Origin of the sequence: Bacillus sp. H1a, from assembly GCF_000633475.1 — a bacterium.
Lineage (GTDB): Bacteria > Bacillota > Bacilli > Bacillales > Bacillaceae_G > Bacillus_A > Bacillus_A paramycoides.
Window position 1 is genome coordinate 1 of record NZ_AYMH01000015.1, and the last position, 57,671, is coordinate 57,671.

58 protein-coding genes, 4 pseudogenes and 1 riboswitch (1 of these 63 running past the window's edge) are annotated in these 57,671 nt (G+C 35.5%); of the genes and pseudogenes, 50 read left to right on the forward strand and 12 right to left on the reverse strand.

Going from position 1 to position 57,671, the window contains the following annotated elements; genetic code table 11:
- A partial coding sequence (locus U860_RS35780) for a hypothetical protein (RefSeq protein ID WP_033795378.1) occupies positions 1-181 on the forward strand: 181 nt, incomplete at its 5' end.
- A 347-nt stretch (positions 182-528) separates the two neighbouring features.
- On the opposite strand, the gene U860_RS0106190 is transcribed toward U860_RS35780, so the two are convergent.
- On the reverse strand, positions 529-987 hold the full coding sequence (locus tag U860_RS0106190) for a VOC family protein (RefSeq protein ID WP_025147792.1): 459 nt from the start codon (positions 985-987) through the stop codon (positions 529-531).
- A gap of 240 nt (positions 988-1,227) precedes the next feature.
- Here U860_RS0106190 and U860_RS32845 point away from each other — a divergent pair.
- Both U860_RS32845 and U860_RS0106195 read left to right on the forward strand, forming a co-directional pair.
- Positions 1,228-1,341, forward strand: a pseudogene (locus tag U860_RS32845) (helix-turn-helix domain-containing protein); the annotation flags it as partial.
- 321 nt (positions 1,342-1,662) lie between these two features.
- Positions 1,663-3,132 (forward strand): glutamate decarboxylase, encoded by a 1,470-nt coding sequence (locus tag U860_RS0106195; protein WP_025147793.1) that lies wholly within the window; start codon positions 1,663-1,665, stop codon positions 3,130-3,132.
- A 1,025-nt stretch (positions 3,133-4,157) separates the two neighbouring features.
- Here the strand turns inward: U860_RS0106195 and U860_RS0106210 are convergent.
- A complete protein-coding gene (locus U860_RS0106210; protein ID WP_000372088.1) occupies positions 4,158-4,595 on the reverse strand; it encodes an Lrp/AsnC family transcriptional regulator in 438 nt (145 codons plus the stop codon).
- 142 nt (positions 4,596-4,737) lie between these two features.
- Here U860_RS0106210 and U860_RS0106215 point away from each other — a divergent pair, with 142 nt between their 5' ends.
- Positions 4,738-5,319 (forward strand): DJ-1/PfpI family protein, encoded by a 582-nt coding sequence (locus tag U860_RS0106215; RefSeq protein WP_025147795.1) that lies wholly within the window; start codon positions 4,738-4,740, stop codon positions 5,317-5,319.
- Positions 5,320-5,455: 136 nt separating this feature from the next.
- Positions 5,456-6,100 carry a LysE family transporter gene (locus U860_RS0106220; protein ID WP_025147796.1) on the forward strand — a complete coding sequence of 215 codons (645 nt, stop codon included), beginning with the start codon at positions 5,456-5,458 and terminating at the stop codon, positions 6,098-6,100.
- Between the two features lie 210 nt (positions 6,101-6,310).
- Here U860_RS0106220 and U860_RS0106225 read toward each other — a convergent pair whose 3' ends face one another.
- The 3 genes from U860_RS0106225 to U860_RS0106235 all read right to left on the reverse strand — a co-directional run bounded on the left by U860_RS0106225 (position 6,311) and on the right by U860_RS0106235 (position 7,737).
- Positions 6,311-6,862, reverse strand: a complete 552-nt coding sequence (locus tag U860_RS0106225) for a DUF4352 domain-containing protein (RefSeq protein WP_025147797.1) — start codon at positions 6,860-6,862, stop codon at positions 6,311-6,313.
- 74 nt (positions 6,863-6,936) lie between these two features.
- Positions 6,937-7,254 carry a hypothetical protein gene (locus U860_RS35595; RefSeq protein ID WP_025147798.1) on the reverse strand — a complete coding sequence of 106 codons (318 nt, stop codon included), beginning with the start codon at positions 7,252-7,254 and terminating at the stop codon, positions 6,937-6,939.
- A gap of 111 nt (positions 7,255-7,365) precedes the next feature.
- Positions 7,366-7,737 carry a hypothetical protein gene (locus U860_RS0106235; protein WP_029952875.1) on the reverse strand — a complete coding sequence of 124 codons (372 nt, stop codon included), beginning with the start codon at positions 7,735-7,737 and terminating at the stop codon, positions 7,366-7,368.
- Between the two features lie 532 nt (positions 7,738-8,269).
- Between U860_RS0106235 and U860_RS0106240 the strand changes: the two genes are divergently transcribed.
- The 4 genes and pseudogenes from U860_RS0106240 to U860_RS0106250 all read left to right on the forward strand — a co-directional run.
- Positions 8,270-8,908 carry a class I SAM-dependent methyltransferase gene (locus U860_RS0106240; RefSeq protein ID WP_025147800.1) on the forward strand — a complete coding sequence of 213 codons (639 nt, stop codon included), beginning with the start codon at positions 8,270-8,272 and terminating at the stop codon, positions 8,906-8,908.
- A gap of 129 nt (positions 8,909-9,037) precedes the next feature.
- Positions 9,038-9,211 (forward strand): annotated as a pseudogene (locus U860_RS32855) (IS4 family transposase); the annotation flags it as partial.
- Between the two features lie 96 nt (positions 9,212-9,307).
- On the forward strand, positions 9,308-10,114 hold the full coding sequence (locus U860_RS0106245) for a Cof-type HAD-IIB family hydrolase (RefSeq protein ID WP_025147801.1): 807 nt from the start codon (positions 9,308-9,310) through the stop codon (positions 10,112-10,114).
- A 210-nt stretch (positions 10,115-10,324) separates the two neighbouring features.
- Positions 10,325-10,606 (forward strand): annotated as a pseudogene (locus U860_RS0106250) (polysaccharide deacetylase); the annotation flags it as partial.
- A gap of 162 nt (positions 10,607-10,768) precedes the next feature.
- Here the strand turns inward: U860_RS0106250 and U860_RS0106255 are convergent.
- Positions 10,769-11,119 carry a YxeA family protein gene (locus tag U860_RS0106255; protein ID WP_025147803.1) on the reverse strand — a complete coding sequence of 117 codons (351 nt, stop codon included), beginning with the start codon at positions 11,117-11,119 and terminating at the stop codon, positions 10,769-10,771.
- 202 nt (positions 11,120-11,321) lie between these two features.
- On the opposite strand from U860_RS0106255, the gene U860_RS0106260 reads away from it, so the two are divergent.
- The 10 genes and pseudogenes from U860_RS0106260 to U860_RS0106305 all read left to right on the forward strand — a co-directional run.
- On the forward strand, positions 11,322-12,587 hold the full coding sequence (locus U860_RS0106260) for a Y-family DNA polymerase (protein WP_025147804.1): 1,266 nt from the start codon (positions 11,322-11,324) through the stop codon (positions 12,585-12,587).
- Positions 12,584-12,925, forward strand: a complete 342-nt coding sequence (locus U860_RS0106265) for a YolD-like family protein (RefSeq protein WP_025147805.1) — start codon at positions 12,584-12,586, stop codon at positions 12,923-12,925. The genes U860_RS0106260 and U860_RS0106265 overlap by 4 nt, the downstream gene beginning before the upstream one ends.
- A 188-nt stretch (positions 12,926-13,113) precedes the next feature.
- Positions 13,114-14,391, forward strand: a complete 1,278-nt coding sequence (locus U860_RS0106270; protein WP_025147806.1) for a NosD domain-containing protein — start codon at positions 13,114-13,116, stop codon at positions 14,389-14,391.
- Positions 14,391-14,900 carry a nitrous oxide reductase accessory protein NosL gene (locus tag U860_RS0106275; protein WP_025147807.1) on the forward strand — a complete coding sequence of 170 codons (510 nt, stop codon included), beginning with the start codon at positions 14,391-14,393 and terminating at the stop codon, positions 14,898-14,900. The genes U860_RS0106270 and U860_RS0106275 overlap by 1 nt, the downstream gene beginning before the upstream one ends.
- Before the next feature lie 82 nt (positions 14,901-14,982).
- Positions 14,983-15,795 (forward strand): ABC transporter permease subunit, encoded by an 813-nt coding sequence (locus U860_RS0106280; RefSeq protein ID WP_025147808.1) that lies wholly within the window; start codon positions 14,983-14,985, stop codon positions 15,793-15,795.
- Positions 15,792-16,487 carry an ABC transporter ATP-binding protein gene (locus tag U860_RS0106285; protein ID WP_025147809.1) on the forward strand — a complete coding sequence of 232 codons (696 nt, stop codon included), beginning with the start codon at positions 15,792-15,794 and terminating at the stop codon, positions 16,485-16,487. Before U860_RS0106280 ends, U860_RS0106285 begins: the two co-directional genes overlap by 4 nt.
- A 306-nt stretch (positions 16,488-16,793) precedes the next feature.
- Positions 16,794-19,400, forward strand: coding sequence for a phosphoenolpyruvate synthase (gene ppsA / locus U860_RS0106290; protein WP_025147810.1), 2,607 nt, complete (start codon positions 16,794-16,796; stop codon positions 19,398-19,400).
- Positions 19,401-19,560: 160 nt separating this feature from the next.
- The gene (locus U860_RS36280; protein ID WP_240184456.1) at positions 19,561-19,758 is read left to right on the forward strand and encodes a hypothetical protein; all 198 of its coding nucleotides are present in this window, start codon (positions 19,561-19,563) and stop codon (positions 19,756-19,758) included.
- Between the two features lie 233 nt (positions 19,759-19,991).
- Positions 19,992-22,379, forward strand: a complete 2,388-nt coding sequence (locus U860_RS0106300) for an immune inhibitor A domain-containing protein (protein WP_025147811.1) — start codon at positions 19,992-19,994, stop codon at positions 22,377-22,379.
- A gap of 138 nt (positions 22,380-22,517) precedes the next feature.
- Positions 22,518-22,640 (forward strand): annotated as a pseudogene (locus U860_RS0106305) (YolD-like family protein); the annotation flags it as partial.
- 22 nt (positions 22,641-22,662) lie between these two features.
- Here U860_RS0106305 and U860_RS0106310 read toward each other — a convergent pair.
- The gene (locus U860_RS0106310) at positions 22,663-23,280 is read right to left on the reverse strand and encodes a TetR/AcrR family transcriptional regulator (RefSeq protein WP_025147812.1); all 618 of its coding nucleotides are present in this window, start codon (positions 23,278-23,280) and stop codon (positions 22,663-22,665) included.
- Between the two features lie 172 nt (positions 23,281-23,452).
- Between U860_RS0106310 and U860_RS0106315 the strand changes: the two genes are divergently transcribed.
- From U860_RS0106315 to U860_RS0106355, 8 genes are all read left to right on the forward strand, one after another.
- On the forward strand, positions 23,453-24,634 hold the full coding sequence (locus U860_RS0106315; RefSeq protein ID WP_025147813.1) for an ABC transporter permease: 1,182 nt from the start codon (positions 23,453-23,455) through the stop codon (positions 24,632-24,634).
- Positions 24,635-24,829: 195 nt separating this feature from the next.
- Positions 24,830-25,264, forward strand: coding sequence for a ferritin-like domain-containing protein (locus tag U860_RS0106320; protein WP_025147814.1), 435 nt, complete (start codon positions 24,830-24,832; stop codon positions 25,262-25,264).
- 217 nt (positions 25,265-25,481) lie between these two features.
- Positions 25,482-25,997 (forward strand): GNAT family N-acetyltransferase, encoded by a 516-nt coding sequence (locus U860_RS0106325; RefSeq protein WP_025147815.1) that lies wholly within the window; start codon positions 25,482-25,484, stop codon positions 25,995-25,997.
- The gene (locus U860_RS0106330) at positions 25,998-26,876 is read left to right on the forward strand and encodes an aminoglycoside phosphotransferase family protein (protein ID WP_025147816.1); all 879 of its coding nucleotides are present in this window, start codon (positions 25,998-26,000) and stop codon (positions 26,874-26,876) included.
- A 126-nt stretch (positions 26,877-27,002) separates the two neighbouring features.
- Positions 27,003-28,331: a YjiH family protein gene (locus U860_RS0106335; protein WP_025147817.1), complete on the forward strand. Its 1,329-nt coding sequence runs from the start codon at positions 27,003-27,005 to the stop codon at positions 28,329-28,331.
- Between the two features lie 244 nt (positions 28,332-28,575).
- Complete coding sequence (locus U860_RS0106340) at positions 28,576-29,163, forward strand: GNAT family protein (RefSeq protein WP_025147818.1); 588 nt, start codon at positions 28,576-28,578, stop codon at positions 29,161-29,163.
- 330 nt (positions 29,164-29,493) lie between these two features.
- Positions 29,494-30,135 (forward strand): YdcF family protein, encoded by a 642-nt coding sequence (locus tag U860_RS0106350; RefSeq protein ID WP_002172567.1) that lies wholly within the window; start codon positions 29,494-29,496, stop codon positions 30,133-30,135.
- Positions 30,136-30,289: 154 nt separating this feature from the next.
- On the forward strand, positions 30,290-31,438 hold the full coding sequence (locus U860_RS0106355; protein ID WP_025147819.1) for an acyl-CoA dehydrogenase family protein: 1,149 nt from the start codon (positions 30,290-30,292) through the stop codon (positions 31,436-31,438).
- A gap of 258 nt (positions 31,439-31,696) precedes the next feature.
- Here the strand turns inward: U860_RS0106355 and U860_RS0106360 are convergent, their stop codons facing one another.
- Positions 31,697-32,242 carry an XRE family transcriptional regulator gene (locus U860_RS0106360; RefSeq protein ID WP_025147820.1) on the reverse strand — a complete coding sequence of 182 codons (546 nt, stop codon included), beginning with the start codon at positions 32,240-32,242 and terminating at the stop codon, positions 31,697-31,699.
- 300 nt (positions 32,243-32,542) lie between these two features.
- Between U860_RS0106360 and dapA the strand changes: the two genes are divergently transcribed.
- The 16 genes from dapA (at position 32,543) to U860_RS0106440 (ending at position 48,022) form a co-directional block, all read left to right on the forward strand.
- Positions 32,543-33,409, forward strand: a complete 867-nt coding sequence (gene dapA / locus U860_RS0106365) for a 4-hydroxy-tetrahydrodipicolinate synthase (protein WP_025147821.1) — start codon at positions 32,543-32,545, stop codon at positions 33,407-33,409.
- A 16-nt stretch (positions 33,410-33,425) separates the two neighbouring features.
- A complete protein-coding gene (locus tag U860_RS0106370) occupies positions 33,426-34,910 on the forward strand; it encodes an aldehyde dehydrogenase (protein ID WP_025147822.1) in 1,485 nt (494 codons plus the stop codon).
- Positions 34,911-34,943: 33 nt separating this feature from the next.
- Positions 34,944-36,251, forward strand: coding sequence for a fosfomycin efflux MFS transporter AbaF (gene abaF / locus U860_RS0106375; RefSeq protein WP_029952877.1), 1,308 nt, complete (start codon positions 34,944-34,946; stop codon positions 36,249-36,251).
- Between the two features lie 242 nt (positions 36,252-36,493).
- Entirely contained in the window at positions 36,494-37,171 is a 678-nt protein-coding gene (locus U860_RS0106380; RefSeq protein ID WP_025147824.1) for a copper homeostasis protein CutC, read from the forward strand.
- A 27-nt stretch (positions 37,172-37,198) separates the two neighbouring features.
- Positions 37,199-37,750, forward strand: coding sequence for a signal peptidase I (gene lepB / locus U860_RS0106385; RefSeq protein ID WP_025147825.1), 552 nt, complete (start codon positions 37,199-37,201; stop codon positions 37,748-37,750).
- Between the two features lie 157 nt (positions 37,751-37,907).
- On the forward strand, positions 37,908-38,660 hold the full coding sequence (locus U860_RS0106390) for an IclR family transcriptional regulator (protein ID WP_025147826.1): 753 nt from the start codon (positions 37,908-37,910) through the stop codon (positions 38,658-38,660).
- A gap of 14 nt (positions 38,661-38,674) precedes the next feature.
- Positions 38,675-39,388 carry a 5-oxoprolinase subunit PxpB gene (gene pxpB, locus U860_RS0106395; RefSeq protein ID WP_025147827.1) on the forward strand — a complete coding sequence of 238 codons (714 nt, stop codon included), beginning with the start codon at positions 38,675-38,677 and terminating at the stop codon, positions 39,386-39,388.
- Positions 39,379-40,368, forward strand: a complete 990-nt coding sequence (locus U860_RS0106400) for a biotin-dependent carboxyltransferase family protein (RefSeq protein ID WP_025147828.1) — start codon at positions 39,379-39,381, stop codon at positions 40,366-40,368. Before pxpB ends, U860_RS0106400 begins: the two co-directional genes overlap by 10 nt.
- 18 nt (positions 40,369-40,386) lie before the next feature.
- Positions 40,387-41,148, forward strand: coding sequence for a 5-oxoprolinase subunit PxpA (gene pxpA, locus U860_RS0106405; RefSeq protein WP_025147829.1), 762 nt, complete (start codon positions 40,387-40,389; stop codon positions 41,146-41,148).
- A gap of 22 nt (positions 41,149-41,170) precedes the next feature.
- On the forward strand, positions 41,171-41,866 hold the full coding sequence (locus tag U860_RS0106410; RefSeq protein ID WP_025147830.1) for a DUF969 domain-containing protein: 696 nt from the start codon (positions 41,171-41,173) through the stop codon (positions 41,864-41,866).
- 1 nt (position 41,867) lies between these two features.
- Positions 41,868-42,830: a DUF979 domain-containing protein gene (locus U860_RS0106415; protein ID WP_025147831.1), complete on the forward strand. Its 963-nt coding sequence runs from the start codon at positions 41,868-41,870 to the stop codon at positions 42,828-42,830.
- Positions 42,831-42,846: 16 nt separating this feature from the next.
- Positions 42,847-43,494, forward strand: coding sequence for a pyroglutamyl-peptidase I (pcp, locus tag U860_RS0106420; RefSeq protein WP_025147832.1), 648 nt, complete (start codon positions 42,847-42,849; stop codon positions 43,492-43,494).
- A 67-nt stretch (positions 43,495-43,561) separates the two neighbouring features.
- Entirely contained in the window at positions 43,562-44,305 is a 744-nt protein-coding gene (locus U860_RS0106425; protein ID WP_081806629.1) for an NAD-dependent protein deacylase, read from the forward strand.
- 250 nt (positions 44,306-44,555) lie between these two features.
- Entirely contained in the window at positions 44,556-46,730 is a 2,175-nt protein-coding gene (locus U860_RS0106430; RefSeq protein WP_205206297.1) for a penicillin-binding protein 2, read from the forward strand.
- Positions 46,731-46,832: 102 nt separating this feature from the next.
- Positions 46,833-47,354: a signal peptidase I gene (gene lepB, locus U860_RS0106435; protein ID WP_025147835.1), complete on the forward strand. Its 522-nt coding sequence runs from the start codon at positions 46,833-46,835 to the stop codon at positions 47,352-47,354.
- A gap of 143 nt (positions 47,355-47,497) precedes the next feature.
- Positions 47,498-48,022 (forward strand): 8-oxo-dGTP diphosphatase, encoded by a 525-nt coding sequence (locus U860_RS0106440; RefSeq protein WP_025147836.1) that lies wholly within the window; start codon positions 47,498-47,500, stop codon positions 48,020-48,022.
- Positions 48,023-48,103: 81 nt separating this feature from the next.
- Here the strand turns inward: U860_RS0106440 and U860_RS0106445 are convergent, their stop codons facing one another.
- A complete protein-coding gene (locus U860_RS0106445) occupies positions 48,104-48,868 on the reverse strand; it encodes a class I SAM-dependent methyltransferase (protein WP_025147837.1) in 765 nt (254 codons plus the stop codon).
- Positions 48,869-49,066: 198 nt separating this feature from the next.
- Here U860_RS0106445 and U860_RS0106450 point away from each other — a divergent pair, with 198 nt between their 5' ends.
- A complete protein-coding gene (locus U860_RS0106450; RefSeq protein WP_025147838.1) occupies positions 49,067-49,558 on the forward strand; it encodes a DUF2716 domain-containing protein in 492 nt (163 codons plus the stop codon).
- Positions 49,559-49,620: 62 nt separating this feature from the next.
- Here U860_RS0106450 and U860_RS0106455 read toward each other — a convergent pair whose 3' ends face one another.
- Together U860_RS0106455 and U860_RS0106460 are read right to left on the reverse strand one after the other, a co-directional pair.
- Positions 49,621-49,926, reverse strand: a complete 306-nt coding sequence (locus U860_RS0106455) for an iron-sulfur cluster biosynthesis family protein (RefSeq protein ID WP_025147839.1) — start codon at positions 49,924-49,926, stop codon at positions 49,621-49,623.
- Between the two features lie 113 nt (positions 49,927-50,039).
- Positions 50,040-51,506, reverse strand: a complete 1,467-nt coding sequence (locus U860_RS0106460; RefSeq protein ID WP_025147840.1) for an amino acid permease — start codon at positions 51,504-51,506, stop codon at positions 50,040-50,042.
- A 112-nt stretch (positions 51,507-51,618) separates the two neighbouring features.
- Positions 51,619-51,811, reverse strand: a riboswitch (Lysine riboswitch).
- 385 nt (positions 51,812-52,196) lie between these two features.
- On the opposite strand from U860_RS0106460, the gene U860_RS0106465 reads away from it, so the two are divergent.
- Complete coding sequence (locus tag U860_RS0106465; RefSeq protein WP_025147841.1) at positions 52,197-52,646, forward strand: GNAT family N-acetyltransferase; 450 nt, start codon at positions 52,197-52,199, stop codon at positions 52,644-52,646.
- Between the two features lie 40 nt (positions 52,647-52,686).
- On the opposite strand, the gene U860_RS0106470 is transcribed toward U860_RS0106465, so the two are convergent.
- Positions 52,687-53,589, reverse strand: a complete 903-nt coding sequence (locus U860_RS0106470; protein WP_025147842.1) for a sulfite exporter TauE/SafE family protein — start codon at positions 53,587-53,589, stop codon at positions 52,687-52,689.
- A 207-nt stretch (positions 53,590-53,796) separates the two neighbouring features.
- On the opposite strand from U860_RS0106470, the gene U860_RS0106475 reads away from it, so the two are divergent.
- From U860_RS0106475 to U860_RS0106495, 5 genes are all read left to right on the forward strand, one after another.
- A complete protein-coding gene (locus U860_RS0106475; RefSeq protein WP_025147843.1) occupies positions 53,797-54,594 on the forward strand; it encodes a VOC family protein in 798 nt (265 codons plus the stop codon).
- Positions 54,595-54,607: 13 nt separating this feature from the next.
- Positions 54,608-55,549 carry an aminoglycoside phosphotransferase family protein gene (locus U860_RS0106480; RefSeq protein ID WP_025147844.1) on the forward strand — a complete coding sequence of 314 codons (942 nt, stop codon included), beginning with the start codon at positions 54,608-54,610 and terminating at the stop codon, positions 55,547-55,549.
- A 13-nt stretch (positions 55,550-55,562) separates the two neighbouring features.
- The gene (locus U860_RS0106485; RefSeq protein ID WP_025147845.1) at positions 55,563-56,306 is read left to right on the forward strand and encodes a metallophosphoesterase family protein; all 744 of its coding nucleotides are present in this window, start codon (positions 55,563-55,565) and stop codon (positions 56,304-56,306) included.
- A 170-nt stretch (positions 56,307-56,476) separates the two neighbouring features.
- The gene (locus tag U860_RS0106490) at positions 56,477-57,148 is read left to right on the forward strand and encodes a uridine kinase (protein ID WP_025147846.1); all 672 of its coding nucleotides are present in this window, start codon (positions 56,477-56,479) and stop codon (positions 57,146-57,148) included.
- A 125-nt stretch (positions 57,149-57,273) separates the two neighbouring features.
- Positions 57,274-57,671, forward strand: the 5' end (the start) of a protein-coding gene (locus U860_RS0106495; protein WP_025147847.1) for a DUF2785 domain-containing protein. 427 nt of this gene lie beyond the right edge of the window; the window shows 398 of its 825 coding nt (coding positions 1-398); its start codon is at positions 57,274-57,276; its stop codon lies off the right edge, out of view.

A 57,671-nucleotide genomic window follows, 5' to 3' on the forward strand; every position in this document is an offset into this window, starting at 1 on the left:
GGATGTGTGGTGCTACCCCATCGCTATCAAGTTAAGAAGAGCAAATACCCCCAAAAAAGAAAAATTTAGCCGAACTCTTATAAATAACTGTGAAAAGGTAAAATTTTTGTTATGGGAGGTTTCTCAAAATAGTAGCTTGATGGGCATGTGGCGGCACCTGTTTAAGGGAAAATATGGATAAATTCTAATAAATACTATATAATAATAAATGGGAGGGGATAAAAATGCTAGATCAAATCACTTGGAGAACGCCAGCCAGCTTATTATGCTTAGGATTCTTTTTTGCAGGGTTAGGAATCTTCTTAAGAAGTATTACGTCATATACGAAAAATAAATAAAAGTTCAAAAAAACACAAAATTTCCGTTTAGGGGATACTTTAAAATCTTAGGTTGATGGGCATGGGATACCACCCCATCGCTATCAAGCTAGCAAAACTAAATTTCCTTGAAATGAAAAAATACGCTATTCTTTCTGTATATTTTTACAAAAAGAATAACGTTTTTTCCGTTTTATAGATACAATCTCATTTATTTTTCTTGGTGTTCCGCATCCCATTCACTTAAATAGGATGCATATTCTAATTCATCTGGATTATCATGTAACATAGAAATAAACTCTAATTTATTTCCATCACAATCCAGAAAGTATACACTCGCAGCTGGCATCCACCTTTGGACAATTGGCTCTTGATTTCCTTTTCCTTGGCTTCCTACCACCTCTATTCCACGATTCTCTAACCATAATTTAGAAGTCTTTAGAAATTCTAAATCTACACCAAAAGCAAAGTGTTTCATCTCAAAATCTTCAATATTATGTACTTCCCATAGTCCAAGCATTTCCTTTTTACTTTCTCCTACCCAAAAGAAAGCCACTTTTCTTTTGGATAGTTTTCTTGCTAATGCTAACCCTAACTTATTTTGATAGAAATCTATCGCCTTTTCTAAATTTCTTACATGTAAATGAGTTTCGTATATGTTCTGTATCATTCTGCTTGTTCCTTCCTTTATTAGTAACTACGGGTTGAGTAGTTACTGTAATTCTAAATCTGAAGTATGTATAATCATTGTAATGTATCTCCATATCCGATATACCTATTTACTATTCTATCGAAATTGAAATATGATAAATCCAACTGAGGTAGCAAATTCAAATGAAAATTCTACTACTTTTGTAGGAGAAATCTCCATCAAATTCAGATGAAATCATATTTAAATAATGAAAAAACGCTATCCTTTTAGTAAGAATATAAAGAAGGAGGTATGACTGTAAATCAAATTTGTGAAATTACAAATGTGTCAAGGGCTTCATTATATAGAAAGCTATCGGAAGGGAACAAATAATCATTCCTTATTCCATTAAAGGGCGCGATTATCGAAAGATGAACGTGCGTGCCTGTTTCATGTTTAGGGCAGGGTGTAGAGGATATAGTCCAGCATTAATAGTGGTGAACCGTATCATAAGTAAATGAGGTTTTAGCGAAAAAACAACAGCACCCCCTAATTTGCTGGAGAGGTGCTGTTTTGTTATTTGAATGGCTTACGTTAATATATTCCTTTAATTCGAATGGTGGTAGCACCTTTTATTAGAATTGTCACCTTGGTTTAACAAATGCTTTTTTGTAAATAATATGTTTGTTAAACAATTAATTAAGGGGGACTTGTATGCCACAGGATCGAAAAGCAGAAGTTCAAAACGATGCATACGAAGGAAAAGAGATCATGCCAGATAATCCACAAGGTCTACCGCGTCACGTGCAAATGGAGCTGCCTCACGAATTTTCTGTAAATCCTCTGTTTGCCCGCGAAGGAGAATCAGTCGTTCCGCGCTTTCACATGCGTGATGAAGGCATGTTACCAGAAACAGCGTATCAAATCGTCCATGATGAAATTGCTCTTGATGGCAATGCCCGCTTGAATCTTGCAACATTCGTTAGCACATGGATGGAGCCTGCCGCAGAGCACTTATATGCCAAATCATTCAACAAGAACATGATTGACAAGGATGAATATCCACAGACAGCCGAAATTGAGGAGCGGTGTGTCCGTATTTTAGCCAACCTCTGGCATTCGCCCACCCCCCTTACGACTATGGGTGTTTCAACAACTGGATCGTCGGAAGCATGTATGCTCGGGGGACTTGCGTTAAAGAGACGCTGGCAAAACGCACGCAAAAGCGAAGGGAAGCCGGTGGATCGGCCTAATATTGTGTTTAGTTCTGCTGTTCAAGTCGTTTGGGAAAAATTCGCGAACTATTGGGAGGTTGAACCGCGCTATGTGAAGGTTAGCCCAGAGCATCCCCGATTGGATCCTCAGGGGGTCCTCGCTGCCGTGGATGAAAATACGATTGGTGTGGTACCGATTCTCGGTGAGACTTATACCGGGCTTTACGAACCGGTTGCCGCCATTGCGAAAGCGTTGGACGATTTACAGGAGAGGACGGGCCTCGACATTCCCATGCATGTGGATGCGGCTTCGGGGGGATTTATAGCACCGTTTCTTCAACCAGATTTAGTCTGGGATTTTCAATTACCGAGGGTGAAGTCCATCAATGTATCCGGACATAAATATGGATTAGTCTACCCTGGGTTGGGGTGGATAATTTGGCGGGAAGCTGAAGATCTCCCTGAGGATCTAATCTTCCGCGTCTCCTATTTGGGCGGGAACATGCCGACTTTTGCCCTGAATTTCTCTCGTCCTGGCGCACAAGTGCTCCTACAATATTACAATTACCTGCGTTTGGGGAAAAGTGGGTACTATGATGTCCAAAGGGCTTCTCAGAAAGTCGCTCTTTTTCTTAGCAAGGCGATTCAGAAGATGGAACCGTTCGAACTTTTGTCCGATGGTTCGGATATTCCGGTTTTCGCTTGGCGACTGAAAGATGGTTACACATTAAACTGGAATCTTTATGATTTATCTCGACAATTGCGTGTGTTCGGCTGGCAAGTACCCGCCTATCCATTGCCTCCAGATATGGAAGCGGTGACGATTATGCGCGTTGTGGTTCGAAATGGATTTTCCATGGATCTCGCGCATTTATTTTTGAGGAACCTCAAACAGGCCGTTGCCTTTCTGGATTCCCTGGACGGGCCTATGCCACATGATACGAAATGTGATAATGGGTTTCATCACTAAGTGGGGACAGATCCCGTAGTCATTAAGTTGAGCTAACCACCGGTGAAATTAACTATCTTAGATGAATCCCTCCATTAAGAAATTTATTGGAGGGACTTTTTATGGAGATTAAGTCAACCAATAAGGATATGCTTTATACAGAAGAAAAATTTATATCTCTTATCGGTTGGGGGAACAGGTTAAGCACCCGATCTGATAAATAGACGGAGAGATTCCGCCTATTGCCTCGAAAAATAGCTATAAATAATCAGGGTCGCCTGATCTTTCCTCATGAAAAGATCAAAAAAGCTCTCAAAGATATGGAGAGAGAAGGAGTGGATATTGTATTTTCTTCCTTTTTTCCAGGTTTCGAAAGGTGGATTGAATTACCTAGAATTAATGAAGTATTATCTGTCATAAACCGAATGAAACATTTGAATTCTATTCAGATTGAGCCCTCTGAACCCCTTTAATTACGACATAAATATTGATTATCTTGATAACCAAATAGTTATGTTAATTAGTGAAAGAAGTAGATACGTTGAACAAGCTGCAAAATTCAAAAAGGATACTGAAGATGTTAAAGCACTAAAAAGAGTTGAAGCTGTAATTTAAAAAGTTAGAATAATTGCTGATGAAAATAATATAAATCCTGATATTATTGAACAAGTATATAGAACAATGATTTCTTGCTTTATAAATCACGAATTAATCCATCATTCAAAAATAGATAATAAACAAGGGTAAATTACAAGATGCAATACAATAATTGGTCGGAAACGTATTATATCCTATATATTCAGCAATCGGGCTTTTTAATATTGAAATTTCCTTAACGTTGTAAATCCGCATTTTCCTGACGCTACCCCATGCCCATCAACTTAAGATTTTGATGTCCCCCATTGCCATCAAGCTAATAAAAATGGGTTACCCCAAAACGATAAAAATGATTAGAGACCCTGATTTTTTTATACAAGTCAGAAAAATCAGGGCTATTTTTAAAGGATTATTGAGTAAGCAATAGTTAATTGATTATGCCAGTATTTTTATTCTTCACTAATAAAGGGAGCAATTATTTTTTTTTCATAAGAAGATAACACGATATTCGTTGATGGCGTACCATATTGCATTGTATCATCAATAAACTGTTCTAAACTTTCTACAGAATACGTTGCTAATTTGACAATATAGCTAATTTCTCCTGCTACTCTGTAACACTCAAGTACATCTGGATGATTATAGCAAAAGTTAGCTAATGATTTACAATCCTTTGATTTAAACAATATAAGTGCAGAAATTGGACGGTTTATTTTTTTTAGAGAAACATGTGCATGGTAACCTTCAATAATTTGTTGCTCCTCTAACTTCCGTACTCGCTCAGTTACTGACGGAGAAGATAAGTGAACGGCTTCTGCTAAATCCTTCATTGAAATTTTTGCATTTGACTGTAATAATCCCACGATTTTTTTATCAATTTGATCCATAAATTATCCAACCTTTTTTTATAAACTAGAATAACCTAAATTCTTTATATAATAAAGTCAAACCACTGAATATCCTTATTGAACTTATTTATCAGCCTTCTATATTTGTATAAAATAAGGATATCAGGAGGCGATTTACGATATGAAAAAGATTTTATTATTATTAGCTGACGGATTTGAAGCAGTAGAAGCTAGTGTATTTACAGATGTACTAGGTTGGAATAAATGGGAGGGAGATGGATCAACCGAGGTCGTAACAGTTGGTCTTCGGGATAAATTAACCTGTACTTGGAATTTTACTGTCATACCCGAAAAAACGGTTGATGATATTCAATTGGATGAGTTTGATGCACTAGCTATTCCAGGGGGATTTGAAGAAGCTGGTTTTTATCGGGATGCATACAGTAGAGAATTCTTAAATGTTATTCAACATTTTTATGCCAAGCAGAAACCTATTGCCAGTATCTGTGTTGCATCATTAGCACTTGGTAAAAGCGGAATTCTTACAGATAAAAAAGCCACCACATACAGTCATCCAACGAGTAAACGAAAAGAGCAGTTAAAGAATTTCGGTGCAATCGTACAAAATGATTTAATTGTTCAAGATGGAAATATTATTACGTCTTCAAATCCAAGTACAGCTTTTGATGTTGCGTTTTTATTACTTGAAAAACTAACATCTAAAAAGAACGCTAAACATGTAAAGGATCTTATGGGATTTTAGGCATTGATCTTCAACAAAGGGGTACTTTGTGAGTTTTTGGAGCTTGCTAGAAGTAATGTGAAAAATCGCCATGCTTTAGTTCTATTTGTTGAACCAAATGAAAAGAATAGTAATTGACTAAAATAGGAGAATTTTTATGATTGTAACACTTTTTACTTATATTTTGTTAGGTTTATCTTTATCAATACCTGCAGGTGCTATGACTGTCCAAATGACTAAACAAGGAATGAGAAATGGTTTCGTACATGGTTGGTTTGTAGGTATAGGAGGAATGACTGTAGATTTATCTTTAATAGTCCTGATTTATCTAGGGTTCTCTAGTGTATTAACCAATCCATGGGTAGAAACAGTTATGTGGCTACTAGGTTTTGGGTTTTTAATGTTTATTGGAATAGAAAGTATTAAAGAAGCAAAGTCAGAAGTTAACATAGAGGGGGAAGATCCTAATAAATCTTTATTAACAGCTTATTTATCTGGTTTTATGATTGCTATATCACCGGCTAATATTGTATTTTGGATAGGGGTCTTTGGTCCGGTTCTAGTTTCTTCATTAGGTAATGCAAGTACATCTACATTTATATTAATAGCTGTAGGTATTTTATTAGGTATCTTTATGCATGATATGGTCTTATTAGGCTTTGTTCATTTTACTAGACGTTTTCTAAATCCAGCCTTTATTAAATGGGTATCTATATCTGCCGCAATAGTACTATTCGGATTTATTGGTTATTTTGGTTACGAGTTTATAAAACAAGTAATTACTTTTATCTCAAAAGCATAACTCTTATAAACTTAAATAGGATGGTTATAATGTAAATGAAAAAGATACGCATTTTAAACCCAAACGCAACGTAATTGTAAATATGTTATATCACGTAGGCAACCCCTCAGGAATTCGTTGATCCCTGAGGGGTCTTTAAATTCCCTACACGTAGCCTTTTCGAATATATAATCCATATTAAAGAACACTTCCACCAAATTATATTTAGACTTAGTTTTTTCGTGATTGCAGCTTATCAATTTTCCAGTGTGCTTCTAGAGGGTCTAAAGAGCTTTCAATATAAAACATATATTCATCTGCGGTACCTGGTACTTCAAAAGCTATTTTCAATTCTACCGTTTCATTTGGTTTAACTTGTATATCAGAAGGGTTTTGGTCAAGCACCTTTCCTTCATACGCCTTACCGTCTTTTTCATCTTTTAAGGTATATTTTAATTCTGATAGTCCAATCATTTGACCTCGTACATTTTTTACAGAGACATTAACAACGATAGAATCGTTGCTATCATTTAAATATGCACTTTGAACGGTGGTCAAGTAATAGCCTCCCTTAGCACTCTCACCAACTAATAAAATACCTTGTTCCAAGCGACTCATATCTTCTTCTTCTTCAAAATTTATTAATTCTTTATTTTCATTTTTTGCGGTTGGTTCTTCTATTGAACCATTTTCAACTGCACTATCTTTTTTATCTTGTGTACAAGCAGCCGTAACACTGACAAATACTAGACTTAAAGTAAGTAATATGGATAATTTCCTCATAAAATTTATCTGTCTCCTTAAATTTCTCGATTTTGTGCAACTATACATATTATAAAGCAATTCTATTTATAAGCTCATTTATTTTTTCCTCTGTCAATAAGCCATTTTAAGATTTCTATTATTAATATAAGGAGCGGTATTGCCTGAATAAAGAAAAATCCTTTCCAAAAATAAAGTGGATTACTATCTCTAAATTCTGTTGCCATCTCATCTGTATAAAGAACCAACGAACCTATCAAATAAGCCATTGGAATTGTGAGTAGATTTATCGCTAAACAGACCATTATTAATGATAGGTTTTTAGCCTTAATTTTTGGTGAAACAGACTTGAAGAATAAAAATATTGAAGTGCCGGATATAAGAAAAAGTGTTATTACATAAAAAATCACCATATTATCCCTCCGTGACTTTAATTGTACCATCAGCAAGGACAATCTTGTGCAAATTTGGATGAATATCGTATTCATGTAAAGTTAACATAACGTCTCATTAGCGAAAGTTAATTATATTTTTCTACGTACTAAATAAAAAGCTAAGGACCCCATAATAACAGGTGCAACGAAATAAAAAAAATGTGGAAAAGTAAAAATAAAAAGAAATGGTGTAAGTGTATAGATAACTGCTAGTCCTATAAATACAGGAATTCCAAATTGAAACTCTCTACATCGTTTGATTTTCCTGTATAGGACTTCCCCAATTAGACAAGCTATAAGAGCTGGTATACTACCATAAATGACGATAGTTTTAATGAATCCAAATAAAACAGTCGGGTGAATAAAGCTAGGATTAAAAAGATATGCAATCAAGAACCATCCGAAAATAAAAGTAAACAGACTTGCAGCATAACTAATTACAAATTTTTTCAACGTAATCATCCTCACAATTTTCTAATATTATCTTCATTGTATGACAGTTATCATTATGTAAGATAGATAAAATGTGAAATAAATATCGTATACATGTGAGGTTGACATAACGTCCTATTATCAGTAGCAAGGAAAAGAGGGAACCCTACTCTCACAAGGGAACCTTCTTTTTTTGTTCTATGGATCTATGCATTTTTTTATACATTCCTATCCTGGCGCAGTTTTAGGGTTCTTGTTTGTTATTGGATTAGCCGAAAAACTGTATAAAATCTTGCATGTTCTTAGCGTGAGCTTTTTCCAAAATGCTGGCGGCACCCCATACCCATCAAGTTAAGAAAATAGATTACCCCAAAACGATAAAAATGAACTTCTTTGCTATAAAAAAAACGCTATTCTTTCTGTAAAATCATAGGAAAGGATAGTGTTTTTTTTATAGTTATTTCAGATTTGTATCAAATACACAAATGAATGTAAAGACTGTTTTTTTCTTTTTGTTAGGAATATAATCAAGGGAATTTATGGGAAAGGAACGTTGTCACATATGAATAAACAAAAAGAATATTGGAATGGAGTAGCAAATGAAAAAGAATTCACGACACCTTTTCAACTTGACTTATTCTCAAAGTATGTAAATAAGGATTCAATCTTATTGGACTATGGATGCGGGTACGGAAGAACATTACTTGAACTAAAAGAACAACAATTTACGAATTTATATGGTGTGGATTTTTCAGAAGAAATGATTAAACGGGCTAAATCAAATGATATAGCTATTGATTTTAATATTGTTAAAAGCGGGAAACTTCCCTTCCCGGATAATTTTTTTGATTCCGTTTTATTATTTGCAGTTCTAACCTGTGTATACCAAAATCAAGAACAGGATTCTATTTTAAATGAAATTAAACGGGTATTAAAACCAGAAGGTATTATTTATATTAATGATTTTTTACTAAATGAGGATGAAAGAAATAAAACACGCTATGAACAGTATGTTGATAAGTATGGCACTTATGGCGTGTTTGAATTATCTGACGGAGCTATTTTGCGCCATCATAGTGAAAAACGTGTAAAGGAATGGACAAATACTTTTGAGAAATTAGAGTATGAAAAAGTAGAGTACGTAACAATGAATGGTAACCGTTCTAATGGATTAGTATATATAGGTAGAGTGAAAAAGTAAAATAACTTGTAATACACTAATAGCGAAACAAAATTACAATAAAGTCTATTTACATGTAATCTAAAATGTCCAAAAAATATAAAATACGTTATTCTTTCTGTGGAATCATAGGAAAGTATGGTGTTTTTTATGTCTATTTCTGTATCTGATGAATTATAATTATTTGCTCGAAAATTTTAAAGATTCTTATCTCCAAATACCTTACGAGATATTGCTAGAGATGTTGGTTTTGTACAACGAACCAGTAGGTACCAACCAAAAGATTTAGTTGCTTTATGTGTTTGGATGAGTCAAAATGTCGCTAAAACCCCTTTCACATGTATGGAATATACAGGGATTTATAACTTGATATAGAACATAAAAAGGAGGAGTTTATACTGTAAATAAGGGGAAATACATATGGAATTAGAATCCGAGGTTAAAGCAATCGTTTTAGATTTAGATGGTACTTTATTAAATTCACAAAAGAAAGTGTCAGAAAGAAATAGAAAGGCTATATTGGAGTGTCTGAAGAAAGGAATAAAGGTTATTTTTGCTACAGCAAGGGCGCCACGATCAGTCAAAGTTTTTCTTCCTCACGAACTTCAAGACATTGCAACTATGATTTACTACAATGGAGCTTTGGTAGTAGATAAAGCATTAGGTTACAGACAACATTACCCGATTGAATTAGCTATCACAAATGAAATTATAGAATTTGTTATTACTCACCAGGTTGATGCATGCCTTTCAGTTGAATCGGAAGATACATGGTACAGTAATAAAACATTGGATTACAACAAAACCATGAATGCAGTTGTAAACCCAATTGTAGTTCCATTAAATGAATTAAAAAAAGTTAGTGCTTCGAAATTATTAATCTCACAATATCCTCACTATGAAAAACTACAAAAACAGTTTGCGCATAAAGTAAGTACGCTATGTACCGATGCAGGAACTTTAACTCAAATCATGGCAAAAGGTGTTTCTAAAGAACGAGCTGTAAGGGATATCTGTACTCAAAATAATATATCTATGGGTAGCATAATGGTCTTTGGAGACGATTGGAATGATTTAGAGCTATTCTATACGTGTGGTTTTCCAATTGCTATGGGAAATGCAATACCTAAATTGAAGGATGCTGCATATTTTATTACCGATACCAATGATAAAGATGGTGTAGCTCAAGTATTAGAAAAGTTAATTTGTACTGTTAACAACAGTTAAAAGGATAGAATGGTTACTTCCTATATCGAAAATCATGTAAATTTGTAATGTTATCAAACGACTGTATAATTGTACCGTTACATTGCCATAAAGCTAAGGTTTCACACTATTCATTAAGCAAAAAAGACGTTATTCTTTCTGTAGAATCATAGGAAAGGATGGCATTTTTGTATGTCTATTTCTGTATCTGATGAATTACAACTCTTCGCTCAGGAAATTCGTAATCAAATTGTAGAAGCAGGAATAAAAGTTTGGGATTGGACAATAGACTCAAATGATTGGAAATTAAAAGATAATCCACCTCAGATTATAGAAGATGTAAAAAAACAGATAACAGAAGATGTAGAAGTTGTTTTAATGCATGAAAAGGCGCAAACATTACAAGCTCTTCCTGAAATTATTAAATTTTATAAAGAAAAAGGATATGAATTTGGTGTTTACAATGATGCGGATCATTTCCGACTAAATTTCCAGAAAAATCAACGTCTATAGTATTTACATGGTTATCTTTAAAAAGTGGTTTTTATCAGTAAAAATGTTACCTAATTTTACTAATAAAAGCACTGGTGATTTTTTATTACTAAATCAATAACTAAGCCAAAAGTCGATTTCCTATACGATAAAGAAATCGGCTTTTTTTGTTTATATACTATATTACAATTGTCCCTTTATTTTCTCCGGAATATCCTTTTCAGAAATGACCTCATAAGAATAAACATACCTGCCTTTCACATGAATTTTTAAGTAGGTTTTTCTTATAAAGTCATTAGGAGTGTTAGTTCCTAGTGTATATTCTTTCTCATTCCTTGATTCATCAACACATTTTAATGAGTACATAGCTCTTCCGTTATGATTATAATCCGGAACGCCATATCCCTTCGCAATGGCGTATACATTTTTTTCTTCAGCAATCGGATTAAATCTGTCCAAATCCCCGCGTAACATGAAAGGTAGTAAGTATATAGGAAGGCTTATTCCTATTATGCAAAGTGCAAATTTCTTCATTATTGTTTCTCCTTTTGCGTATTTACATTTTTCAGTATAGAAAAAACTTCTTATGAATATAGAGGGAAATTCCTTAAGTTTTTCTTAAAACAGGTTTTTAAAGTACGGTTATTTTAACCAAAATTTTCATGGAAACACCTTTTAAAAGAACATAAGTTCGCATACAATAAGAACAAACGTTCTTTCGTTAGGAGTGATTCCCTTGTATGATTATTTTCTATTGCCAAATCGAATTATTCTTTGTGTAGATCTTCGTAGCTTTTATGCGAGCGTTTCATGTATTAAAAGAGGACTTGATCCACGTTATACAAAATTGGCTGTCGTAGGAGATGTAAATCGGAGTGGATCGATCGTATTAGCAGCAACACCACCATTAAAAGCATTAGGAGTAAAGAAGATGGCACGTTTGTACGAAATACCAAATCGGCCAGATATTATTATTGTGAACCCGATTATGCATACGTATATGAAGTGTTCAACTTACATAACAGGTTTAGCTTTGCAATATGTTGCACCGGAAGATTTTCATCAATATAGTATTGACGAGTTTTTCATGGATATGACTGCAAGTATTCATTTGTTTGCGAGTAACCCGTGCGAGTTCGCATTAAAGTTCAAGCGAGAAATATATGAACGTACAAGGATTGAAAGTACGATTGGTATCGGGCCGAATTTATTATTGAGTAAAGTAGCAATGGATATTGAAGCAAAAAAGAATAAAGATGGAATAGCGCATTGGACATATGACGATATACCCGAGAAGTTATGGAGTATTAGACCGCTCAGTAAATTTTGGGGTATATCGTATAAAACAGAAATGAAATTGAATCGAAAAGGTATACATACAATTGGAGAATTAGCGCAGTATCCTTTGAAATATTTAAAGCAATCTTTCGGTGTAATAGGAGAAGAATTACATCTACATAGTAACGGGATTGATTTTAGCAGAATCGCAGAGAAATATGTTCCAGCGACAACATCTATAGCGAAGAGCCAAATATTATTTCGTGATTACTCGATAGCAGAGTTCGTCGTTATTTTATTAGAGCATGTAGAAGAAGTTTGTTATAGGTTGAGAAGAGAAAAGAAATGCGCTCAAACAATCCATTTTTCAGTTGGATATAGCAAGGAATATGGCGGGGGAATAAGAAAGGCACATACGTTAAACCGGGCAACAAATTTAACGCTGGATATTTATAATGTTTGTACATATTTTTTATACGAGCGTCATACAGGGGAGCCGATTCGATCGATAAGTATTTCGTTAACAAATTTAATAAATGAAGGAGAAGAGCAAATTTCACTTTTCGATAACATTATACAAAGAGAAAAAGAAATGCGATTAACGAAAGTCATGGACGAGATTCGAACACGATTTGGTAAGAACAGTATTTTACGGGGGATTTCCTACACGAGCGTCGCAACAGCAAGATATAGAAACACATTATTAGGAGGTCATAAATCGTGAAGAATGCTAATATGCCAAAAGGAAGAGGTATGGTAAAGTGGCAACCGTTTGCTAGTATGCCAGAGCAGTTCGTAGCTATTAAAGAAATGATACATGAGCAAACGAAAGTCCCGCGTCCAATCTTAACGCAGGATGCAAAAGAAATGATTGAAAATAAGCTATTATGTTCATTTTTAGGTGAGGAAGAGGTTTTACTTACATATTATAAAGATGGCTATCTATATAAAAATTACATAACAGTAGCTGATATAAATCCATTAAATGAGATGATTACTTGTACTGATACTTTTCGTAATAAGAAGATTTTTAAGTTTGTTGATGTAATTGAGATTGACTAGAGTGGGAATCTATCTTGGTTCGCTTTACATAAAGAAGTGAAGTGTGCCGTATGAGAGAATCTACGTCTTTTATATACGGCCGTCCTAAGTATCACAAAAAACACGTTCATTTTTCACAAATTTCACACAAAAAATTGGTATTCTTTTTTATAGTGATAACTAATAGCTTTGAGAGAAGTGAACTGTATATGAAAAAGATTTGTTCTTCTCTTTTTTTATTGTTAGTTTTTTGTAGTCTAGGAGTAAGTATTCATGCTGAGTCTACATTGCAATCAAAAATTGATGCGGCTTCCCCATATGAAACAATTAAATTAGAAAGTAGAACTTATAATGAAACGATAAAAATATCGAAACCGATTACAATACAAGGGGATAAAAATACTAAAATAATCTCTTGTGGTAAGGATCCTATTATTACAATGAAAAAGGAAAACATTATTCTTAAAGATTTGAAAATAGAACAATGTAATGATAATACAGATCAGCCAGCGATATTTGTATCGGGAGATAAGCACTACATCAGTGGATTGGAGGTTCACGCGTCATACATGGGGATTAAGTTAGAAGATGCTAGCAATATAAAAATTGAGAACAGTAGGATTGTTGGACAAAGACGGGCTAATGGAATTGATTTATGGAAATCAAATCGCACTCTTATTGAGAACATCAAAATCCAAAATGTTCGTGATGGCATTTATTTAGAACAAAGCGACAATAATACAATAAAGGACAATACAATTTGGCAGTCGCGTTATGGTATTCATCTTATGTATTCTGATAAAACGGTTCTTGAAAATAATACATCAAAAGAAAATACAACAGGTGCTATGATTATGGGAACAAAGGAAACATCTGTAGTAGGAAATCACTTTATTGATAATAAAAGTAATGTTCATGCACAAGGTATATTATTATATGATGCTACAAAAACAAAAGTTTTACAAAATGAAATTGCTAATAATAGAGTCGGGATATATGTAGAAAAGGCAAGTCATAATACGATTATGAGTAACTCGATTTCTAATAATTTTATTGGTTTACAATTTAAAGATGCCAGTGCAAATGAATTAACTCAAAATGTAATGATAGGGAATGTTAATGAGTCACAAGCTACACAAAGTAGGGAAAATAACATTTATAAAAATTATTGGGACGCTTCTTTAAAAGTAGATACAGATGGTTCAAGTACTAGTAAAATTCCATACAAAGCAGATGCTTATTTTCTTTTGCTAACACAAGATATTCCAGAATATCAGTTGTTCTTTCAATCACCAGGGATGCGTATTTTGCAAAGTTTCATAAAAATTCCAGAGCAATCTTTATTGCTAGACAAAGAGCCTAGTATGAGGCCCGAAATTGTTCCGCAAAAAGACGGGGAGATGGGATTTCAGTTTAACATTTTGGTTGTAAGTGTAAGTATGTTACTAATGGGAAGTATATTGTTCTTTTTAGGGAGGAAAAATTGATGAAGGTAAAGTATACGTTATTTGCTATTTGTTTATGTTTTGTATTTGCTGTAGTAGGGTGTGGTAAGAAAGAAACGAAGCCGGTTGCTATTAATGAAAAAAATGATAAGTGTGATGTTTGTAATATGGCAGTAATGGATAATCAATTTGCAACTGAGGTTATTTTAGAAAATGGAAAAGCATTAAAATTTGATGATATTGGTTGTATGTATAAATGGATGGATGAACATAAAAATGAAAAAACACAAGAAAAATTTGTAAGAGATTACAATACAAAAGATTGGGTTGCAGTGGATAAATCTACATATGTATATGATAAATCAATTAAGACGCCAATGGCTTATAATGTAATTTCTTTTAAAGAGAAGAAAGATGCAGAGAGCTTTGTAGAAAAACATACTGGGAAAATCCTTTCTTATAAAGAACTAGCAGAACATAAATGGGAAATGAATAAAGAGATGATGGGAAAAGAAAAGAAAGATCATGGTAGTGGTGGACATTCTCATTAAAAAGAGACTATCGTTATGAACAAAATAGTTAGAAAAAGACAACCAACTATGGTTGTCTTTTTCGGTAGAGAGGTGAGTAGGTATGTGGAATATATTGTATTCAGAATGGCGTAGTGCAGTAAGAGGTAAATTTGCATACATGTTTTTGTTTCTTTGGATAACTATGTTTTCGTTACTATTTGTTATGGAAAGAAATACTCCGTCTTTAGCAGGTTATACAAATGTAACGGGGACAATGGTAAACCTTATTTTATATATTGTGCCTTTACTTATGTTAATTATAGGAGCATTTTCTATTGCAGGTGAGGTGGAAAATGGGAAATGGAGACTCTTATGTACGTATCCTTTGCCGAGTACTTCATATGTAATAGGTAAAACAATCGGTCAATTTATAGCGCAAACAGCTATTTTTTCAATGAGTTTTGGTGTAAGTATAATAATTGGGTTAGTAAGCGGTAGTAATTTTGATATGTTTTGGTTGGTAGCAACGTATATCTTCTCTGTTTTACTAATCTATTTATTTTTATTACTGGGAATAACAATTGGTTCTTTTTCTATAACAAGGTGGCAAGCTTTAGCGATAAGTATTGGAGTTTGGTTCCTTCTTATTATGATGTGGCCAACGGTGTTAATTAGTGTCCTTAATTTGGTTCCATATTCAATGATTGCACCATTAATAAAAATATTATTGTTTTGCAACCCAGCTGAATTCCTTCGAATTATATTTGTAATTCAATTAGGTGGTGGAGCAATATTTGGACAAGTATATGATCAACTAGTAATGTTTTTGCAAAGTAAAGCTGTTATTTGGGTTCTATTCATATACTTTATTACCTATACAACCGTGTTCTTGCTTGTGGCAAGCTGGAAAATGGAGAGGAGAAGAAAAAAATGACAGTATTAAATCTTAACGAAGTATGTAAACGATATAAAAAGAAAATAGCATTATCTCCAATTTCATTTCAAAGCAAAGAAGGAGAGTGTATCGTATTATGTGGTGGGAATGGAGCGGGGAAAAGTACGCTCCTTGATATAATAGCTGGAATTAAAACTCCTACATCGGGTACAGTTCAATTAGGTAATATAGAATTACAGAAAGATAGAAAACAGTATGTGAGTAAAATAGGCTATATGCCAGATGATTTTCATGCACAGCAAGACATGACAGTTCAAGAATTTTTGCTGTTTTATGCCGCCTTTCGAAAAATAGGAAAAGAAAAAGTACAAGCCATTATTAAAACAATAGGATTAAATGAAAAACAAAATGAACGCTTACATAGGTTATCTAAAGGGATGAGACAGAGGCTTTTATTTGGACAAGCGTGTCTCGGAAATCCTAAAATTTTAATACTAGACGAACCGACAAATGGGCTGGATCCGTATTGGGTAGATGAGTTTTTAACAATATTAAAAACATTAAAAAGAAATGGTACAATGATTATTTTTTCCACACATATGATGGATGTAGCTGCTGAAATTAGTGATCGGATACTCTTTATGAAAGAAGGAAAAATCATAAAGGAAATAAAAAATGATGGAGACTTAGAAAATTTAACGATAACATTACTAAAAATGCATAGGAGATGAATAAATTAGGGAACAGCTACTTTAAGAATGGTAGCTGTTCCCTAATTTATTAATAGCTATCTATATAGAAATTACATAACAGTAGTCGAAATAAATCCATTAAATGAGACGATTATTTGATGTTTTCATAATAAGAGGGTTTTTTAAGTTTATTGATGTAATTGAAGTGAATTAGAGGGGGAGAAATAAAATAATTATCTCTTCCTAACTTAATTATACCACGTAATTAACGGTCAAAATAGACTGTTTATTCTCATTTACTCTTGCTACAATCAATAGCACATGAATAGTAAGGAGAGGTGCCAAATGAGTTCTTTCGTTCTCGATTTTCAGGAAATACAAAAAACGCAGCTTTCGCTCGTTGGCGGAAAAGGATTGAATTTAGGGGAATTATCAAACATTCAAGGTATACAAGTGCCAGAAGGATTTTGTGTTACAACGGTAGGATATGAAAAAGCAATCGAACAAAATGAAGCGTTTCAAGCTTTGTTGAATCAATTAACAAGGCTAAAAATTGAGGACCGAGATCAAATTGGTGAAATCAGTAAGAAGATTAGAGAAACCATTATGGAAGTAGAAATTCCTTCTAATGTAGCGGAAGTGGTAGCTCGTTATCTCTCTCGTTTTGGAAATGAACATGCTTATGCAGTACGTTCTAGTGCTACTGCTGAAGATTTACCATATGCCTCGTTTGCAGGTCAACAAGATACGTATTTAAATATCATCGGAAAAGAAGACATCTTGCAGCATGTAAGAAAGTGTTGGGCTTCTTTATTTACAGATCGAGCGGTCATTTACCGAATGCAAAATGGTTTTGAACATAGTCAAGTTTCTATATGTGTTGTCGTTCAAAGGATGGTTTTCCCGCAGGCTTCGGGAATTTTATTTACTGCTGACCCGATTACTTCTAACCGAAAGGTACTATCAATTGATGCCAGTTTTGGACTTGGTGAGGCATTAGTATCAGGACTGGTCTCTGCTGATAATTATAAAGTAAAAGAAGAGAAAATCGTCGATAAGATGATCGCAACTAAAAAATTGGCTATCTATGCCTTAAAAGAGGGCGGAACAGAGACAAAGCAGATTGATCCCACTCAGCAAAAGATTCAAACACTTACGGAACAACAAATATTACAACTAGCACGTATCGGCAGACAGATTGAAGCTTATTTTGGTTGTCCGCAAGATATTGAATGGTGTTTAGTTGATGATATATTTTATATTGTCCAAAGTCGACCAATCACGACTTTATATCCAATCCCAGAAGCAAATGATCAAGAAAATCATGTGTATATATCGGTTGGTCACCAACAAATGATGACTGATGCAATGAAACCACTAGGGTTATCTTTTTTCCTGTTAACGACTCGTGCTCCTATGCGTAAAGCGGGGGGAAGGCTGTTTGTTGATGCTACACAAAGATTAGCTTCACCTGCTAGCAGAGAGTTCTTAATCAATACTTTAGGAAAATCGGATCCGCTCATAAGAGATGCATTAACGACTGTAATAGAGCGAGATGATTTTATCAAATTGTTACCGGATGATGAAAAAGAAAAGAGTGTTGGTAAAAGTATGCCATCTGCAAGTTCGCAACCACAAATCGAAAATGATCCAGCAATCGTTACGGATTTAATAAAGAATAGTCAAGCCTCGATCGAAGAGTTAAAACAAAACATTCAAACGAAATCAGGGGTGGATGTACTTGATTTTATTTTGGAAGACATCCAGCAATTACGGAAAGTATTATTTAACCCGCAAAGTATAGCTGTAATTATGGCAGGTATGGATGCTTCATCATGGATCAATGAAAAGATGGAGCAATGGCTAGGTGAAAAAAATGTAGCAGACACACTTTCTCAATCTGTACAAAACAATATTACTTCGGAAATGGGGCTAGCATTATTGGATGTCGCAGATGTGATTCGGCCGTATCCAGAAGTCATTGAGTATTTACAGTATGTAGAAGATGACAGCTTTTTAGATGAACTAGTTCAGTTTAAAGGCGGGGAAAAAGCTCGAGATGCAATTTATGCTTTTCTGAATAAATACGGGATGAGATGCAGCGGAGAAATCGATATTACGAAAACGCGCTGGAGTGAACAGCCAACTACAATTATCCCGATGATTTTAAATAACATAAGAGACTTTGAAGCTGGTGCTAGTAAGTGGAAATTTGAAGAAGGGCTGCAGGAGGCTTTGAAAAAGCAAGAAGAGTTATTAGACCGATTGCAGTACTTGCCAGATGGCGAACAAAAAATAGAAGAGACGAAGCAAATGATTAGTAACATCCGAAATTTTATCGGTTATCGTGAATACCCGAAATACGGCATGATTAATCGCTATTTCATATATAAGCAGGCGTTACTGAAAGAAGCCGAGCAACTCGTGCAAAATAGCGTTATCGATGAAATAGAAGATATATACTATCTGACTTTTGAAGAACTCCACGAAGTCGTCCGCACGAATAAACTGGATTACGAGGTCATCAATAATCGGAAAAATGAGTACAAATTATATGAAAAACTAACGCCCCCGCGTGTTATTACTTCTGATGGCGAAATTATTATAGGGAAATATAAACGAGAAAATCTCCCAGCCGAAGCGATTGTAGGTTTGCCTGTTTCTTCTGGAGTGATTGAGGGGAGAGCACGCGTTATTTTAAGCATGGAAGATGCGAATTTAGAAGATGGAGATATATTAGTTACGGCATTTACTGATCCTGGCTGGACACCATTGTTTGTGTCTATAAAAGGATTAGTCACTGAAGTTGGCGGACTCATGACACACGGAGCAGTTATCGCACGTGAATATGGATTACCAGCAGTCGTCGGGGTAGAGAATGCTACGAAACTAATAAAAGACGGACAACGAATTCGGGTACATGGAACAGAAGGGTATATTGAGATACTGTAATTGTGTCTTAGATAAATAAAAAGATCATCCACTAAATATGGTGGATGATCTTTTTATTTTGTTTATCCGTGTCAATAAAAGTTAAATCAAATGGATAGGCTCCTTCATTAGTTGCCTGGTGTCAAAAACAGAACCTACCGGTCATCGGCTATATTACTGGATGAACAAATTATCACCTGAAACTGAAGATCAAAATAAAAATGAGCATGTGAATTGGATTTCTTTGAATGTCTCTGTCGTAGAAGAAAACATACATGCCACGATTCGAATTCACATGCAAGAAGCAACCATTGAATTAGATGTGCCTTTTACTCCGCAAGTGCTCTTACAAGTCATGCAGACGATGAAACAACAATGATATCAGAAATCGCAATTGAAAAAGTATATCTTGCAATTATATACAGAAATTTTAATAGTTTTATCAGCTTTCATCAGTATATTCCCGGAATATCGATTAATCAGAATAGACAGCAATCTAAAATATAGGATATTTTCAAAAATATTACAAATTAAGACAATATCTTGTAAATTTATAGAATTTTCTTTATTATCAAAATATTGTTACGTATTTAAGATTAGGGAGGAATAGGGATGAAGAAAAAGCCTTTTAAAGTGCTGTCTACGCTTGCGGCGGCAACTGTGCTTAGTTGCACATTTGGGTTTGGTAGTCAATCTGTTTATGCGGCAACGCCGTCTAATGTAGGATCTTTAAGTCCAATTGATGAAAATTTAATTCCGGAGGATCGTCTAGCAGACGCGTTGAAGCAGCGTGGTGTAATTAGTGAATCTGCGTCGAAAGAAGACACATTAAAAGCTGTTGAAAAATACGTAGAGAAGAAAAAAGGCAAGAATGCTGGAAAAGAACCAGCAGCGGGGGATAGTGTCTCGAGAGAAGCTTCTGACTTTTTGAAAAAAGTGAAAGATGCAAAAGCAGATATGAAAGAAAAAGCTGAACAACCTGCTGGTGGTCCGGTAGCTGGGCAAGAGCAGGTTAAAGGTGGATTAAACGGAAAAGTACCAACTAGTTCAGCGAAGCAAAAAGAATATAATGGGCCTGTTCGTAAAGATAAAGTACTTGTATTGCTAGTAGAGTTTGCTGACTTTAAGCATAACAATATTGATCAAGTACCAGGTTATATGTATTCAAATGATTTTAATCCAGAACATTATCAAAAAATGTTATTTGGTGATGAGCCATTTACACTCTTTGATGGTTCAAAAATCCCAACATTTAAACAATATTATGAACAGCAATCAGGCGGCAGTTATACCGTCGATGGAACAGTAACAAAGTGGTTAACAGTTCCTGGTAAAGCAGCGGATTATGGTGCAGATGCTGGCGATGGCGGTCATGATAATAAAGGACCAAAAGGACCTCGTGATTTTGTAAAAGAGGCATTAGATGCAGCTGTAGCAAGCGGTATGGATTTATCAGAATTTGACCAATACGATCAATATGACAGTAATGGAGACGGAAATAAAAACGAACCAGATGGTCTTATTGATCACTTAATGGTCATTCACGCTGGAGTTGGTCAAGATGGAGGCGGTGGTAGATTAGGTGACGACGCAATTTGGTCACATCGCTGGAACCTTGGAAACCCATATCCAATTGATGGAACAAAATCAAAAGTTGATAACTATGGCGGTAAAATGGCTGCATACGATTATACAATTGAGCCAGAAGACGGAGCAGTTGGTGTATTCGCACATGAGTTTGGTCATGATTTAGGTCTTCCAGATGAGTATGATACGCAATACTCTGGATCAGGTGAGCCGATTAACTCTTGGTCTGTTATGAGCGGTGGCAGCTGGGCAGGTAAAATTGCAGGTTCAACGCCACCAAGTTTCTCTCCGCAAAACAAAGAGTTCTTTCAAAAGAACATTGGCGGAAACTGGGCGAATATTGTAGAGGCTGACTATGATAAATTAAATCGCGGTATCGGTTTTGCGACATACTTAGATCAAAGTGTAACGAAATCAGCTCGTCCTGGTCTGGTTCGTGTTAACTTACCAGATAAAGATGTAAAAGGTATTGAGTCTGCATTTGGTAAGAAATATTACTTTAGTACAAAAGGCGATGATCTTCATACGACACTAGAAACGCCAGTGTTTGATTTAACAAATGCAACAAATGCGAAGTTTGATTACAAATCATTGTATGAAATTGAAACTGGTTGGGACTTCCTTGAAGTACATGCAGTGACAGAAGATGGTACGAAAACGTTAGTGGATCGAATTGGTGAAAAGAATGTTAAAAATGGTCTAGACACAACAGAAGGAAAATGGATAGATAAATCATATGACTTAAGCAAATTTAAAGGTCAAAAAGTAAAATTAGTATTCGAATACATTACAGATGGTGCTACGGCACCAAGTGGTTTTACTCTTGATAATGCAACATTAACTGTCGATGGAAAAGTTGTGTTCTCTGATGATGCAGAAGGTGAACCACAATTTAAATTAAACGGTTTCGTTGTATCAGACGGCTTTTATAAGAAGAAACATAACTACTATTTAGAGTGGAGAAACTATGCTGGTGCTGATGAAGCGTTAAAATATAGCAGCGGTGTAACGTACAATACAGGTCTTGTTGTATGGTATGCAGACTCTAGCTTTACAGATAACTGGGTTGGTATTCATCCAGGCGAAGGTTTCTTAGGAGTTGTTGACTCTCACCCAGAGGCAATTGTTGGAACGTTAAACGGTAAACCAACTGTTAAAAATAGTACACGATATCAAATTGCAGATGCTGCGTTCTCCTTTAACCAAACACCAGCGTGGAAAGTTGTATCTCCATCACGCGGAACATTTGAGTCTAAAGGATTACCAGGTGTAACGAAGTTTGATGATTCGAAATCTTATATGAACAACTTAATCCCAGATGCAGGGCGTAATGTACCGAAACTTGGATTGAAATTTGAAGTCGTTGGACAAGCAGATGATAATTCTGCAGGTGCAGTTCGTTTATATCGTTAATAATGGAGAAGCTGTTGAAGGGGATTCCTTTCAACAGCTTTTTTCATAGAAACATAAATTTCAAGTTATTAATAAAATAATAGTAACTACTCAGCCTAGAGTTTGGTAAAGGGTATTATTCCAATGAAAATATGCTTATATTTATATGAAAATTACATAACAGTAGTTGATATAAATCCATTAAATGAGACGATTACTTGTACGGATGTTTTTCGTAATAAAAGAATTTTTAAGTTTATTGATGTAATTGAGATTGATTAAAACATGTTTCTATGCAACAGGCTTATTTCTTTAAGCCAGCTGCATAGAAAGGTCCATGAACTGCGATTGTTGATAAAATACGAGCAATTTCCTCTGGTGTTTCATTTTGTCCATTATTTAACCATTGTTGAATGACACCTATATGAGCAGATGCCATATAAGAAGCTAAGTATTGGCTTGGAACAAGTAAATTCACCTTATTAATGAGAGCACCATTCGTATCTTCAAATAGTGTTTTCCACATAAAGTCTTTCAATTTTGTTTGGAAAGATAAATCTCCTTTTGGACTTAATACAGCTTTCATAAAATCACTATTTTCATTTAGAAATTCAAGAATAGAAGCGATAAGTACAAACGGCGTCGTTGGGGAAGGATTTGATCCAAGGTCAGCAATAACTTCTGGAAATTTCCGTTTTGCAATGCTAGAAAACTCATGCATAATTTCTTCTTGGCATTTCGTCATTAAATCGAATTTATCTTGATAATGTGTATAAAAAGTACCTCGATTTATGTTCGCTTTCGTTGTAATATCTTTCACCGTAATTGCTTCAAAACCTTTTTCCTCAATTAACTCCACTAATGCATTTCGTATGGCAGTTTTTGTGCGAATAACACGCAAATCTAAATTACTATCGCGCAAAGCATGTCCCTCCTTAATTTTAGTCAACACATTTCAAAAATGTGTCTTATAACCGACACATTCACGATTTTTGATTATTGAATAAGATTTAGCTCAAACATATAATTCAAAATATAAATAAACAACACGTTGTTCATTTATTGTAACTAAAATTAAAGGAGGAGAACAGAAAATGTTTAAAAATAAGCTTTTATATTTGTCACCAGTCATTGCACTACTTGTTGTTTTTATTTTTTCATTAACGTTATTTCCAACAGTTCAACCTAAGCCGAAAAACTTGCCAATAGCAATTGTGAATGAGGATCAAGGAGTGGAAATTCCGAATCAAGCGAAAATGAATATGGGGCAAACGATTGTTGATATGATCAAAAAAACATCAAAAACGGATGAAGAACCTGCGGTGAAATGGGTAGAAGTAAAAAATAAGGAATTAGTTCAAAAAGGTTTAAATAATCAAGAGTATTATGCAGCATTAGTCATTCCGAAAGACTTTAGCGTAAAACAAGCATCGTTACGAACACCACAGCCATCTTCGCCAGAGGTAGAAATATATATTAATCAAGGAATGAATATGGCTGCTTCAACTATGGCAGGGCAAATGTTAAATGGCGTATTTGATAATATGAACAATAATGTTCGTACACAACTATTAGAAGGATTTAAAGCAAAAGGAACTACATTAACAGCAGACCAAGTTTCGAAATTAGTAACACCTATTGTAAAGAAAGTGACAAATGTGAATGAAATCGGAAAAAATAGTGCAAACGGTAACTCGCCAATTTCTTTATTCCAACCGTTATGGATTGCAAGTTTAGCGAGCGCAGCAATCATCTTTATTGCCATTAGTAAAATGCCGGTAGGTACAAGAAAAGAAAACTTTGTATTAAAAGTAAAACAAATAGTAACAGGAGCAGTTGCAGCGCTTGTAATTGGATTTGGTCTTACATGGATAGCGGATGGAATGGTAGGATTAAATATCCCGAATTTATCGGATACGGCTTTATTTTTATCCATTACTTCTTTTAGCTTCTTCTTAATGATTTCTGCGGTACTTTCATTAGTCGGACTAAAGGGAATCGGGTTATTCGCTCTATTACTATTCTTTGGAGCACCGTTATTATCGTTAGCACCTGAAATGTTGTCGTCATTTTATCAAGATTGGGTGCACTCATGGTTGCCAATGCAGTTTATGATCGAAGGACTCAGGGAAATATTCTTCTTTGGAAAAGGGTTAAGCTGGAATACACCTGTTATTGTGCTCGTTTGGATTGGTGTGGTAAGTATGGTTATCATACTAGCAACTGCTTTAAAACGTAGTGCAGTAAAGGGACATAAAGCAGAATTGAATGCTTAAAAGTAAAAACCACTTCACTTGTAGTGAAGTGGTTTTGTTGTAGTGAAATCGATAAGGAAATAAATTAGTGAAAGAAATGTTATTTCAATGTTTTAAAGGTGAGTGAAGAATTAGTATTTGCTGTTCCTTTATATATACATGCTCCTACTATTTCAAAATGCATAAAATATTATGCGAAATTATGGAGGGGATACGATGTATAATTCGAATTATCATGATTGGTATAGGCAGAATGATAAGTTGATAAGTGATATTGAAAAAGCTATAAACGGAGAATATAGCGCTATAAGCTGCTATGCGAAATTAGCTAACATGGCTCTAAATCCAGTAGAACGAAATCAGATTCTTGAAATTCGTAATGATGAAATAAAGCATTTTCAAAACTTTGTACAAATCTATACAAATTTAACTGGTCAGCGGCCTAAACCAAAGATTACGGAAGAATGCCCTAATACGTACTTACAAGGATTAGAATTCGCTATACAAGATGAGCAAAGGACAGTAGATTTTTATTTGGAAATTTCAGATGAAACATCGGATGCGCATCTGAAAGAGTTGTTACGCAGAATAGCTGCAGATGAACAAAATCATGCGGTGTGGTTTTTATATTTTTTTACGAAATCAAAATAAAAAACAAATCGAAAGGTTCGAGCCGGATTTTTTGATGGGAAATTTTAATATAATTTATATTAAAATGAGGAATTAAAACCGTTTCACTAGTAGTGGAGCGGTTTTTGTGATGAAATACAAGTTATAAAGTTAAGATATAGTAGTTGGTTTTGGTATATAATGTATAAAACAAAAATCAATAAAGGAAGAAGAAAAAATCTGAAAGGGGAACAGAAATATGGAGAGAAATACAGTTCAAGAATATACAATTCGAATTGCTACTGAAGATGAAAGTGAAAGCATTATTACTTTGTTAAAAGAAGTAGCACAGTGGCTACAAGATAAAGAAGTGAATCAATGGCAGTATCTTTTAGGAGGGGAAGCTACGGCTGAAATACTAGAAGGCATAAGCAAGAAATATACGTATGTTGTTGTGAAAGAAGATGAAATTGTCGGTACGGTTACAGTATCTTCTAAACAAAATGAGTGGGATGAACGTATTTTTGGTAAGGAGGAAGTTTCTGATTCATTATATATTCATAGATTTGCGGTGAAACGGAAGTATAAGGGGAATGGAATAGGAGAATGGATTTTACAGTGGGTAGAAGAGAATGTACAAAGTGATAAAGAGTATTTGAAGTTAGATTGTGTCGGGCATAATCGTACATTGAATGATTTTTATAAACGATGTAGTTTTGAATATATCGGTAGTACGGATGGGCTTAGTAAGTTTCAAAAGAAAAGGAGAAAATGAATGAATCCAATTAACGTAAGTTTAGTTGAAAAATTAATACAAGAACAGTTTCCAGAATGGGAACATTTAGAAATTAAGCCAGTGAAATTTAGCGGGCATGATAATAGAACGTTTCATTTAGGGAAACAGATGAGTGTAAGATTACCAAGTGATGCGGCATATGTACCGCAAGTAGAGAAAGAAAACAAGTGGCTTCCTATATTAAGTAAGGAAATCACTTTACCAATTTCTTCACCAATTGCGAAAGGAAATCCGTCTGCAGAGTATCCGTGGCCTTGGTCTATTAATAAATGGATAGAAGGAGAGACGGTTACGAAAGAAAATGTTCGTGACTTAGATGAATTTGCAGCGGACTTAGGAGCATTTTTAATAGAATTACAATCAATTGATGCGAGTAACGGCCCAATAGCTGGAGCACATAATTTTTACCGGGGCGGGCTTATATCTGTATATGATGACGAAGCGAGAGTGGCTATTGAAAATAATAAGGACGTTTTTGATGAAACATTATTAAAGCATCTTTGGGATTTAGCACTTCGGTCAACATGGGAACGCACACCAGTTTGGGTTCATGGAGATATAGCGCCGGGGAACTTACTCATTAAAGATGGAAAGCTTTGTGCCGTAATTGATTTTGGTATTTTAGGAGTAGGAGATCCTGCCTGTGATGCAGCGATGGCATGGACGTTTTTTGATAAAAATAGTAGAAACGTATTTAAAGAAGTATTGTGTATGGATGAAGAAACTTGGAATAGAGCGAGAGGGTGGGCGCTTTGGAAGGCGTTAATTACATATGATGCGAATAGAAATAGTAATAAAAGAATGGCAGAAGAATCTTGTCGTGTGATTCAAGTGATTGTGGATGATTATGAGAGGTAATAGAAAAAGCCTATTTTGATCTGTATATTTCAAAATAGGCTTTTTCATATGATTAAATATTCAAAATCAAAAGAAGGAATCTAACATTATTATACAGAATATTTAGATAATAGGAGGTGTCGAATTTTGAGTGAAATTGAATTAAAAAGTAATGTAATTAAGACAGGGCGAGAGAAGGGGATTATTCTTCGGTTTATACTCGCTAGTCTAGTTGGTGTGTTTATGTTTTTCGTACCTGTTACGATTAACGGTGCTTCGTCTATTATGATTGATCATATCGTATCGTGGATAAGAGCTACTGTTCCTTTTGTAGTACCTTATTATGCACTGCTTGTTATGGTAATTGGTGCGGTTTATCCATTTTATACGAAGAAATGGAATGCATCTATCGTAGACATTTGTTTTTCTATTTTAAAAGTAGTCGGCGTTGTTTTTGGCGTATTATATTGTTTGAAAGTAGGACCAGCTTGGTTCTTTGCGCCAGATGTTGGGCCATTTTTGTATGAGAAGTTAGTAATATCGGTAAGTTTACTCGTTCCAATTGGCTCGGCGTTTTTAGCGCTATTAGTTGGATATGGATTACTTGAATTTATCGGTACATTTTGCCGTCCGATTATGAGACCGTTATGGAATACACCAGGACGATCAGCAATTGATGCGGTTGCTTCCTTCGTTGGAAGCTATTCACTTGCGCTTCTTATTACTAACCGCGTGTATAAAGAAGGGAAGTATACGACAAAAGAAGCAGCAATCATCGCCACAGGTTTCTCAACAGTGTCCGCAACATTTATGATCATCATCGCAAAAACATTAGATATTATGCATCTATGGAATATGTACTTTTGGACTACGCTTGTTGTAACATTTATTGTGACTGCTATCACCGTAAGAATCCCGCCACTTAGCCAAAAGCCAGATACATATATTACGAAAGAAGGGTTCCCAGAGCCCGTTTATAAAGAGAAAATGTTAGAGAGAGCTTGGGAAGATGCATTAGAAGTATCAAAAACTGCACCGAGTATTATGAAAAATATCGCAGTGAATTTAAAAGATGGATTTATTATGACGATGGGAATTTTACCATCGATTATGTCAGTAGGGTTAATTGGTATCGTCTTAGCAAAGTTTACGCCAATATTTGATTGGGTTAGTTATATTTTTTACCCATTCACTTGGTTACTACAACTTCCAGAAGCGGAACTAGCTGCTAAAGCAGCATCAGTTGGTATTGCAGAAATGTTTTTACCTTCACTTTTAGTTGTAAGTGCACCGCTCGTGACAAAGTTTGTAATTGCGGTTGTTTCGGTATCATCTATTTTATTTTTCTCCGCATCAATTCCTTGTATATTATCGACAGATATTCCGTTAAAAGTATCTGAACTTATTGTTTTATATGTGCAAAGAACGATTTTAACGTTGCTTATTATTACGCCGATTGCGTATATGTTGCTTTAATCGGTACGATATTAACGATTATTGATGAACCTTCACACCCCATATAGGATGATTATATTCGACAAGGAATTCGTATGTTTGGTCCTAAGAAAGAGTTGTTGAGTAAAATTGAATTAGGCTAAGTAAAATTAAAATAAAAGAAGGAACTCGCTTTATATAAAAGTGGGTTCCTTAAAAATATTATATTATAAATATAATGTAATACTAGTTTGTATGATATAGTTACAAGCGAGGAGGGGTATAAATGGAAATTATTCACGAAAGAGCAAAGTTACGGTTAATGGATAGCAATGATGTCGAAAAAATGTTTTCAATCGTGGAAGGAAATCGAGATATTTGGGCGTATTTAATCTCTAAAATGAATACTGTTCAAGATATGCAGCAATATGTTCAAAAGGCGATAAAGGCTTATGGGGCAGGTAAGGATTTACCATTTGTAGTTGTTGATCAAAAGACAAATGAAATTGTAGGAAGTACACGCTTATATAACATTTCAGTTGAAGATAAGACAGTTGAGTTAGGACAAACGTGGTATGACCCGAGTGTACAACGTACGAGTATAAATACAGAGTGTAAGTATATGTTACTGGAGTACGCTTTTGAAAAGTTACATATGCTGAGGGTTCAAATTAAGACTGATGTAAGAAATGAGAAAGCACAAAGAGCAATTGAAAGGCTAGGTGCAGTAAAAGAAGGCGTACTTAGAAATGAAAGAAGATTGCCAAACGGACATGTGAGAGATGCTGTTGTGTATAGTGTTATTGCAAGTGAATGGCCAGTTGTGAAAGAACGGTTATCAGAAAAGTTAGAGTCGTATAAAGAAAAATTATAATTCATAATAGGAAAGGTATATGGATCGTGTAGATGAAAAATATGCCTTTTTTCTTACAAAACTGTTACTTCTTTTAGTTACTTTTGTTTCATCATTCCATTATGAGAAAAAATTCGTTACAATGTAGTTGTATGGTAATAAACTTATAAATTACACAAATGTAATGAAAACCGCAAACGAAAAATGAATTGATAATCCTCAATTTTAAATGAAAACCCTTTAATACATATATAACAAGAAAAATTCCTTCTTTTAAACAAATTCAAACAAAATGATTTGATATATACGTTTTTATATAGAAGTATGGATGATGTACGGAGGCAATTATTAATGAAAGAAAATAAGAAGAGTAAGAAAAGTAAGAAAAGAAGAATCTTGCAAGTGTTCTTGCTTATGATTTGTTCTATTATTTTATATGTAAGCTATGCCGCTTACGATATTTGGAGTTACCGCTTTAAAACAGAAGATGATGTGAAGACGGATGCTGGAATCGTACTAGGAGCAGCTTCATGGAACGGAAAACCATCTCCTGTATTTAAAGAAAGAATCAATCATGCGATTTCTTTATATAAGAACGGAAATATTAAAAAGATTATTTTTACAGGTGGTACAAAGTTTGAAGCAGAGCTTGAGGAAGCGCGTACTGCTAGAGTATATGCATTGAAACAAGGTGTAAAAGAGGAGGATATTTTAATTGAAACAAAATCCCTTTTCACTGAAGAGAATTTAAAAAATGCAAAGCAAGTTGGAATAGAGAATGGAATACGCACATATACGATCGTGAGTGATCCACTTCATATGAAACGCGCAATGAGAATCGCAAAACATATTAATATTGAAGCATATGCATCACCGACTCCAACGTCAGCATATAAAACGTTAGATACAGAAATCCCATTCTTTTTTAAAGAATTATTCTCGTATATTGGATATGTAACCTCTTTGCCATTAAAGGCATTGAAAGGGGATTAATATAAGAAAAGAATCTATCTTTATATAGGAACTTTTCTTATTGTTCAAAAACATTGTATTTTTATCGGAATAGTGAAACAATAGAGAGGTAGCTTCATATAATCATAATGACAAAATGAACGGTTTATGAATCGAACATAAAGGAGATTATAGTATGGCACTCTCATTTGTTGAAACAGAAGAACAATCTTTAATTATTGAACAAATAAATAAATTGATTCCGAAGTTCATGGAAAGGGAGCATCAACTAAGTGAATTAGGGTCATTTCCGTATGAAAATATTAATAATTTGAAAGATATCGGATATACAAAATTAACGTTGCCAAAAGAATTGGGAGGCAATGCGATTTCCTTATACGATTTTGTTTTATTTCAAGAGAAAATAGCAGAAGGCTGTGGTGCTACCGCATTGTCAATTGGATGGCATCTCGGTATTGTAAAGGAATTAGCGGAAAACCGTTCTTGGAACGAGGAGATGTTCATTTGGTTTTGTAAGGAAGTGCGTAATGGTGCACTTTTTAATAGAGCTTCAACAGAACCGAAGACAGGTAGTCCTACGCGCGGCGGGAAACCAGAAACAGTAGCAACTCAAAAAGGTGATAAGTGGATTATAAATGGAAGAAAAATTTTTACGACGATGGCACCAGTGCTAGATTATTTTATTATTTCAGCAAGTATTGAAGGCCGGGAAGAAATCGGGGAGTTTGTCATTCCAAAGAATACGTTAGGTGTATCAATTGAAGAAACTTGGGATAGCGTTTCAATGCGAGGGACTGCTAGCCATGATCTTGTATTACAAAATGTAGAGATACCGGATCGTTTTTTCACTGATATAAAGGGTTCAAAGGTTAAAACGAAGGGAATTGGTTGGTTACTTCATATACCAGCATGTTATTTAGGAATCGCACAATCGGCAAGAAATTATGCAGTTCAGTTTGCGGAATCATACAAGCCAAATAGTTTAAATCATGCTATTAGTTTATTACCGAATGTTAGAAGATTAGTTGGAGAATTAGAACTTGAGCTTATGCAAGCTCGTGTCTTTTTATATCAAATTGCGAAAAAATACGATGAGGCAGAAGATAAACTTTCATTGCAAGCAGAACTAGCGGCAGTGAAATATGTTGTAACAAACGCGGCTATATCTATTGTAGATAAAGCAATGCGTATCGTCGGAGCGAAAAGTTTATCAGAAAAAAATCCGCTTCATCGTTATTATTTAAACGTCAGAGCAGGATTGCACAATCCGCCGATGGATGATGCGACATTGTCTATGTTGGCGGATGCGGCGTTTCGGTCGTAGTTTAAATTAGAGGCTGTTTCAGAAGAACGTTCAATCGATCTTTTGGAATAGTCTTTTCGTCGTTTTTTTTATAAATAAGAGGTGTGGTTGATTATTTAAATTCACAGAATAATTATAAAGGAGAGAGGAGGTGTTACGAAGAAAAAATCTTGTTTCTTTATAGATGATTAACGGGGTTTCGAAAGGGCTGCAAGTGATTCAGACGAATGACTCGCAGCTACCTCAATCATAGAACATGTCTAATGAACCCGTTGAAACTTATACTGGAATACTTGAAACGCAAAGGAATTTTACAATCGAATCTGTTTTATTCACCCAATTGTGAGGTGTTGTTGAATCTAGGAAAATACAATCATAAGGATTCAAAACATGCTCCTCATTGTCAATGAGGAGCGTCAGTTGTCCTTCTAGAACGTATAGAAATTCTTGCCCCGAATGTGAATAAGGATCCTCTTTTTTAGCACCTGGGTTAAGCAATACTAAAATAGGATTAAATAGTGGATTTTCAATGTTGCCCGCTAAATCCCTATAAAAAAATTGGTTATGTAGAGTGTTCGTCTTACTAATGATGTTTCTCATAACTGTTGGTGTTGCCTGCTTTCCAGACTCTGAAAAAAAGTAGCTCGGATTGACACCGAGTGCTTCAGAAATTTTTTTCAATGATTCGAGCGTTATAGATGATTTTGATCGTTCGACTTGCGATAAAAAGCTGATTGAAAGATTTGTCTGATCAGCAATTTGTTTTAATGTTAACTTACGCTCTTTTCTCAAACTCTTTATTTTTACTCCAATTAAATCGTTCACTTTTCTCCACTCCTGTAACTGATATTAATCATGATTACTATTCTAGGGAAATTTATTTAGTGGGGTGCTGGATGTAACCTCAAGATGAAAAGAAATTCACTTTGAAATGAAGTGCCACTTAAATAGTAAGTGATAATAGCTCAAAAAAAAAGAAAAATATCTTTAAAAATATTCAGAAAATTACATTTACATTAAAAAATCAGTGTGTTATCATCATGAATAATTGAAGTGTTACTTCAAATTTGATTTTAAAATTGAAGTAATATATTACTAAAAAATAAACACTTAAGGAGAATGAAGATGAATTTTCATGGTATTTTAGTTCCGTTGGTCACCCCGTTTAAAAATGATAAAAGTTTAGATGTAGATACTTTAAAGCAATTGACTAACATATTTATTGATAAAGGTGTTACTGGTTTAGTGGTGTGTGGCACGACTGGCGAATATTACGCCTTAAACGAAGTAGAACGTGAAACTGTTTTAAAAACTGTGGCAGAAGTGGCTAAAGGTCGCGTAACTTTAATTGCAGGTATCAATGATTTATCAACCGAGGGGGCGGTTAACCGTGCCAAGCAAGCGAAAGAATTGGGCTATGAAGGCTTAATGTTGTCACCAACTCCTTATAGCCTGCCTGACCAAACGGGTGTGATTGCCCATTATGAAACTGTGGCATCAGCAACCGATTTACCGATTATCATGTATAATTTTCCTGCGCGCATTGGCATTGAAATTGAGTATGAAACTGTGGTGCATCTGTCTAAAAATCTGAAAATTGTCGGTATTAAAGAGAGTAGTGGTGACTTTAGTCGTGCTTTACGCTTACTACAAACCCCATTTGAGAACTTTGAAGTAATTTGTGGCTGTGATGATCAACCTATAGACTTTTTCTTCTGGGGTGCGAAAAGCTGGATTGCTGGTGCAGGGAATGTGTTCCCAGAAGAGCAAGTTTCCATGTTTAATGCTGCGCAAGCTGGTGATTGGGACAAGGCTCGACAAATTATGCGCGGAATCTACCCAGCTATTCATTCAATGGAATCTGGTAACTACAACCAAAAAGCCAAACTAGGCTGCTTAAAAGGTGAGATTAACGTTGGCTCGGTACGCCTCCCGTTATCTGATTTATCAGAAAAGGAAAAGGTGGAATTCTTAGCTTTCTTTAATAAATAATCTGGAGGAGAGACAAATGACTGTATCAAGAGAACAAGTTTTTGCCCTTGCTAAAGAAGGAAAGCTATGGGCAGGCAACTTAATTGATGGTTTTACGAGTACTGCCGACAAATTAGAAAACCGCACTCCCATCGACAATAGCTTAATTGGCTACATTGCCGATGGTGATGAGCGGGATGTAGATGCGGCTGTTAAAGTAGCGAGGGAGACATTTGAAGCAGGGATTTGGAGTCAATTATCCCCTAATGAGCGTAAGAAAGTGATGATCCGCTGGGCACAATTGCTCGAAGAACATAGCGAAGAACTGGCTGCCTTAGATTGTATAGATGCTGGAAAACCGATTACTGAATGTTTAAATACTGACATGCCAGCAACGATTGATACATTTTATTGGTACGCTGAAGCAATTGATAAACTCTTTGGCAAAGTAGCTCCTACGGGTAAAGATGCTTTGGGTTTGATTGTTACTGAACCGATTGGCGTTGTTGGTGCGGTATTACCTTGGAACTTTCCCGCGCAAATGTTTGCTTGGAAAGTGGCACCTGCATTAGCTGCAGGGAATTCTGTTATTGTAAAACCAGCGGAATTAACTTCACTCAGTGCTTACCGTATGATTGAACTTGATTATGAAGCAGGTGTTCCAAGAGGCGCTTTAAGCTTAGTTTGTGGTTTAGGCGAAAAAGTAGGCGAACCATTAGGGCGTCACATGGATGTAGACATTGTATCATTTACCGGATCAACGGAAGTCGGCAGGTATTTCTTAAAATATTCAGCAGAAAGTAACCTTAAAGAAATTGTCTTAGAGTGTGGTGGCGAAAGCCCACAGGTCGTGTTTGAAGATGCTGACTTGGATGCGGCTGTTCCGCATATTTTATCAGCTGCCTTTTGGAATATGAGTGAAAACTGCAGCTGCGGTTCCCGTTTGATCGTACATGAATCTGTCAAAGAGGAATTATTAGAAAAATTAAAGTCTGGCTTAACAAGCTGGAAATTAGGTAACCCGATGGATGAGTCAGTTGCCATTGGCCCCATGATTGAAGAAGCACACTTTAATAAAGTGAAGTCGTTCTTGGATATTACGCTTCAAGAAGGAGGGAGCCTAGTTGCTGGAGGGAAAGTTCACAGTGATGTGGGCAGCGGCTGGTACATAGAACCAACTATTTTCGAAAATGTAACCGCTAACATGACATTGTTCCAAAATGAAGTATTTGGTCCGATTTTAGCGGTTAGTACGTTCGAAAAGGAAGAAGAAGCAATTGCCCTTGCTAATAACACCTCTTACGGGTTAGCTGCTTCTTTTTATAGCCAAAATGTACAGCGAGCGATGCGTGTGGCACGTGCCATTAAAGCTGGAACCGTTTCTGTGAATGGTTTTAGTGAAGGGGATATCACCACCCCATTTGGTGGCTTTAAACAATCTGGCTTTGGTGGCAAAGATAATGGATTAGAAGCTTTTGAACAATATGTGATGACAAAAGTAATTTGGTACGTTCATTCATAATAATCTGAATCTGCTATTTTTGGGGGAGTAAACATGGGGAAAACAGATAATAAGCAGCTAAAAAAAGTTGTTGTTGCATCGATGATTGGATCTGTGGCTGAATGGTATGAGTTTTTCTTATATGGAACCGCTTCTGCTCTCGTTTTTGGAGAATTATTTTTCCAACAAACGGGAAGTGCTATTGATGGCATCCTGGCTGCATTTGCTCTCTATGCGGTAGGCTTTTTAGCTAGACCTATCGGCGGACTTGTTTTTGGTCATTATGGTGATAAATTTGGGCGTAAAAATTTATTACAGCTTAGTTTAATTATCGTTGGAATAACGACTTTCTTAATGGGATGTATTCCGACATTCAGCAGTATTGGGTATTGGGCTCCGATCTTACTCGTTACTTTACGTTTAATTCAAGGATTTGCTTTTGGTGGAGAATGGGGTGGAGCTGTTATTTTAGTATCTGAGCACAGCCCTAGTGATAGACGTGGATATTGGGCAAGCTGGCCACAGGCAGGCGTACCATTAGGGAATTTAATAGCAACAATTATCCTATTACTTTTATCTAAAAATTTAAGCCCCGAGCAATTTATGGACTGGGGTTGGCGTGTAGCATTTTGGTTCTCTGCTGTTGTCGTCCTAATTGGTCTTTGGATTCGTAAAAGTGTAGACGATGCCCCTATTTTCAAAGAGTCACAAGAAAAACAAGCTCAATTAGAAAAACAGCAATTGGGTATTATAGAAGTGATTAGAGATCATAAAAAAGCGATTATTGCTGGTATTGGAGCTCGTTTTGCAGAAAATATCTTATACTATATAGTGGTCACTTTCTCTATTAGTTATTTAAAACTTGCGGTTAATAAAGATACTTCACAAATTTTATTATTAATGTTTGGTGCTCATGCAATTCACTTTTTCCTCATCCCATTAATGGGACACTTAAGTGATGTGTGGGGACGGAAGCCGATTTATATGACAGGAGCTGTTTTAACTGCATTTTGGGGATTTATCGGGTTTCCAATGATGGATACAGGAAATGATTGGTTAATTATTACTGCCATTACTATTGGTCTATTCATACAATCGATGACGTATTCACCATACTCCGCATTAATGACAGAGTTATTCCCAACGCACATCAGATATACAGCTTTGTCTTTATGTTATCAAGTAGCACCAATTTTGGCAGGATCATTGGCACCATTAATTTCATTAAGTCTCCTAAATAAATTTAATAGTTCTATCCCAATTTCAATTTATTTAGTCATCTCAAGTATTATTTCAATCTCATGTATCATGTTAGTAAAAGAAACAAAAGGTAAATCACTCACGTTTAAGAAAGCTAAGTAAATATTTTCGTAAGCCACATACAATCGCTTTATAACTGTTGTTTTATAATAAAGATTGATAAGAATGGCCTCTTAGAGCAGCGTGTCTCTAAGAGGTCTTTTTATTTTTCTGATATTTCAAGAGGTGTATCGTTTGAAAAAATCTTTCTTTTCATTCTTCTTTTTATAGTTTTATAGGAGAAAGCTAGGTTTCTTATTTCTACTACTGTATAATGAGAAAAAAGCACGAAAAGAGGTTATCTCATGCTAGAGGTTATTGCAACTTGTTTAGAAGATGTGAAGCGAATTGAAAAGGCTGGTGGAAATCGAATTGAACTCATTTCATCGTATACAGAAGGTGGTTTAACACCGAGTTATGCCTTTATAAAAAAAGCAGTAGAAGCAGTACAAATACCGGTTCATGTCATGATTCGTCCGCATGCGAAGTCTTTTATATATACGGAAGAAGAAATTGAAATGATGAAAGAAGATATTGAAGTTGCTCAAAATCTTGGGGCTGCTGGTGTTGTATTAGGTGTATTAAATGAACAAAATGAAGTTGATGCAGAGAAATTAGCAGATTTATTATCTGTTGTAGATGGAATAAATGTAACGTATCACCGTGCGATAGATGATACAGAGAATCCGGCAGAAGCGATGAAAGTTTTGAAGAAATTCAATAAAGTTACTCACGTGTTAACTTCAGGCGGACAAGGAAATGTAGTAGATAATATTCCGGTGCTTAGAGAGATGCAAAAGGAAAGTGAAGGGAATATACAGCTAATCGTCGGAGGCGGAGTAACGAAAGAGAATGTAAAACAATTGTTAGATGAAACTGGAATCGCGCAGGCACATGTAGGTACAGCGGTTAGAGAAGAGAAATCATGTTTTGCTGAAATTGATTCAAAGTTAGTACAAGAGCTAGTACAATTAACAAAATAGTTGTCATGTTAGAGAAGAGGGGAAAAGATGAAGAAAAATACGAAAAAAGAAGTAATCTCATGGATTAAAACGATAGGGATTACACTTGGGATTGCTTTTATCGTTCGAGGGATATTATTTACACCTTCATTAGTACAAGGTGAGTCGATGATGCCAACTCTAGAAAATAATGAGCGAGTTCTCGTTAATAAGATTGGTTATAGTATTAATGGATTAGATCGCTTTGACGTTATTATCTTCCACGGAAAAGAAGGGTATGATTTAGTAAAACGAGTAATTGGTTTACCAGGTGATACAGTTGAGTATAAAAATGATGTTTTATATGTAAACGGAAAAGCGATGGAAGAACCGTATTTAAAAGAATATAAAGAAAAAGCAGCTGGTCGTGTATTAACTCCTGATTTTACGTTAGAACAAATTACAGGGAAAACGAAAGTGCCAGAAGGTCAAGTGTTTGTTTTAGGAGATAATCGTGAAGTTTCTAAGGATGGTCGTATGTTTGGATTTATTTCAGAAGATGAAATTGTCGGAAAAGGACAAGCTGTTTTCTGGCCATTGAAACAAGTAAGAGCGTTATAAAGTGTAGAGTAAGTATGGGAGAGGTATTCTTCCATACTTTTTTATTTGTTCAAAAATATATTGATAGAATTTAAAGAATATTTTATAATTTTTAATTATATATTTGTTTCGAAAAACGGAATTCAAGTTCCGGAATTCGGAACAAAAAGGAGATAGGATGAATATAAATAAAACGGCAGTTAAGACAATGGATATTTTGGAGTTGTTTTATGAACATGAGGAGCTAAGTTTAACAGAGATGGTTCAGCTTACGAATATGCCGAAAACATCTGTTTATCGTTTAATTGGTTCGTTAGAAGAGATGGGGTTTTTACAAAAAACAGAAAAGAGTAAGTATCGTCTCGGAGTCGTTTTTTTACGATTTGGTCAACTTGTTTCACAAAGGTTATCGGTAAGAAATATTGCGATTCCATATATGAAAGAGCTTAGAGATAGTTTAGGACAGGCAGTTAATTTAATTATTCAAGATGGTAATGATGCAATTTATGTTGAAAAGATGGAAGGAGTTCAGCCGGTACGTGTTTATACGGCGGTTGGAAGAAGAGCTCCACTGTATGCCGGCGCATGTCCGAGAATTTTACTATCGTATTTTTCTGAGGAAGAGAAAAGGAAATATGTAGAGGCAATAAATTTAAAGCAATTTGCAGATGGAACGATTGTTAATAAAGAGCATTTGCTAGAAGTATTACATATGGCGAAAACGGAAGGGTATACAATTAGTTATTCTGAATTAGAAAATCATACAGCGGCCATAGCAGCGCCAATTTTCGCAAATGATGGAACTGTTGTAGCGGGTATTAGTATTTCAGGATTAGCAATTGAATATAGCGAAAGTAACATTCCATATTTTATTGCGAAAGTGAAAGAAACAGCGTACCGCATTTCGAAAGAACTCGGCTTTTGGGAGTAGAAAGAGGGAATGGGATGAAATTTTCTACGTTAGGAGATCAAGCAATTATTGTTACATTTGGTGAAGAAATCGGGATGGACATATATGAAAAAGTACAGCGATTATTTCAAGCACTGCAGCAACATCCATTTTCAGGGATGATAGAATGTGTGCCGTCATTTACTTCATTAGCGGTGTACTACAATTTGTTCGAAGTATGGGAGAAAAATGATAGAAATATAAGACCATATGATTACGTATGCCAGTACATAAATGGGCTATATGATACTTATAAGGAAGAAATGAAAAGGGATGTGAAACATATTTCCATACCAGTTTGCTACGGGGGAGAATATGGGCCAGATTTAGAAGAGGTCGCGTATTATCATGGGTTACAAGTAGAGGATGTTATTCGAATACATAGTGAAACGACGTATTTTGTGTATATGTTAGGTTTTACACCTGGGTTCCCTTATTTAGGAGGATTACCGGAAGAATTAGAAACACCTAGAAAAGAAACACCACGGTTACAAATCGCACCTGGTTCAGTAGGTATTGGCGGAAATCAAACAGGTATTTATCCGCTTGAAACGCCGGGCGGATGGAATATTATTGGCCGAACACCAATCCTTTTATTTAATTCAAAAGAAGAAACACCTACCTATATTCAAAGCGGTATGTATTTACGTTTTATCCCGATAACAAAGGAAGAGTACGTATCGTTAGAGGGGGCTAAAGAATGGATGTAGAGGTTTTGCATGCTGGGATGTTTACAACAGTCCAAGATTTAGGACGTTATCATTATCAACAATATGGTGTACCTGTTGGAGGCGCTATGGATAAGAGCGCACTCAGGATGATTAATATGTTAGTTGGCAATGAAGAGAATGAAGCAGGACTCGAAATTACGATAATGGGGCCTAAATTGTTAATAAAGAAAACGACTTTATTAGCGATTGGCGGGGCAAATATGGAACCGTTATTAAATGGAGAACGTATTCCGTTATGGCGTCCCGTGTTAGCTGAAGAAGGAAGCATGCTTTGTTTCGGAAAAGCGAAAAGCGGGTGTAGGGCGTATGTGACCTTTGCGGGCGGTATCGATATTGATCGTACGATGGGAAGCAAAAGTACTTACATACGTGCTGCTATTGGCGGTATGGAAGGGAGAATGCTGAAAAAAGGAGACTATTTTCAAATTGGTACACGACCAGAAGTTGCGAGTCGTTTCATACAAAACTTACAAGAAGAAAAGCGTATAAAAACGAAGTGGGCAATTTGTAACAAGGCGTTACCAAAATATAAGAAGCATCCTACTCTTCGCGTTATAACAGACTTTGAATATGATCAATTTACAGAAGAAAGTACAAAGTCGTATTTTACGAAAGAGTATAAAGTGTCCAATTATGCTGATCGTATGGGGTATAGGCTTGACGGAGAAGTTTTAAATAGGGTTGAAGAGATAGAAATTTTATCGAGTCCAGTTACATTTGGAACAATTCAAGTACCGAATGGTGGACAGCCTATTATATTAATGGCAGATAGACAAACGACAGGCGGCTATCCGAGAATTGGAAATGTCATTTCAGTAGATTTACCTCTTCTAGCGCAGTTGAAACCAGGAGACTATGTAACTTTTGAAAAAATCTCTATGGAAGAAGCTGAACAATTATATATAAAGCAGGAAGAAAATATGAGTCTAGTAAAGAAATTCATCGCTTTACGAAGCTGAGATTAGGAGGGAAACATCGTGACTACAATTGATTTAAACTGTGATTTAGGAGAAAGTTTTGGAGCTTATAAAATGGGGAATGATGATGAAATTCTTCCGTTCGTTTCCTCAATAAATATTGCTTGTGGCTTTCATGCTGGTGATCCGACCGTTATGCGGCAAACAGTTGAAAAAGCATTACAACATAATGTAGCAATCGGAGCGCATCCCGGATTTCCTGATTTAATTGGATTTGGGAGAAGGAACATGCACGTTTCACCAAGTGAAGTATACGATTATGTTTTATATCAAATTGGCGCATTGGAAGGGTTTGTTAAAGCTGCTGGAGGAAATATGCATCATGTAAAGCCGCACGGTGCCCTATATAATATGGCGGCAACTGATTCGGAAATTGCGGATGCAATCGCAAAGGCAATTTCTCATATAAACCCTGAACTATTACTTTACGGATTAGCGAATAGCGATGCATTTACGCGAGCGGCCGAAAAGTATAAAGTAACTTTCGTACAAGAAGCTTTTGCTGATCGTACGTATAAGCAGGATGGAACTTTAACAAGCCGTACAGAAGAAAATGCTCTTATAAAAAATGAAGACGAAGCAATAAACCAAGTACTTCAAATGGTGAAAGAAGGGTATGTAGAAGCAGTTACTGGAGGGAAAGTAGCACTTCAGGCGCAAACGATATGTTTACATGGAGATGGAGAGAAAGCAGTACAATTTGCGGGGAGAATATACAGAACATTCGAACTTAACGGTATTTCTATAAGTGCACCAAAATAAAAAATGAGGGGAAGTGTTACAAATGGTGAAATTAATTGGAATTTTACTTGTTGCGGTTGGTTTTTTATTTAGATTAAATACACTGTTAGTAGTTATGGTTGCAGGTATTGTTACTGGTATGGTTTCAGGCTTAAGCTTTTATGATGTGATCAGCATGTTCGGTAAATTTTTCGTAGAAAACAGATATATGTCTATGCCAATATTGTTAACTTTACCTGTAATCGGGATATTAGAGCGTTATGGGCTAAAGGAAAGAGCAGAGGCACTTATAACGAAGTCAAAAGGAGCTACAACTGGAAGAGTATTAATGTCATATTTTACGATAAGAGAATCTTCAGCGGCACTTGGACTTAATATTGGTGGTCATGCGCAAACAGTGAGACCACTTGTTGCACCAATGGCAGAGGGAGCTGCGCAAGGTAGGTATGGTAAACTTCCTGAAAAATTAAGAGAGAAGATTAAAGCAAACGCAGCAGCTGCGGAAAACACAGCTTGGTTTTTCGGAGAAGATATTTTTATCGCAACTGGTGCCATTTTATTAATGAAAGGGTTCTTCGATTCAGTAGGAATGCATGTCGGTGTATGGGATATGGCGCTTTGGGGAATTCCAACTGCGATATCTGCCCTTATTGTGAGCTGGATTAGGTTTAGAAGGTTTGATAAGTATATAGAGAAAACAATGAAGGCAGAAGAAAAACAAGAGAAGGAGGCTATATAAGATGAACGTAATAACAATGGATACAATTTATTATATATTAGGTATAATCGTTGCATTTATCGCTGTTCGGATTGCATTTGATCGTGAGCATCCAAACCGATTTGGTTCTAGTTTATTTTGGGCATTGTTTGCAGTTACATTTATATTTGGAAATGTAATCCCTTCGTTTTATGTTGGCTGTATTGTACTTGTCATGGTCGTTTTAGCTTCATTAAATAAAGTAACAAAATCTCAGGAGAAAGAAGTACCAGTACAAGAACGTGTGAAACATGCTGAGAAATTAAAAAATAAAATTTTCATGCCTGCACTTTTAATACCTATTTTTACAATTATCGGAACGCTAACGTTAGGAAAAATCAAATGGGGAAATGTCGCACTTGTTGATCCTGATAAAGTGACATTAATTGCACTAGCATTAGGAGCGTTACTCGCTTTCGTAGCGGCGATGCGCATCACAAAGGCGAAAATAACAACGCCTGTTCAAGAAGGAAGTAGATTATTACAAGCTGTTGGCTGGGCTGTTATTTTACCACAAATGTTAGCGGCGCTTGGCGGTATTTTCGCGAAGTCTGGCGTTGGACAAGTTGTTTCTGATTTAGTCGGACAAGTATTACCGACAGAGTATCCGTTCGTTGCTGTTATGGCATATTGTTTAGGAATGATGCTGTTTACAGTTGTAATGGGGAATGCATTCGCAGCATTTGCAGTAATTACTGGCGGAATCGGGTTACCTCTAATTGTACAAATGCATGGGGGGAATCCAGCGATTATGGCAGCACTCGGCATGTTTGCTGGATATTGCGGAACGTTGATTACTCCAATGGCGGCAAACTTTAATATCGTTCCAGCGATGCTTTTAGAACTGAAAGATAAAAATGCTGTCATTAAGGCGCAAGTACCAATTGCTATTTCGATTTTCATTATAAATATGTTTATAATGTATGGTCTTGTATATCGTTTCTAATTAGGAGAGTGAAACTATGAAAACAGTATTACTAACGGGATTTGATCCGTTTGGCGGAGAAAGCATCAATCCAGCTTGGGAAGTCGCAAAAAGTTTGCATGAAAAAACAATCGGAGAGTACAAGATTATTAGTAAACAAGTTCCAACCGTATTTCATACATCAATACAAGTATTAAAAGCGTATATAGAAGAGCTGACTCCTAACATTATTATATGTATTGGACAAGCTGGTGGGCGAGCAGATATTACGATAGAGCGTGTAGCAATTAACGTTGACGATGCAAGAATTGCTGATAATGAAGGGAACAGGCCGGTGGATGTACCGGTTGTAGAAGAAGGCCCTATTGCGTATTGGTCTACACTTCCGATGAAAGCAATCGTAAAAAGACTTCGCGAAGAAGGTATACCAACTTCCGTTTCACAAACTGCAGGTACATTCGTTTGTAATCACTTATTCTATGGTCTCATGCATGAACTAGAGAAACATGATAAGAAAATAAAAGGTGGTTTTGTTCATATTCCGTTCCTACCAGAACAAGCGAGTAATTATCCAGGGCAACCGAGTATGTCACTTTCTACGATTCGTAAAGGGATACAATTAGCAGTTGAGGTAACAACAGAAGTGGAAATAGATATTGTTGAATGCGGGGGCGCGACGCATTAAATAAAGCGAATTGTACAACACCTTCTGTAAACAACTGGTATAATATAGTGTATGAATATACATAGAGGTGATTTTTGTGCAGCAATATGAGGAAGTACGTTCGATATTAGAAAAAGCAAAGAAAATTACAGTGTTAACAGGTGCTGGTGCAAGCACGGAAAGTGGAATTCCTGATTTTCGTTCAGCAAATGGATTATATGCTGATGCGAATGTAGAGATGTATTTATCAAGAGGCTATTATAATAGAAGTCCGAAAGAATTTTGGAAGCATTATAAAGAAATATTTCAAATTAATACGTTTCATCAATATAAACCAAATCGTGGGCATCGCTTTTTAGCAGAGCTAGAGGAACAAGGAAAAGACATAACGATTTTAACGCAAAATATTGATGGTTTGCATCAATTAGGTGGAAGTAAACATGTAATTGATTTACATGGAACACTTCAAACTGCACATTGTCCGAAGTGTAAAGCGGGATATGATTTACAGTATATGATTGATCATGAAGTGCCGCGCTGTGAGAAATGTAATTTCATTCTAAATCCAGATGTTGTTTTATACGGAGATACGTTACCACAATATCAAAATGCGATAAAACGTTTATATGAAACAGATGTACTTCTCGTAATGGGAACGTCATTAAAAGTACAGCCTGTCGCTTCATTCCCGGAAATGGCAAAGAGAGAAGTAGGGGCAACAACAATTTTAGTAAATGAAGAGTTAACAGGACAAGAATATAATTTTGATTATGTTTTTCAAAATAAGATTGGTGAATTTGTAGAAAGCCTATCTTCAATGAAAGAAAAATGATTTGATTAAAAAACTGAGGTGAATGGTGGCCACCTCAGTTTTTTTGTATGAAATATATTCATGTTATTGCTTAGTAAGGGGAATGGTAATAAATAGGGCATGAATACAGAAAACTGAAAATTAAATCTTTTCTTTCTTTTGTAATTAATATAAAATTCTATATATATCATATAAATAAATTTGATACATAATGATGTATTTGCGTGCAATGTAGTGAACGTATTTTTTCATGTAGAGAAATGTTAATAGAATGAAGCGAGGGAGCAAAATGAGACAGAAAAAGGAGAAGCAGAAACAGTCGAAAAAGAAAAAGACTCATATTCCATTTCGATTAAATGTATTATTTTTTGTCGTATTTCTTTTATTTTCAGCTATTATTATTCAGCTAGGTAAAGTACAAATCATTGACGGAGAAACGTATCGAAATGAAGTGAATAAAAAGGAAGATGTAACGGTGAGTACTCCTGTACCTAGAGGGAAAATGTTTGACCGAGAAGGAAAACCTATTGTTAATAATAAACCGTTACGAACAGTTACATACACGAAAATGAAAGGGGTAGACTCGAAGGAAGTTTTAAAAGTAGCAAGAGGATTAGCGCAGTTAATCGAAATGCCACAAGAAGATATGGACAAGTTAACAGAGACAGATAAAAAAGACTTTTGGATGCAGTTAAATGAAAAGCGTGCAGCAAAAAAAGTAACAAAAGATGATGAGAATACATTTAGAGAGCAGAAAATAGAAGGAAAAGACTTAGATAAAAAAGTGGAAGAACTGAGAAGGGAAAGAATTACACAAGAAGAATTAAATGAGCTTTCAAAAGAAGATATAGAAGTACTAGCAATTAAAAGTAAAATGAATGCGGGATATAAAATGACGCCCCAAATTGTCAAAAAAGATGTTAGTCAAAATGAATACGCAGTAGTTAGTGAAAGGTTGTCGAGCTTGCCAGGCGTAGATACGACTGTAGATTGGGAGCGTGAATACCCAAATGACAAAATACTCCGTTCTGTACTTGGTAGTGTTTCTAGTGAGAATGAAGGATTACCGAGGGAGCAATTAGACTATTATTTAGTACGAGATTATAACCGAAATGATCGTATCGGTAAGAGTTACATCGAGAAACAATACGAAGATGCACTGCATGGGACAAAAGAACAGTCTAAAAATATTACTGATAAAGCGGGAAATATTATTCGGACTGAAAAAGTGACAAAAGGAAAAAGTGGAAACAATTTAATATTAACAGTTGATATGGATCTACAGAAGAAAGTGGAGGAAAGTCTTGAAAAAAATTTAAGGGCATTTCATTCTTCAGAACCGATGATGGACCGTGCGTTCGTCGTTATGATGAATCCAAAAAATGGCCAAATCTTATCATTGGCAGGGAAGAAAATTGTAAATAAAGACGGTGGAATGCAAATAGAAGACTACGCTTTAGGAACGATGATAAGCTCGTATGAGTTAGGGTCAACGGTGAAAGGAGCTACGGTATTAACGGGATATCAAACAGAAGCGATTAAGCCATATACACACTTCTTTGATGCCCCAATGTTCTTTAAAGGAAGTTCGAAGCCGAAGAAATCGTGGAAAGACTTTGGAGATATTGATGATTTAAGAGCATTGCAAGTATCATCCAATGTCTACATGTTTAATACGGCCTTAAAAATTGCAGGGGTTGATTACGTAGCAAACAATCCGTTAGATATAAAACAAGAAGCATTTAATAAAATGCGTTATTATTTTAGACAATTTGGTTTAGGCGTACCAACGGGCATAGATTTACCAAATGAATCGATAGGTCAAATAGGTAGGACGGATAATATACCAGGTTTTTTACTTGATTATGCGATTGGACAATATGATACATATACGCCGCTGCAACTAGTGCAATATATGTCAACAATTGCAAATGGTGGTTACCGGATGAAACCACAAATTGTGCAGGAAATTAGAGAGCAACCAAATAGACCAGAGGAAGTAGGAAAAGTCATTCAATCGATGGAACCAGTCGTGTTAAATCGAGTGGATATGGATCTTACATATATTAATCATGTAAAAGAAGGGTTTAGAAGAGTTTTCCAAGAAGCTGATGGGACAGGTACTGGAACTTTTAAAGGTCTACCGTATAAACCGGCTGGAAAAACAGGAACAGCAGAGACGGTATATGGTGGGGAAAGTGATATTGGAAGAGATGAGAACAATAACCGAAAAAAATGTTATAATTTAACTCTCGCCGGTTATGCACCATATGACGCTGATCCGGAAGTAGCTTTTTCTGTTGTTGTACCGTGGGTGAATAATGATAAATCAGGTATTAATTCTGCAATTGGTAAAGAAATTTTGGATGCGTATTTTGATTTGAAAGCACAGAGATCAGGTGTAAGTGCAGTCCCGGTCGCACAACAGCCGAATAATGTACAGTAAAAAACGAAATTAAAATTGTAGTATATCACTGCACAGATGAAACCATATTGTGCAGTGATATATTTTTGAGCTGAAAAGTGTTTTGATAAGGTGGGAATACATATGAAAAAGGAGATCAAGGGCGGCTGGGGAAAGTACATACTATTTATATTTGTTTTGGTAGTAGTGTATCAGTCTTTTACCTTATGTAAAGTTGAAGGGAAATCAATGCAACCGACTTTACATGAAGAAGACTACGTATTTGTAAATAAAGCTGCTGTACATGTTTCTGACATACAGCACGGAGAAATCGTCATTATTAAAGAAGAAGATGGATCGAAATATTATGTAAAACGCGTAATAGGACTTCCTGGTGATGTCATTAACATAACGAATGGAAGTGTATATGTTAATGACAAAAAGCAAGATGAACCGTATATAAATAAAGACCTATATAACAATACACAAGTGTTTTACAACTTTCAAAAGACAAAGATTCCACCAAATAAGTTATTTGTAATGGGAGATAATCGTGAGTATAGTAGGGATAGTCGAAATGGCTTAGGATATATTGAAGAAGATAACGTTATTGGCAAGGTGGAATTTATATATTATCCTTTTTCGAAAATGAAAATACTAGACTAGTTTAGTCTAGTTATTTTATTTTCTTCAAAAAACAACGAATGAATTAGATGAACCTTTTCATCCTCAAGTGCTCCTGTTAGGGCGATGATAAGTAACGCTTTTATATTAAGTTAACGGTTAGGAAATAGAAAGGATATGATAGTATGTATAAGTACACAATATGCTTCATTAGAAAAGGGGATACCATACTCCTTTTGAATAGGAACAAAAAGCCGACAATGGGAATGTGGAATGGTGTTGGCGGTAAAATTGAGGATAATGAAACCCCATATGAAGGAGTAATTAGAGAAACGTTTGAGGAAACGGGAATTCAGCTTCAAAGTGTAACGTATAAGGGGAATGTTATCTTTAAAGATAAAGACGAGCCTCGGGATAGTGAGGGAATGTATGTATTCCTTGCTGATTTACCAGATGGAGTACATATGGACACACCATTAAGCACGGCTGAAGGAATATTAGAATGGAAGTCAATCGATTGGATATTAGATGGTGATAACAGAGGTGTAGTTAGCAATTTACAAAGATACTTACCGATATTATTAAAAGAGGATAACAAATTAGAGCATACCTTTATTTATGATAACCGGAATATCATTGATTACATAACTTCTATTCTGACAGAAGATGATACGAAAAAACGACATGTAAAACATCTCGTTTCTCAATAGGAGAAGCCCCGTTAAAATACTAAAAAAAGCCAAATCCTTTATTGGAATTTGGCTTTTTTGCAGGGAATGCTAATTCAAGTTTTACTCTACATAATTTGCTTTAATGATAAAGCGGTGTTGCTTTACATCGAAATATCCTTTTTGCAAGATCATTTCATGTATGCGATACAATTCCTCATTATAGCGTTCGATAGTAAAATCAGGGATTTGCCACGGAATTGCTTTTAAATAATAAACGACAGCGCCGATATCATAATAGCGCTGAAGAGGGAACTCTTCCTTCGCTTCTATAATTGTAAATCCACTTTGCTTTAATTCACTACATGCTGTTTCGAGTGACCAACTTGCAAATTCTGAATTAAGCGGTGCACCAAACAGCTCATTAAGATGGGCACAATCAAGACCACCGACTTGCTGAGTAAGGAATACACCATTTGGCGAAAGGATCCTTTTTACTTCAGAAGCGCTATATGATTCATGTCTATTTATTATGAAATCAAATTGGTTATCGTGAAACGGTAAAGCAGAATCATCTGTTACTTCGAGAACTTGAACTCCTAAAGGCTCTAATTTTTTTCGAGCAATTGGTACGTTTGGAGTAAATCCTTCAGTAGCATACATACTGGACGGAAACGGTTGTAACATAGATAAAAACTCTCCGCCGCCAGTACCCATATCTAACATTGATTTTGCATGTTGCATAAGCTGGAAAGCAGCGCTACCGTACGACCATGATAAAGGCTCGCTATTCATTCGACCAGTTTCTGAAATGAAAGAAAAGTCCCAGCCGCTAAAATTTGTCTTTGCACTTTCTAATAGTGCTGAAAATAATGGATCACGTTTCATATTATTGTCCTCCTATTTCGTTAATGAATGATATAGTAAGAAATGAGAAAGGGAGGACCTCTTATTAAAATGAAGCGGTCTTACGTTTCGTGTTCGAATAGATTCATATTACATTCGCTCCTCGCGAGAATAGTTATTTATATATTCGGGATAGTCGAGTGGAAATCCTTTGAAATTATAAGGGAAGGCAGTTGTTTAATGAAAAATTGGATTGAGTTTACAGACAAAGAGTACGATCAAATTTGGGACAGGGTATACAGTGAACTTGAGTTTTCACCGAGTGATGTTACATTTCCATCATTTAAAGTGCCAAGTCCTTTTGTTACATATGATATTTCTCAGTATTTCGGTGAGTCGGTGGATTTAAGTGCATATGACGAGCTTGAAGAAAAAGCGTTACAAGCTTTTAGAGAGAATACAGAATTAGATGAATATATAACGGTACTTGATTGGCAACATGAATGTTACTGGGTAAATCCATATTTAAAGTTCGATAGAAATGAATTTGATGAGTGGATAATTCCAATCATCCCAAATGGAGACTACTATTTCTTTATTCAGAAGGACTTGAAGTGGGGGTATTTAGGTCATCCTTGGGAAAAGAGTATAACGATATTTGGAAAAGAACTAATAGAGAGCATTGAGCAAAATAAACCGGAAATGTTTTATAAGATTTTAAGGCAGGGCTAATGTGTATCTCTAATTTGAATATAAAAGATGCCAATACTTCAATACGAAATATTGGCATCTTTTTATTTTTTTATCGACAATCCATACACCAATGTCTCACTCGGAGTCGTAATACTAAAACCAGTCGTCTTATAATCAAGTTTTAACGTATCACCAGTATAATCTTTTGTGAATGAGTCCATTTGTACAATAAGCTGTTCATCTTCATATACAGCGTCATTTGCATTATATGTATCCCAAATTAGATCAACATCAACAAAAATACTACAAGAGTTTGTCATTGTTCCTCTAATGCGAATGATCTTTTTGTCTTCACGTTCTAGCTTCTGTATAGCTGCTTTTGCTTCATCAGTAATACGAATGTTCATTGGATCCCAACCTTTATTTATGTTTCTTCTATTATTGCAAAAACAGAAGAAATAGGGAAGGAAGAAGCATTGCAATAAAAAACGAGCAAACAATATTGTTTGCTCGTTGTACTTTATTTCAGTTCACATTTATCAAGTGGAATCACTTTCGTTTTCTTAGTAAATTTATATCCTAACCATAGTATTAAGAAGAGCGGTAAACCGATGTAAGAAACAAGTACACCGTTCCAATCGATAGATGCTCCCATAAATGCTCCGTAGTTTTGACCTAAAATAACGATCACACAAAGTGTAAATGCAAAGATTGGACCGAACGGGAACCATTTTGCTTTATATGGTAAATCTTTTAAATCTTTTCCTTGGGCAATATATGCTTTTCGGAAACGGTAATGACTAATAGCGATTCCTACCCAAGCAATAAATCCTGACATCCCAGAAGCATTTAATAACCAAATGTATACAACACCGTCACCGTATAAAGAAGCGATGAAAGCGACGCTACCAACTACTGATGTTGCGATTAATGCGTTAACAGGTACACCGCGGCTATCTAATTTACCTAAAAACTTTGGTGCTTTTCCTTGGCGAGCTAAATCCCAAAGCATACGAGTTGATGCGTACATTCCAGAGTTACCAGCAGATAAAACGGCAGTTAAAATAACAGCGTTCATAACAGAAGCAGCAAAGGCAACGCCCGCTTTTTCAAATACAAGTGTAAATGGACTTACTGTAACATCACTTGCTGCAAGGCTATCAGTCGTATAAGGAATTAATAAACCAATAACGAGAATTGCTAAAATGTAGAATAATAGAATACGCCAAAAAATAGAACGAATTGCTTTCGGAATATTACGTTCTGGATCAGACGTTTCACCAGCAGCCACTCCTAATAATTCAGTTCCTTGGAATGAGAATCCAGCGGCCATAAATACACCGATAATTGCCATGATTCCGCCGTTAAATGGTGCATCTGCAACAGTGAAGTTTTTAAATCCAATAAATTCGCCGCCCATAATTCCAAAAATCATCATAAAACCGACAATTAAAAAGATAATAATAGTAACTACTTTAATAAGTGCGAACCAATATTCAGATTCACCAAATCCTTTAACAGATAAATAATTTAAGAGAAAAATAATAGCTAAACAAAGTCCACTCCAAATAAGAGAAGGTGTATTTGGGAACCAAAATTTCATAATTAATGTTACGGCCGCTAGTTCAGCTGCGATCGTAATCGCCCAGTTATACCAATAGTTCCATCCAAGTGCAAAACCAAGTGATGGATCAACAAATTTTGTTGCATAAGTACTAAAAGATCCAGTAACAGGCATGTAAGCTGCGAGTTCTGCTAAGCTTGTCATTAAAAAATAAACCATAATCCCAATTGCAGCGTATGCAACTAGTGCACCGCCAGGACCAGCTGTATGGATAACACTACCGCTGGCAAGAAATAGTCCGGTACCGATTGTACCACCGAGAGAAATCATCGTAAGGTGACGAGATTTTAATCCACGTTTTAATTCACCTTGTCCTTGTGTAGTTTGCGTTTTAGAGGTAGCTTGATTCGTTGCGCTATTCATGTTCAACACTCCTTTTCTTGTAAGATAGGAAGGAGCGGGGGAGAAAAATACAAAAAACCGCCAAAAGAATTAGGCGGAACGTTTCACAAATAACCACCCCATCATACCCTTCCGTTAAGATAGCACCCCACGTCTACACGGTAATTTTGTAAACGTGACAGTTCTGTTCCTTTCGGAGACAGCCCCAGCCCATATTTCCAGAGAAGAAATATAAACTTCGGCAACTTTTCCTTTCAAACGGAGTCGATGACATTCTCTGTGTCTCGGCCGTTATACTCTTAAAAGTTGCAACCTCTACCTCATCGGATTGATGAGGATTTATTTATTGCTATGATTTTTAATATATGGCAATTGTAATGACTTTCTGAAAATATTGCAAGGAATTTTGTAGGGAAAAGTCAAAAATTATCGGTTATTGTATAGGAAACGCTTGCAAAACTCCACCCGAACCTACTATTATGTAACAATAAGCAAAGAAAAAATTGTTATACAAATGTTTCGCAAAAAATAATGAAAAATCCTCTAAAATTAAAAGAAAATTCAGAAAATATAATTCGACATAAACATCAAAAGGGGATTAGTTCTTTATTCTGTTTCAAGAATAAACATATGTGCGCGTTAAAAAGAATGAATATTCTTTATATTCGTGATAAAATTGAAGTATTGTTTAATGGAAAAGGGGACATCGTTATGAAATTAGAAACGGAAAGATTACATATTATCCCGTGTACGGAAGAGTGGGTTCAAATTGCGAATAATCAAGGATACAATAGTGGTCCGCATATTTTAGGGCATGTAGAAAATGTGAAACAAGATGCGGCTTTATTACCATGGGGCGCTTGGTATGTTATTCGAAAAGAAGATGACATCGTTTTAGGTGATATAGGATTTAAAGGGGCACCTAATGAGAATCATACAGTTGAAATTGGTTACGGATTTATTGAGAAATATTGGAATAAAGGGTATGCAACAGAAGCGGTTCGTGAATTAATGACGTGGGCTTTTCAAACAGGAGAGGTGGAAACGGTTATAGCAGAGACACTCCTTGATAACTATAGCTCTATTCGTGTATTAGAGAAATTACATATGAATAAAGTAAATAGTACTGAAACGATGATTAATTGGAAGATTGAAAAATAAAAAATACCGCCCGAAGCAAATCGGGCGGTATTTTGCGCAATTATGGTAGCATTTGTTTTTGATCTGTCGGATAGCCTATCGTCGTTTGTTTCGAATGATTTGAATGATTACGGACAGAAATGAAAATAGAAATAATAACGACTAGACCAACTGCAACATAAGAAAGTGTAATAATAGTTGGATCAACTTTAAATGATGTAAGTAATGTACGTATATTCGTAAAGATAATAAGGCCACCGACGAGTACGCCGAGTAAATGTGGAGGAACGATGCGTACTAACCATGCTGCGATTGGTGCGGCAACAACACCGCCGAGCATTAAGGCAAATACCCAAACCCAGCTAACTTGTTCCCAGCCAAGAGAGATGAAAAAGCCGATTGTTGCAGCGAGTGAAACAGGAAATTCGCTCGTATCTACAGATCCAATAACTTTTCTAGCTTCATTTCCTCTTGCAAGAAGAACAGGTGTCGTAATAGGCCCCCAGCCACCGCCACCAGTTGAATCAACAAATCCTGCAAATAAGCCAAGCGGCACAAGTTGTTTCGCAGACATACGCTTATTTGAAGCAACAATTTGTTTTTGGATGATGAATCGTAATAAAATATAAACCCCTAAAGTAAATAAAAATAAGGAAATGTATGGTTTAATTACATCGCCAGGTAAATTACTTAAAAAACATGCCCCGACAAAAGCACCGATCGCCCCTGGCAATGTAAGTCTAGAAACTGTATATTTATCAACGTTTCCGAATCGTATATGAGATGCACCGGAAGCGGCAGTAGTGACTACTTCAGCTAAATGAACTGATGCAGAAGCAACAGCTGGTGCGATACCAAACATTAATAATAAAGAGGAAGACGTTACCCCATACGCCATTCCAAGCGCTCCATCAATCAATTGAGCGAAAAACCCAATAATAGCAAAGACAATTAATTTCTGCATAAATAATCCCCCTAAAATAATAAATAAAAAAGGCACTTTCCCCGTGTGAGAAAAGTGCCTTTGGTTTTTCCAATCAGCATTATATTAATTTGTTTCATTATAATGCATATTAATCTTATAAATCAACTAGGTTTTAAAGTTTTTTGAATTGAATGAAAGAAAGAGAGAATATACAATAAAAGGATGGAGAGAAAGGGGAGAAAGAATATGTTAGCATTTGATCATCTCGTTCACGCAGTTCATTGTACGCCTGAGGAAGCAGCAAAACAAATGCAGTCATTAGGTTTTCATACAGTACAAGGTGGACAGCATACAAACTGGGGTACTTGGAATAGTTTATGTTATTTTGATTTATCATATATAGAATTTTTAGCAGTTCAGCACGAAGAAAAAGCGAAAGAAGCAGAAAATCCATTAGTGCAGGAAACGGTTGTTAAATTGCAAAATGGAGAAGGAATGCTACAAATCGCAATTCGAACAGATGAAATTGAAGAACTAGCAGTTAAGCTAAGCAAGCATGGTTTACAAACGATAGGACCATTTGAAGGAAAACGAGTGAGAAAAGATGGTCGCCTATTACAATGGAAAATGTTATTTGTAAAGCAGGAAGAGGACGGACCCAAATTACCATTCTTTATACAGTGGAATGAAACGGATGAAGAAAGAAGAAACGATTTACGTAAAACAGGGACGATCGCTGAACATAAAAGCGAAGTACAAGAAATTGAAACGATTCATTATGCGGTGAATAATGTACGAGAAACAGTGCGAAAATGGAAAGAAGTAATGGGGTTAACAGTAAGTTCAATCATAAGAGATGGAGAGTGGAATGCAGAGTGTCAAAGTGTATTATTTGGTGGTATTAGTGTGCAGTTTTGTGAACCGGTAGGGGTAGGGTTCGTACAAGAGCGTTTAGTACAGTACGGAGAATATCCGTTTGCGGTGGAGTTTAAAGGGGAAAGAAAACAGAAGCATCAAGTACTAGGTAGTATGTACATATATTAATAGAGGTGAGTTTGTGGAGAAAATTTTAAAAGCGATAGAAAGAAAACTAGACTGGCCTCTTATTTTAAGAGCGATTGTTATTTCAAAAGGTTTTTCGTTCGATGAGAAATATAAAATTGAATTAGAGAGTGGAGAAACGTATTTTATAAAAGTATGTGATTCTTCATATTTTGAACGGAAGCAGGAAGAATATGAATATATGCAGAGGCTAGAGTCATTGCATATTCCCATGCCAAAATTAATTCATTTTATAAGCCTTACCGAATTAAAGAAATGTGTACAAGTATTTGAGTGGATTGATGGATTAGATGGTGAAGATATATTAACAACTTTGTCTATTGAAGAGCAATATAGGGCTGGAAAAAAGGCTGGAGAAGTGCTGAAAAAGATTCATTTAGTCGAAAAAGAGAATGTGAGTAATTCATGGGAAATGTCTATATGGAGTAAATATGAGAGATACTTAGAAGCGTTGAAAGAATATAAAGTAGACTTTCTAAATTTAAATACAGTGTTAGACTTTGTAGGAAATCATAAAGATTTATTAAAAGGTCGTCCCATTGTATTTTTACATGACGATTTTCATCCAGCCAATATAATGATTGAACATAATGAATTTAGGGCTGTCATTGATTTTGCTAGATTCGATTTTGGTGATCCAATTCATGATTTTTATAAAGTAGCGTTATTTACGACTAATATAAGCGTACCATTCGCTATAGGACAAGTTCACGGTTATTGCGGAGGTGAACCATCGCTGCATTTTTGGAAATTGTATTCGCTATACGCAGCAATGATTTTCCTATCCGATATAGTATGGACAAATCGAACTACACCACATTTAGTAGATGATATGAAAGAGAGATTGAACCAAATTTTAGAAGAGCATAACGATTTTTCTTCTTATGTTCCGAGGTGGTATCAATCATTTAATACGGATATAGTAAACAAAAAATGATGGAGGGATTCATTTGGATAAAATTGCGGTAATTTCAGATATTCATGGTAATATTCCAGCATTAGAATCCGTACTGAAAGATATTAAATTAAGAGGAATAGAGCGCATTATTTGTCTAGGTGATTTAGTAGGAAAAGGACCTCATTCAAGCGAAGTAATTGAAATCGTTCGTAAAGAATGTGAAGGAGTCGTAATGGGAAACTGGGATGATTTCATTACAAAACCGACTGAATTTGAAGCATTAAAATGGCATCAAAAACAACTGTCAGAAGAAGAAAATGAGTATTTAAGAAGTTTACCATTTTCAATTGAGTTCTATATGAGTGGGAAACTCATTCGTATGTTCCACGCTTCACCGAGAAGTTTATATGAAAGAATTCAACCGCACGCTTCAAGAGAAGAGCGTGTTAGTATGTTCGAAAATAGTGATTTGACGGAAAATATAGAAGGGGAAAGAAAACCAGATGTCGTTTGCTACGGTGACGTTCACCAAGCGTTTGTTCAAAATTTCAGAGGGAAAACGTTATGTAATGCTGGGAGTGTAGGAAATCCTCTTGAAATTACACAAGCGTCATATTTAATCTTTGAAGGAACTTACAATGAAAAAGAAGCAGCGAGTTTTTCCATTCAACTAGTAAGAGTACCGTATGATATTGAATTAGCCATTCGACTAGCTGAAGAGCTCAATATGCCAGAAATTGAGGAATACAAGCAGGAGTTGCGAACTGCTTTGTATCGAGGGTTGAAAGCGAAGTAGGGAATATCTAGATCAATAGTCAATGGAACGATATCAACAATTTTTGAAATATATCGGTCGTAACTTGAAATATATCAACGGTCTTTTCAAAATATTGATTTACCGACAAATAGTGACAAAAAATATTTATCATAATTATATTATGTAAACAACATTAAGGAGGGAATGTCGTGCATCGCCAAAAACGACTGAAAGAAATTGCTGATCATATTTTAGCGTTAAATTTAAGTCATCCGTTAAGAGTTGGAGTAAGTGGTATTACAGCCTCAGGAAAGACAACATTTGCAAACGAACTAGCAGAGGAAATGAAAAAACAGGGAGTGCAAGTAACACGCGCCACTATTGACGATTTTCATAACCCGAGAGCGATTCGATATGCGCAAGGTAAAGAATCTGCAAGAGGATATTATGAAGATGCACACGATTATACAGCTTTTAAAGAAAGATTATTAATGCCTTTAGGACCTAATGGAGATTTACATTATGAAACGATTTCTCATAATTTAATAACTGACATCCCTGTACATAATGCACCTGTAGTGGCTCCGCCTAATATGGTGTTAATAGTTGATGGGACATTTCTATTAAAAAAAGACATTGAGCATTTATTTGATTATAAAATTTTTGTAGATACAGATTTTGAGATTGCTAGAAAACGTGGTGCAAAGCGAGAGACTAAAGCTTTTGGAAGTTATGAAGAAGCCGAGAAGATGTTTTCGAACAGATATCATGCAGCTTGTAAGATGTATATAGACGAGCATAATCCAAAAGCGTGTGCGGATGCTATATTTCTGAATAGTGATTTTGGAAATCCAGATGTTATCTTTCATGAACGAAAGTAATGCACAGTCAGAAATATATGTATAACCTTTTATTTATTGTTATAATTAAATTAATTTTATGAAAAAAATTACAGGGGATAAGGCAAAAATAAGTTGAAAAACGTAAAAAGGGGACAGGACATATAATGACGGAAGTACAAGAATTAAAAGAAGAATTACAACAAATACAAAATAACAATTATGCTGTACCAGAGGATGTAGATGCATATCCATATGCACAGTGGATGCTAGATTATATCGGATCACCAGATGCTGAATTACGTGATGATTTGATTTATAGTACGCTTCACACATGGATTACAAATGATGTATTTAGACAAAAAGAATTAAGAGGATTAATGTTACAAGCAATTAGTCCTGATTATTTATTTTATAAAATTGGTGAAAAGGGAACAGACTCTGTTTTTAAACGTGCGTTTTCCGTGTTAATTCCGCCGCTTATTTTATCTGTTCATGAAAGAGAACCATTGTTAACTGAAGAACAACTGTACAGTGTGGCAGAACAAGTTTTGGAATATGTATA

Excerpts from the sequence above, each read along its gene's own strand:
- U860_RS0106190 (WP_025147792.1), bottom strand. The coding sequence starts at position 987 with ATGATACAGAACATATACGAAACTCATTTACATGTAAGAAATTTAGAA.
- U860_RS0106195 (WP_025147793.1), top strand. The coding sequence starts at position 1,663 with ATGCCACAGGATCGAAAAGCAGAAGTTCAAAACGATGCATACGAAGGA.
- U860_RS0106210 (WP_000372088.1), bottom strand. The coding sequence starts at position 4,595 with ATGGATCAAATTGATAAAAAAATCGTGGGATTATTACAGTCAAATGCA.
- U860_RS0106215 (WP_025147795.1), top strand. The coding sequence starts at position 4,738 with ATGAAAAAGATTTTATTATTATTAGCTGACGGATTTGAAGCAGTAGAA.
- U860_RS0106220 (WP_025147796.1), top strand. The coding sequence starts at position 5,456 with ATGATTGTAACACTTTTTACTTATATTTTGTTAGGTTTATCTTTATCA.
- U860_RS0106225 (WP_025147797.1), bottom strand. The coding sequence starts at position 6,862 with ATGAGGAAATTATCCATATTACTTACTTTAAGTCTAGTATTTGTCAGT.
- U860_RS35595 (WP_025147798.1), bottom strand. The coding sequence starts at position 7,254 with ATGGTGATTTTTTATGTAATAACACTTTTTCTTATATCCGGCACTTCA.
- U860_RS0106235 (WP_029952875.1), bottom strand. The coding sequence starts at position 7,737 with ATGATTACGTTGAAAAAATTTGTAATTAGTTATGCTGCAAGTCTGTTT.
- U860_RS0106240 (WP_025147800.1), top strand. The coding sequence starts at position 8,270 with ATGAATAAACAAAAAGAATATTGGAATGGAGTAGCAAATGAAAAAGAA.
- U860_RS0106245 (WP_025147801.1), top strand. The coding sequence starts at position 9,308 with ATGGAATTAGAATCCGAGGTTAAAGCAATCGTTTTAGATTTAGATGGT.
- U860_RS0106255 (WP_025147803.1), bottom strand. The coding sequence starts at position 11,119 with ATGAAGAAATTTGCACTTTGCATAATAGGAATAAGCCTTCCTATATAC.
- U860_RS0106270 (WP_025147806.1), top strand. The coding sequence starts at position 13,114 with ATGAAAAAGATTTGTTCTTCTCTTTTTTTATTGTTAGTTTTTTGTAGT.
- U860_RS0106275 (WP_025147807.1), top strand. The coding sequence starts at position 14,391 with ATGAAGGTAAAGTATACGTTATTTGCTATTTGTTTATGTTTTGTATTT.
- U860_RS0106280 (WP_025147808.1), top strand. The coding sequence starts at position 14,983 with ATGTGGAATATATTGTATTCAGAATGGCGTAGTGCAGTAAGAGGTAAA.
- U860_RS0106285 (WP_025147809.1), top strand. The coding sequence starts at position 15,792 with ATGACAGTATTAAATCTTAACGAAGTATGTAAACGATATAAAAAGAAA.
- ppsA (WP_025147810.1), top strand. The coding sequence starts at position 16,794 with ATGAGTTCTTTCGTTCTCGATTTTCAGGAAATACAAAAAACGCAGCTT.
- U860_RS36280 (WP_240184456.1), top strand. The coding sequence starts at position 19,561 with ATGAACAAATTATCACCTGAAACTGAAGATCAAAATAAAAATGAGCAT.
- U860_RS0106300 (WP_025147811.1), top strand. The coding sequence starts at position 19,992 with ATGAAGAAAAAGCCTTTTAAAGTGCTGTCTACGCTTGCGGCGGCAACT.
- U860_RS0106315 (WP_025147813.1), top strand. The coding sequence starts at position 23,453 with ATGTTTAAAAATAAGCTTTTATATTTGTCACCAGTCATTGCACTACTT.
- U860_RS0106320 (WP_025147814.1), top strand. The coding sequence starts at position 24,830 with ATGTATAATTCGAATTATCATGATTGGTATAGGCAGAATGATAAGTTG.
- U860_RS0106325 (WP_025147815.1), top strand. The coding sequence starts at position 25,482 with ATGGAGAGAAATACAGTTCAAGAATATACAATTCGAATTGCTACTGAA.
- U860_RS0106330 (WP_025147816.1), top strand. The coding sequence starts at position 25,998 with ATGAATCCAATTAACGTAAGTTTAGTTGAAAAATTAATACAAGAACAG.
- U860_RS0106340 (WP_025147818.1), top strand. The coding sequence starts at position 28,576 with ATGGAAATTATTCACGAAAGAGCAAAGTTACGGTTAATGGATAGCAAT.
- U860_RS0106350 (WP_002172567.1), top strand. The coding sequence starts at position 29,494 with ATGAAAGAAAATAAGAAGAGTAAGAAAAGTAAGAAAAGAAGAATCTTG.
- U860_RS0106355 (WP_025147819.1), top strand. The coding sequence starts at position 30,290 with ATGGCACTCTCATTTGTTGAAACAGAAGAACAATCTTTAATTATTGAA.
- dapA (WP_025147821.1), top strand. The coding sequence starts at position 32,543 with ATGAATTTTCATGGTATTTTAGTTCCGTTGGTCACCCCGTTTAAAAAT.
- U860_RS0106370 (WP_025147822.1), top strand. The coding sequence starts at position 33,426 with ATGACTGTATCAAGAGAACAAGTTTTTGCCCTTGCTAAAGAAGGAAAG.
- abaF (WP_029952877.1), top strand. The coding sequence starts at position 34,944 with ATGGGGAAAACAGATAATAAGCAGCTAAAAAAAGTTGTTGTTGCATCG.
- U860_RS0106380 (WP_025147824.1), top strand. The coding sequence starts at position 36,494 with ATGCTAGAGGTTATTGCAACTTGTTTAGAAGATGTGAAGCGAATTGAA.
- lepB (WP_025147825.1), top strand. The coding sequence starts at position 37,199 with ATGAAGAAAAATACGAAAAAAGAAGTAATCTCATGGATTAAAACGATA.
- U860_RS0106390 (WP_025147826.1), top strand. The coding sequence starts at position 37,908 with ATGAATATAAATAAAACGGCAGTTAAGACAATGGATATTTTGGAGTTG.
- pxpB (WP_025147827.1), top strand. The coding sequence starts at position 38,675 with ATGAAATTTTCTACGTTAGGAGATCAAGCAATTATTGTTACATTTGGT.
- U860_RS0106400 (WP_025147828.1), top strand. The coding sequence starts at position 39,379 with ATGGATGTAGAGGTTTTGCATGCTGGGATGTTTACAACAGTCCAAGAT.
- U860_RS0106410 (WP_025147830.1), top strand. The coding sequence starts at position 41,171 with ATGGTGAAATTAATTGGAATTTTACTTGTTGCGGTTGGTTTTTTATTT.
- U860_RS0106415 (WP_025147831.1), top strand. The coding sequence starts at position 41,868 with ATGAACGTAATAACAATGGATACAATTTATTATATATTAGGTATAATC.
- pcp (WP_025147832.1), top strand. The coding sequence starts at position 42,847 with ATGAAAACAGTATTACTAACGGGATTTGATCCGTTTGGCGGAGAAAGC.
- U860_RS0106430 (WP_205206297.1), top strand. The coding sequence starts at position 44,556 with ATGAAGCGAGGGAGCAAAATGAGACAGAAAAAGGAGAAGCAGAAACAG.
- lepB (WP_025147835.1), top strand. The coding sequence starts at position 46,833 with ATGAAAAAGGAGATCAAGGGCGGCTGGGGAAAGTACATACTATTTATA.
- U860_RS0106440 (WP_025147836.1), top strand. The coding sequence starts at position 47,498 with ATGTATAAGTACACAATATGCTTCATTAGAAAAGGGGATACCATACTC.
- U860_RS0106445 (WP_025147837.1), bottom strand. The coding sequence starts at position 48,868 with ATGAAACGTGATCCATTATTTTCAGCACTATTAGAAAGTGCAAAGACA.
- U860_RS0106450 (WP_025147838.1), top strand. The coding sequence starts at position 49,067 with ATGAAAAATTGGATTGAGTTTACAGACAAAGAGTACGATCAAATTTGG.
- U860_RS0106455 (WP_025147839.1), bottom strand. The coding sequence starts at position 49,926 with ATGAACATTCGTATTACTGATGAAGCAAAAGCAGCTATACAGAAGCTA.
- U860_RS0106460 (WP_025147840.1), bottom strand. The coding sequence starts at position 51,506 with ATGAATAGCGCAACGAATCAAGCTACCTCTAAAACGCAAACTACACAA.
- U860_RS0106465 (WP_025147841.1), top strand. The coding sequence starts at position 52,197 with ATGAAATTAGAAACGGAAAGATTACATATTATCCCGTGTACGGAAGAG.
- U860_RS0106470 (WP_025147842.1), bottom strand. The coding sequence starts at position 53,589 with ATGCAGAAATTAATTGTCTTTGCTATTATTGGGTTTTTCGCTCAATTG.
- U860_RS0106475 (WP_025147843.1), top strand. The coding sequence starts at position 53,797 with ATGTTAGCATTTGATCATCTCGTTCACGCAGTTCATTGTACGCCTGAG.